This is a genomic window from Collinsella sp. SGI.184 (genome assembly GCF_050313415.1).
Classification (GTDB): domain Bacteria; phylum Actinomycetota; class Coriobacteriia; order Coriobacteriales; family Coriobacteriaceae; genus Collinsella.
Genome location: NZ_JBNPLJ010000016.1, coordinates 1 through 49,970 on the forward strand (window position 1 = coordinate 1; position 49,970 = coordinate 49,970).

Here is a 49,970-nt window from a genome sequence, read left to right on the forward strand (position 1 = left end):
CATGCCTCCCCGGCCCTCGTCTGTAGGCTCTTCCGCTGGGCGAGCAGGACCTCGGACGTTTTTCCGGATGGGCTGTCGATGCCCTTCGCTGTAGAGGTGGGCCGCGGGTAATCCGCTCCAATGTTTCCAAATGAATACGCTGTGAGCCGAAGGGGACGGTTCTCCCCGCAAGCACTCTAGTATGCTAAAGTACCCAGAAGACCGGCGGAGCTATGCCGGTCTTTCGTTCTATATGAAACGCAGTATGAGGAGGCTCACCAGATGACGGCCACACCGTGGGGATTCCGGGACATATTGCCCGAGGAGGCTCAGGCACGCGAGGAGATCGCGTATACGGTGAAGGGCTGCTTTAGGGAGCATCATTACCTTCCGGTCGAGACGCCGCTGCTCGAGGACAAGGGTTCGCTCGAGGAGGGCGGCCGCATTGCGGACACGCCGTTTAAGCTCTTTGATGACGACGGTCGCCTGCTGGTGGTCCGTCCCGACAACACGCTGCCGATCGTGCGCCTGGTTTCGACCCGCATGCGTGCGGCCGATCTACCCCTGCGCCTTCGCTACGAGGCGCCGGTGGTTCGCGAGTGCCAGCGCAATGCCGGTGGCTCGCGTCAGTTTACGCAGCTGGGCTTTGAGCTTATCGGTGCGGGCGATACCGCGGGCGATGTAGAGATTGTTTCGCTGGTGGCCGAGGCCGTGCGTAAGCTGGCGCTTCCCGATGCTCGTATTATCGCAGGTAGCGTGCGTCCTTTTAAGGAGCTACTCGCGGCGTGCGAGGATCGCGAGCTGGCAGCCGAGGCCCTGCGCTGCGTGCATGCCAACGACTTTGTGGGTCTCGATGCCCGCGTGGCTGCCAGCACCGAGTCTGATGCCGTCAAGGCCGCCATTAGCGAGCTGCCGCGCCTGCACGGTGGTGCCGAGGTGCTCGACCGCGTGGACGCGCTGCTGGAGGCCGCCGGTATCGCCGCGCCGCCGACGCGCGAGCTGCGTGCCCTGGTCGAGGGTTTGGCTCCCGAGGACGCCCAGGTGCTGTCGTTCGATTTCTCCATCATGAACTCTTTCGATTACTACACGGGCCTGGTCTTTAAGGCCTATGCCGGTGGCTTGCCCGATCCGGTCGGTTCGGGCGGACGCTACGACTCCATCTTTACCGGTGCATTTGGCGGCGGCATCGAGGTGCCGGCGGCGGGCTTCGCCTTTTCGCTCGAGCGTCTGGAGGCCGCGCGTACCTCGGCAGAGGACGCTGCTTCCGACGGCGATCACGCCGCGGGCCGTGGCGCCGAGGGTCCGCTGCGCATTGCCGTGCCCAAGGGCTCGCTTAAGGCAGACACGCTCGACGTGCTCGAGGCCGCGGGCCTGGACGTCTCTGAGTTGCGTGACCCCGGCCGTCACCTGATTGTGCGCGGTCGCGACACGCGTGCCGGTGAGGGCACGGTCGGGGATATCGAGTTTGTTATCGTGCGACCCAGCGATGCACCCGCCTTTGTGGGCTGCGGTGGCGCCGATTGCGGCATCTGCGGCTGGGATTCGCTCATCGAGGCCGACCTCAACCTGCTGCAGCTGGTCGATCTGGGCTATGGCCTGTGCACCTTTATCGAGGCGGAGCCCGCGTGGCGCGCCGGTCAGGCCGAGCGCAACTATGCCCGCCGCGGGTCGCTTCGCGTGGCTACCAAATATCCGCGCATCGCGAGTGCCTGGTATGCCGAGCGCGGTGTGAACGCCGATATCGTCTCGCTGCACGGCAACATCGAGCTGGGCCCCATTGTCGGCATGACCGATCGCATCGTGGATATTACCGCCACGGGTGCCACGCTGCGCGACAACGATTTGGTCATCACCGGCCGCATTATGGACTGCACGGCGCGCTTTTTTGTCAACCCGGGTGCCGCTCGCTTAGATCCGCGCGTACGCAATCTGGCAGATCGCTTGGCGGCGGCCGTTAAGGACAAGCATTTTGAGCCCGTTGCGGGCTCGGCACAATAGCGCGAGCACGCACGGGCGCCCTAACGTCTGGGCTGCGGGCCGATGGGCGCCGCCGCCCGGCCTCTCGTTTTTCGAACACAACCTCGACCGATAGGGGATACCGATATGAAGACTATCAAGCTTGCTCCCGGTGAGCGTCTCGTTACCAACCAGCTCAACCGTAAGGGTGTGCTGCCGCAAAACATCGTCGACGCCGCCCGCGATATCGTGGCCAACGTGCGCGCCAACGGCGATGCCGCGGTGCGCGACTACTGTCAGCGTTTTGACGGTGTTGAGCTGCAGAGCTTCCGTCTGCCGCAAGAGCAGATCGATGCCGCGCTCGAGGGCCTCGATCCGGCCTTTGTCGCGGCGCTCGAGAAGGCTGCGCGCCAGATTCGCGAGTTCCACCAGCGCGAGATCGAGCAGAGCTGGTTTACCACGCGTGCAGATGGCACCATGCTCGGCGTTAAGGTGACCCCGCTTGCGGCGGCCGGCATCTACGTGCCGGGCGGGCGCGCGCAGTATCCCTCCACGGTGCTCATGAATGCCATTCCCGCCAAGGTGGCCGGCGTTGAGCGCGTGGTCATGGTGACCCCGCCGCAAAAAGATGGCCTGATCAGCCCCTACACGCTCGCCGCGGCAAAGCTCGGCGGCGTGGACGAGATCTATATGGTGGGCGGCGCCCAGGCCGTGGCCGCGCTGGCGTACGGTACCGAGACCATTCCTCGCGTCGACAAAATCACCGGTCCGGGCAACGCCTTTGTTGCCGCGGCCAAGCAGATTGTCTCGGGCGACGTGGGTATCGATATGGTCGCCGGTCCCTCCGAGGTCTGCGTGCTGGCAGATGCCACGGCCAAACCCATGGTGGTCGCGGCCGACCTGATGGCCCAGGCCGAGCACGATCCGCTAGCAGCCTGCTATCTGGTGACCTGCGACGAGCAGTTTGCGCGCGAGGTCGAGGCGGGTATCGACATTCTGGTGGCACAGTCCCCGCGCGCCGAGATCACGCGCGCCTCGCTCGACAACGAGGGCACCATCGTGGTGGCCGCCGATATGGCTGCTGCCGTCGAGGCGGTGAACACCGTGGCGCCCGAGCACCTGGAGCTGCACTGCAAGGATGCGATGGGCCTGCTCGGCGGCATTCGCAACGCCGGCGCCATCTTTGTGGGCGCTTGGAGCTCCGAGCCGCTTGGCGATTATGTTGCCGGCCCCAACCACACGCTGCCGACCGGCGGCACGGCCATGTTCTCCAACCCGCTTTCGGTCGAAGAATTCGTCAAGCGCTCGAGCGTCATTTGCTATACGCCCGAGGGCCTGCTCTCGGACGCTCCCGCGACGCAGCGCCTGGCCGAGGCCGAGGGCCTGTGGGCACACGCGCTTTCCGCCGCACTGCGTCGCCGTGTGCTGGAGCAGGGCGAGGGTGCCGTGAGTGCTGAGTCTCTGGCCGCGGCCGACCTGACCAAGGTCGCCTGGCCGGGCGACGCCGTGGCGACGGTCGCCGAGGGTGTGGACCTAGCGGCAGCAAGCGCGGATGGCGCTGGCGCGACCGGCGAGGAGGCCTAATATGGCCGAGCTGACGTCTCGCATGAAGGAGCTCGTCCAGCCCTACTTGGCTGGCATTGAGCCCTACAATCCCAACTTTACGCCCACGCGCATCAACCTTTCGGCCAACGAGAACACCTATCCTGTGCCGGCTGGCGTGCGCGAGGCGGTCGACGCCGCCCTGGCTGCCACGCCGCTCAACCGCTACCCCGATCCCATGTCGAACGACCTGCGCGACGAGCTTGCCGCTTGGCATGGCGTGGCGCGCGAGAATATCTGCGTGGGCAACGGCGGCGACGAGCTGCTCTATAACTACCTGCTGGCGTTTGGCGGCGCGGGGCGGACCCTGCTCAACTGCCCGCCGTGTTTTAGCGAGTATGCGTTCTTTGCGTCGCTCTGCCAGACCGAGGTGCGCGACGTGTGGCGAGACCCCGCGACCTTTGAGCTCGACCAGGCTGCCGTGCTCGCGGCGGCGCCCGAGTGCAACCTGGCAATCGTGACCTCGCCCAATAACCCCACGGGCGACGTGGCACCGCTCGACTTTGTCGCGGCCCTGTGCGATGCGTGCCCCGGCGTGGTGATGGTCGACGAGGCCTACGTGGAGTTTGCCGATGATTCGTTTGGCGCGGCCACCACAGCGCAGGGACTTATCGCCGAGCATCCCAACCTGGTGATCCTGCATACGCTGTCCAAGGCGTTTGGCGCCGCCGGCACGCGTCTGGGCTATGTGATTGCGGCGCCCGAGGTCATCGACGTGTTTGCGGCGATTCGCCAGATCTATTCGGTCAACGTGCTGAGCCAGGCGGCGGCGCTTGCCTGCGTGCGCGCCCGCGATGCGTACGCGCCCGTGGTGGCACAGGTCGCATCCGAGCGCGAGCGCGAACTGTGTGCCCTGCGCGCAATGGCTGCCGGGGGTCTGCCCGTGGAGGCATGGCCGAGTGCGGCGAACTTTGTGCTCGTGCGCACGCCGCATGCTACGCGCGTGCGTGAGCGCCTGCGCGACGAGTATTCGATTTTGGTGCGCGACTTTAGCTACGCGCCGGGGCTTGCGGACTGTCTGCGCATTACCGTGGGCACCCCGCAGGAAAACGATGAGGTGCTGGCTGCGTTTGCCGCGCTGGTGAAGGAGGAGATGTAGATGAGCCGTTATGCCGAGGTGGTCCGCAAGACGGGGGAGACCGATATTGTTGTCAAACTCGACCTGGACGGATGCGGCGTGTGCGATATCTCGACCGGCGTGCCGTTTTTCGACCACATGCTCAACGCCTTTGGCCGCCATGGCCTGTTTGATTTGACGGTGCATGCAGTAGGCGACGTGGAGGTCGACGCGCACCATACCGTCGAGGACACGGGCATTGTGCTGGGTGAGGCGTTTTGCCAAGCGCTGGGCGACAAGGCGGGTATTACGCGCTTTGCAGACGCGGCGATTGCCATGGACGAGACGCTCGTGATGGCCGCCGTGGACATTTCGGGTCGCGGCCAGGCCTACTGCGAGCTGCCCGTGCCGACCGAACGTGTGGGCAGCTTCGATACCGAGCTGGCCGTCGAGTTCTTCTATGCCTTTGCGCGCGATGCCAAGCTCACGCTGCACGTGCGCGAGCTCGCAGGCGGCAACTCGCATCACATTATCGAGGCCGCCTTTAAGGCCGTGGGCCGCACGATGCGCCACGCCTGCGAGCTCGATCCCCGCGTGCAGGGCATCCCCAGCACCAAGGGCTCGCTGTAACCTGCCAAAAAGGGACAGGTTTATTTTGGCAGGTTTTATCTGCGGAAATGCTGTCTCATACGGTGGGTGAACGTTTAACCGACCAAAATAAACCTGTCCCTTTTTGGCAGGTTTTGAATGGGAAAAAGGAGGGTCGCGTGGGCGAACCGAAGATCGTGGTGGTCGACTACCACAAGGGCAACTTGTCGAGCGTCGTGCGCGGGCTTGTGCGCGCCGGTGCCGCCGCCTGCACGTCGGACGATCCGGAGCAGATCCGCCGCGCCGACGGCCTGGTCATCCCGGGCGTGGGTGCGTTCTATGACGCGATCGCCTTTATGCGCCAGAGCGGCGAGGCGGACGCGGTGCTCGACGCCGTTGCCGCCGGAACTCCGCTGCTCGGCATCTGCCTGGGCCTTCAGCTATTTTTTGAGCGCGGCAACGAGGGCGTGCCTGCGGACGAGGGCGCGGTCGCCGACGGCAGCGCCCCCGAGCAGGCTGGCGGTCCCTGGGTCGATGGCCTGGGCATTATGCGCGGTTCGTGCACGCGCTTGGAGTCGAGCCGCCTGAAGGTGCCGCACGTGGGCTGGGACCAGGTGCACATGACGCCCGCCGGTGCGGCCGATCCGCTGCTTGCCGGTTTTGCCGAGGGTGCCAACATGTACTTCACCCACAGCTACGCGGTGGCTGACGACGCCGATGCCGCCGATGTGCTGGCGTGCACACACTATACGCGGAGCTTCCCGTGCATCGTGCGCCATGGCAACGTGTGGGGCTGCCAGTTCCATCCCGAGAAATCCTCCGCGCTGGGTCAGCGCATCCTTAAGAACTTTGTGAGCATCGTCGAGGAGGTTGGCCGATGATCCTGTTTCCCGCAATCGATCTGATCGGCGGCAAGGTCGTGCGCCTGGAGCGCGGTGACCGCAGCCGCTGCAAGGTATATTCCGACGATCCCGTGGCCGTTGCCCGCTCGTTTGCCGAACAGGGCGCGAGCTGGGTGCACGTCGTCGACCTGTCCGCTGCCTTTGGCGAGGACGAGGGCGCACGCGCTGCCAACTCGGCGGCGATTAAGGCCATCTGCGGCGTCGACGGTCTGTCCGTGGACGTGGGCGGCGGCGTCCGCTCGCTTGCGCGCATCGACGAGTTGGCAGGCTACGGCGCATGCCGTATCGCGCTGGGCACCGTGCTGGTGACCGAGCCGGGTTTTGCCGAAGTGGCAGCCCAAGGCTTTGGCGAGTTGCTGGTGGCAGACATCGCCGCGCGCGACGGTCAGGTCAAGGTGAACGGCTGGCGCGACGGCGCAGGTGTGGCGCTCGACGATGCCGTGGCGCAGCTTTCCGAGCTGGGCTTTAAGCATCTGGTGTATACCGACATCGCGCGCGATGGCATGCAGACGGGTATCGATGTGGCGGCGTATCGCCATGTGGCCGAGGTCGCGGGCTTTCCCGTCGTGGCTTCGGGCGGCATCTCGACGCTCGACGACATCCGCGCACTGGCCGCGGTGGGTGAGGGCGCGATTGAAGGCGCCATTACCGGCCGTGCGCTCTACGAGGGCAACTTTACGCTGGCCCAGGCGTTGGCCGCCGCCCGAGGGGAGGAGTAGCCCATGCTTACCAAGCGCGTAATTCCCTGTCTGGACGTCAAGGACGGCCGCGTGGTCAAGGGAGTTAACTTTGTGAGCTTGCGCGATGCGGGCGATCCGGTGGAACTGGCCCGTGCCTACGACCGCGAGGGTGCAGACGAGGTCGTCTTCCTGGACATTACCGCGACGAGCGACAACCGCGCGACGACCATCGAGATGGCAGCGCACGCGGCCGAGGAGCTCGCCATTCCCTATACCGTGGGCGGCGGCTTTCGCGACCTGGCGGGCATGCGCACCATGGTTGCCGCCGGTGCCGACAAGGTGTCGCTCAACTCGGCGGCCGTGCGCGATCCGTCGCTGATTAGCCAGGCTGCCGCGGCGTTTGGCAGCCAGGCCGTGGTCGTGGCGATTGATGCCAAGCGTGTGGGCCTGCCCGGCGCATCCGGTGCCGACAAGTGGGAAGTCTTCACGGCGGGCGGTCGCAACGCCACGGGCATCGACGCGGTGGCGTGGGCCGAGGAGGCGGCTCGTCGCGGCGCCGGCGAGATCTTGCTCACCAGCATGGACCGCGACGGCACCAAGGCCGGCTTTGATTTGGCGCTCACCCGCGCCGTGGCCCGCGCGGTGCCAATCCCCGTCATCGCGAGCGGCGGCGTGGGCACGCTCGAGCATTTTGCCGAGGGCGTGATCGAGGGCGAGGCCGACGCCGTGCTGGCGGCGAGCGTCTTTCACTTTGGAACCTTCAGCATTCGCCAGGTGAAGGAGTATATGGCCTCTCAAGGCATCCCTGTCAGGTTGGACTTCTAGCGCTGCGGCTTGCCCAGGCACCCGACCTTCCGGCTCCAACCCTCCTCGCGTACTTAAGTACGCGTCGTCGGGCTTGTCGCTCGGAATCTCGGGCACCTGGACAACCCTCGCCGACCTGCGAAGTTTGAATTTGGGGAGAGAAATGGAAGAGATAACCGATCCTTCAAAGCTTGCGTACGACGCCCGCGGGCTGATTCCTTGTGTGGTTCAGCAGTATGACACCGGCGAGGTGCTCATGGTTGCCTGGATGAACGAGGAGTCGGTGGGGCTGACGCTCGAGACCGGCACCACGTGGTTTTGGAGCCGCAGTCGCCAGGAGCTCTGGAACAAGGGCGCGACGAGCGGCAACATGCAGGAGGTTCGCGAACTCTGGGCCGACTGCGATAGCGATACGCTGCTGGTCAAGGTCGACTCGCCGGGTCCGGCCTGCCATACCGGCAACCGTACCTGCTTCTTTAAGAAACTCGCGTAGGGCGGGCGCTCGACCAGGCGCTTGGCCGACCAGAAAGGATTGAACCATGGGTGTGCGTACCGCAAACGTTCAGGATGGAAATATCGGCGAGACGCTAACGGGGCTGGCCGAGGTGATTCACGGTCGTCGCGATGCGTCGCCGCAGGAAAGCTATACCGCTCGACTGCTGACCGATGTGGAGGATGAGCTGCTCAAGAAGCTTGCCGAGGAGGCGAGCGAGGTGATCATGGCCTGCAAGGATAACGACCATGATCACATTCGCTACGAGGCTGGTGACCTGGTCTACCACCTGCTCGTGACGCTTGAGCGCTACGGCATTACCCTCGACGAGCTGGCCGGCGAACTCAACGCCCGCCGCCACTAGTCGTTAAAGAACGTCCCCGATGACCATAGAAGTTGCGGTGGAATAGTTCTTGTTTGACGGTCTTAGGGCTATAAATAGGAGCTATTTCACCGCAACTTATGAAGGGATGGCTAGGCGAGGGGTGTGGACTCCCATTCGCCGGTGGGGTGGGGCATGTCGAAGGTTCGGTAGCCGCAGTCGTAGGCATGGGCTTGGGCCTCGCGGATATTCCAGCAAATATCACAGGCGCGGTGCGCATCCGAGCCAAAGGTAATGGGCGCCTCAGCATGGGCAAAGCAGCGCAAAAGGCCGGTCGCGGGATAGTAGTCGTCGAGCCCCTTGCGCGGTGCGGCGGTCGAGACCTCAACGCGGCGGCCCGTATCGTGCGCACACTCGGCCATCTGCTGCCAAAACGGTGCGGGGTCAAAATCGGGCGCAAAGCCTTCCTTCGAAAAGCGCATGACCAGGTCGGGGTGAGCCATCACATCAAAGTTGAGCGAGCTTTCGCAGGCGCGGCACCATTCATCGACGTAGCGCTCCCACACGCCGCGCACACCTAAGTTTTCCCAAACGTGCAGGTTGGTGTCGTCGTCGATCCAGCCGCAGCGTGAGTCGGGCGTATCGGGGCGCGCGACGCCCTCTGTCCCCGTCGTGCCCGCAGCGCCTGCCATGATATTGCCCGGGTTACCAATCCAATGCACGCTGCCCAGGCGTACGACGGCGCCCCGGGACCAGCGCTCAACCAAAGGCTCGCAGCCTTCGTACCAATCGCACTCAAAGCCATAGACAAGCTCGAGCTCCGGCGCAATCTGCGCGGCAAGCTTGCGGGCATCCTCAAAAGCCAGACGATGCGCCGGCAGGTCGCCCTCGACAACCTGCACCTCGCAGGTGGCATCCATGCTGGCAGGCAGGGTAAGGTGATCGGCCGAGACCATGGTGCGGCAACCGGCCGCAGCAGCGGCGCGGACGTTGTCTTCAAACGAGGCGTGTCCGTCCGAAAACGAGGTGTGAGTATGGCAATCGACCAGCGGGCAAGCAGGCATGGCGGCTCCTTTACGTCAAGCGAATCTGCTCCATTGTAACGGCGCGGCCCCCAGTGCGATGTGCGCGCCGGGGGCCGAAATCGACTGGAAAGGACGGGCGGCGCATAAGGGCGGGCTCGCGACATCGGCCTTGCTTCGAATCATGTACCTCAGCCTCCAAAACTGACAAAAAATGACATGTTTGGAGGCTGATGTACATGTTTGGCCGAGGCGGTGGAGTGCCGGTTCTTGCAGACAAGGAAAATCGCGCTCATCGCGCGCCGCCACACTTGCGCCGCTCGCGATGTGCTAGCGTTTGGGTGAATAAAACGAGCCCGTGCGGAAAGGAGCCGGACCGTATGCAACGTGGAACTACATCTCCGCTGTCCCGCGAGACCGATGCGCCCGAAACCATCGTCAAGCTGGAGTGCGACATCGACGACGCGTCGCCCGAGGTGCTCGCCTACGCCGCCGACCGCCTGCGCGAGGCCGGCGCGCGCGAGGTGCACTGGCTGCCCCTCTATTGCAAGAAAGGCCGCCCTGGCTGGCAGTTGCAGGTAATCTGCACCCACGAGGATATCGAGCGCCTGCAGACGATCATCTTTTTGGAAACCACGACCAATGGCATCCGCCGCCAGGTTATGGAGCGCGTTTGCCTGCCGCGCTACTTTGAGCGCGTAGCGACGCCGTGGGGCGAGGTGTCCGTCAAGGTGGCCACCTTGCCCGACGGCAGTGAGCGTGCGGCGCCCGAGTACGAAGACTGCGCCCGCCTTGCCCGTGAGCACAATGTGCCGCTGCAGCGCGTGATGCAGGCGGCCCAGAGCGCGGCACTGCGATTTGAATAACGCGGCTGGTGGCGACATTCCGCGCCCGGCCACGTCAACCCCACCCCGAAAGGACCTCCATGAAATACCTCATCGCTTCTGACATCCACGGCTCGGCATATTGGACCGAGCGTCTCTGCGCCGCCATCGAAGCCGAGCAGCCCGACCGCATCGTCCTGCTGGGCGACCTGCTTTATCACGGTCCGCGCAACGACCTGCCGCGCGACTATGCTCCCAAACGCGTGATTCCGTTGCTCAACGCCCTGGCCGACCGCATTATCGCGGTGCGCGGCAACTGCGACGCCGAGGTCGACCAGATGGTTCTCGACTTTCCCGTCATGGCCGACTACGCCACACTGTTCGACGAGGTCGGCCGCGAGCTGTTCCTGACGCACGGCCACGTCTTTGGCGCCGGCATGCACAACAGCGTCGACCACGCGCCCGCGCTGCCCGAGGGCTCCGCGCTCGTCTACGGCCACACGCACGTCAAGGTCAACGAGGAAAGCACCGCGCACCCGGGTCTGTGGCTCTTCAATCCCGGCAGCGTGAGCATCCCCAAGGACGGCACGCACAGCTATGGTATCTACGAGGGCGGCGCGTTCCGCCATGTGATCATGGAGGAGGACTAACCATGGCCGAGCACATGGCTCAGCAAAATGCCGAAGGTTCGCGCGACCTGTCCACGCTGGTCGATGCATCGGCCGAGTTACAACATCTGGTACAGACTATCTGGCGCTTGCGTCAGCCCGACGGCTGCCCGTGGGACCGCGAGCAGACGCACCAGAGCATTGGCAAGAACATGATCGAGGAGGCCTACGAGGCGCTCGACTGCATCGAGGCGGATGACGCGGCCCATCTTCGCGAGGAGCTGGGCGATGTGCTCATGCAAGTCGTGCTGCATGCGCAGATTGCGGCGGACGCCGGCGAGTTTACGCTGGCCGACGTGGCGCGCGATATCGACGCCAAGCTCATTCGCCGCCATCCGCACGTGTTTGGCGATGTGGATGTCGACAACTCCGACGAGGTGCTCAAGATTTGGGACGAGGTCAAACTTGCCGAGAAGGCCGCCAAGGACCAGGCCGTGGCGGCGGGCGAGGCTGCGCCCGAGGGCCTGCTCGACGGCGTGCCCACGCATCTGCCGGCGCTGATGCAGGCTCAGAAGGTGTCGCGCAAGGCGGCTGCCGTGGGCTTTGAGTGGGATACGGTCCAGGACGTGTGGGACGAGGTCGCCGAGGAACGTGCCGAGTTTGAGGCCGAGGAACCCGGCTCGCCCGAGCGCGAGATGGAGTTTGGCGACCTGCTCTTTGCCCTGGTCAACGTTGCGCGCAAGGAGGGCATCGACGCCGAGAGCGCCCTTCGTGCCAGTACGGCAAAGTTCCGCCGCCGTTGGGCCGCGATGGAGCAGATGGCGGCCGATGCCCATGTTGATCTTGCCGAGCTTTCGACCCACGGGCTCAACGACCTGTGGGATGCCGCAAAGGCAGAGGAGTAGGACACGGTGTTGGTCGGCGGGGCGTAAGGGCGGCGCCCCGTCGACTTGCCCGTTGGCGACCACGCGCGCTCGAGTAATGGATTTGTCCTACGGCTCGTCCGGCTGGTCCGCCCGCGTGCTATAACTAAAGGACTTAGCGCAAACAAACCTCAACCGCACAAGGCGCACATGGATCAGATTTACGACAACAGGCACTATTCCGCCGGTTCGCGCGAACCGTCACCTCGCCGTGCGCATTCGGTGCAGCTTGGCGGGTCTGGTTATGCTGGCGCTGATCGCTCCAGGTATAGCTCGCCGGCGACTTCGCATCCCAATGCTCAGCCAAATAGTTCCTCGGACAGTCCGGTGCGCCCATCGCGTTCCAAGCATACGTCGTGCCCTTCGACCCAGGCGTCCGACAAGCCGCGCCGTCCCTCAAGCCGTCTTTCGGGTTCGGACTTTATGCACTACGCCAACGATAACGCGGTGGTCAAGGCAATCTATGATTTTACCCACGGTCCCCAGCGAGGGCTGTTTGTTGGCATTGTCGTCGCCCTGGCGCTCGTGAGCCTGTACTTCCCGGTGCGCGACCTGTATGTGGCAAAACGCTCGAGCGACATCTTGGCCAAGCAGGTCGAGATTCGCGAGCAATATAATGACGACCTGCAAAAAAGCGTCGACAAACTGCTCTCGGAGGAGGGCATTAAGGACGCGGCGACCGAGGACCTGGGTCTGGTGATGCCCGGCGAGAAGAGGATTGAAGTGCAGGGCCTGGACGACGATTCCGATACCTCGTCGAGCCAGAAGTCGTCGAACGCCAAGAAGGCCAGCGAAGTTGCCAAGGAAATCGAAGAGGTCGGCAAGGACGCGCCGTGGTACATCCAGACGCTCGACATGCTGTTTGGATTTAACGGCGTCGAGGGCCAGGCAGTCGTGTCCAATGGCGAGTAGCGCCCGGAGGGGGGCCGCAATGACGAATTGCAAACGATATAAGGTGGCGGCGATTGACCTGGGAACGGTGTCGTCGCGACTGGTGCTGGCCCAGGTCGAGGACGGGGCGATCGTGGAATCGTCCAAGCATACCGAGATTACCGACTTGGGCGAGGGCGTGGACGCAACGGGGCGCTTTTGCGAGGCGGCCGTTGGGCGCGTGCTCGCTGCGTGCCGAATGTTTGTGGACGAGGCCCGTGCCTTTGGGGCCGCGTGCATCTGCACCACGTGCACGAGCGCCGCGCGCGATGCGTCCAATGCCGCGCTGCTGCTGGACGGCCTGCGCGAGCTGGGGCTCGAGCCGCAGGTGATTCCGGGCGAGGTCGAGGCGCGCCTGACGTTTTTTGGCGTGGCGCACGACTTTGCCGGCGAGCGCATCATTGTTACCGATTCGGGTGGCGGATCCACGGAGCTCGCGACGGGCGTCTATGCGCCGGAGCGTGGGATCTTTGCGCTGGAGGGAACGCGCTCGCTGGACATCGGCTGTCGCCGCGTGACGGAGCGGTTTTTCTCGGCGCTGCCGCCAACGGGCAGCGAGCTTGCCGCCGCTGGCGCGTGGGCAAACGAGCAGTTTGCAGGCTACTTTAAGAGCTTGCCTGTCGACTTTGAGCGAGCCGAGCGCCTGGTCGCGGTGGGTGGCACCGTCACCACGCTCGTTGCGCTCGTTCACGAGCTGGAGCCGTATGATTCGAGTTTTGTGCACCTGCGCGAGCTTTCGCTGGACCAGGTTTCGGCCGCTATCGAGCGCATGTCCTCGCTGGATGTCGCGGGCATCGCCGCGTTGCCAGGCGTGCAACCCAAGCGCGCGGGCGTGATCCTGGCTGGTGCTGTGGTGATTCGCGAGCTCATGCGAGCCGGCGGCTACGACGCGCTCACTGTAAGCGAGAACAGTCTGCTCGCCGGAATGGCTGCCACCATCAACGAGGTTCTCGACGGCGCGACCCCCACCATCGCCTGGACCCCCAGCCTCAGCGTCCTTTAACCATCCCCTCATAAGTTGCGGTGAAATAGTTCCTAAATAGGCTGATAAACTGCCAAAACAGGAACTATTCCACCGCAACTTCTTAGAGGCTTGACGGTGTCCAAAAGAAGCGAGCCCGCATTCCAAAGGGACACGGGCTCGTAAACAATACGTGGTAGGGGCGGTGGGACTCGAACCCACAATCCTTGCGGCGAGAGATTTTAAGTCTCCTGCGTATGCCAATTCCGCCACGCCCCCGTAAGACTAGAAGTCTAGCACAAGCCGTCCGTTACGCGTTGACGGCCATCGAGTGTTGGCCCGACTTCTCGAGGAACTCTTGGAACTTTGCCTCGTCGCCCTTGTTTTGGTACTGCAGGGCCAGCAGGTACTCCAGTCGGCAGCGCTTGACCGGGTCGTTGCCGACATCCTCGAGCATGCGCTCCAGCTCGGGAATGTCGTTGTGGCGCTTGAGGATCATCGTGTCGTACATCAGCTGGCATTCGTGCGCGACTGCCTCGGCTTGGCCACCCTCAAAGCCCTTGATCTCGTGCAGCAGCTCCTTGGACTTTTTGCGGTCCTCCTGGCCAACGTAGTAGTTAAAGGCCTTGATCACCAGATCGACGCGCTGCATCTTGGGCAGGTTGAGCCCCAGCAGCAGGTCAAACATCTCGTCGGCGCGCTCGTGGTCCTCGCGCAGCAGATAGGAGTTCAGGCGCAGGTAGTCGCGGTTGTAGCGCGGGTACAGCATGCTGGTGAGTTTGCCGTCGAGCAAACGATCGAACTCGTCCCACTGTTTGGCGGCCATGAGCCGCTGCAGGCGTTTAAACGTGGTGCGTTTTTTGATGCTAAAGAGCAGCGACACGGCGATACAGATGACAACGACGACGGTCCAGAGTGTGCGGGAATCGGGCATATTGAGCTCCTCGGTCGCTCGTAAAACAAGCGGTATGACAAAACGTACTAGATGTATTATACGCAGCGTGCAAGCAAACTGGCACAAAAGTGCATCGAGGCCGAGCGCCATCGCTCGCTGCGGTACACTTACCTAAAGTAAACCATGAGGGGAGACATTACCTATGAAGAAGATCGTTTTGGCTTGCGGTGCTGGCGCTGCTACTTCCACGCTCGTTGCCCAGAAGGTCGCCACCATGCTCGACGCCAACGGTTACGCCGGCAAGTATGAGATCGTGCAGTGCGCCATTTCCGAGGCCAAGGACGCTTGCGACGAGGGCGCCGACCTGCTGATCGCCACCACCGTTGCCCCCGAGGGCCTCACCTGCCCGTACGTGAGCGGCGTGCCCTTTATGACCGGCATGAACCGCGTCGCTGCCGAGAAGGCCGTTCTCGACGTCATGGCTCAGTAGGCGCTGCCTGTATGAACGAGCAGAACGCCAACCCGGTCGAGCTCTTTGGCATGCGCGTTGCCCATGTGGGCATTAACGCCACCGACCCGGCAGACGCCCTGGAGATCGCGGAGCTGTTCTCGACGATGATGGGCCTGCCCGTCAGCGAGACCCCGATTTCGTACTTTAACGACTCGCTGGTCGAGATCATGAAGCAGAACGGTCGTGGCGCCAAGGGCCACATAGGCTTTGCCGTCAACGACATCGATGCTGCCGAGAAGTGGTTTGCCGAGCACGGGCTCGAGGTCAACGAGGAGTCGCGCGTGCTGCTGCCCGACGGAGGCACCAAGCTTGTGTACTTTAAGCGCGAGTTCGCCGGCTTCGCCGTGCACCTGTGTCGCGAGTAGCGTACAAGCTGCTATAACGAAAAAAAGGGATAGGGCCGCATGGCCCTATCCCTTTTTTTGCCGAGGGGGCGACCTTTTGAGGGGACATGAAATCGGGGTCTAATACTTTTCCCGAGAAGTGAACGAGCAGAATTGGACCCCCGAAGCATCGACACTTTGAGGGTACCGTTTCCTGCGGTTTTGATGCTGGAATCCTGCGATTATCCCGTCGAAAAATGTGGATGCTTCAGGGGTCCAAATACGCTCGTTCACTTTTCCGGAAAAGTATTAGACCTCGATTCACGAGGGGGCTTCCTACCGTGGCAGGCGAATCGTAAAGCGGCTACCGACGCCCTCGACCGAGGTCACGCCAATGGCGCCGCCATGGCTATCGACAATCCACTTAGCAATGGCAAGCCCCAGGCCCGAGCCCTGCGCGCCGGCATCGCGTGCGTTGTCGGCGCGGTAGAACCGTTCAAACGCGTGAGCTGCGGACTCCTGGTTCATGCCGATACCCTCGTCCTCAACACTTATGTCGATCGCGCCCGTGCCCGTATCGGGAGTTATGGCAAACGTGACGGTCGTTCCCGCGTTCGAATACTTGGCGGCGTTCTGCACGATCACGCGCAGAGTCTGCTTCACAAGCGCCACGTCGACAGGTGCGTCGCAGCGCGGATCGTTGGCAAATGCAGCGTCAAAAGCCAGCCGATACGTGTGCGCGGCGTCGATCATCTGCGATTCCTCGCACACCTCGCCGACCAGTGCGGCCAGGTTGGTATGCGCACGCCGCAGGACCGTGCGCCCGGCATCGCCGCGTGCCAAAAACAGCAGCTGCTCCACGAGCTCCTGCATATGCTCGCTTTCGGCCTTGAGGGATGCGATGGATTCCGCCAGCACGTCCGGGTCGTCTTTGCCCCAGCGGTCGAGCATGTTTACGTAGCCCTGAATCACCGCGATGGGCGTGCGCAGCTCGTGGCTTGCATCGTTGACAAAGCGCATCTGCTGCAGCTTGGCCTCTTGCATCTGGCGCAGCAGCCGGTTGAGCGCGACCTCGATGCTTGCCAGGTCGGCGTCGCCGGTGGTGACGCTCGGCGAGTCGACACTCGCGCGCTCGATGGCCTGCTCCAGTGTTTCCATCTTGCCGCCGGAGAGTTGCATGCGGCCGAGTTCGTCCACGCGCAGGGCCAAGTCGTTGAGCGGTGCCATGGTGCGACGCACGTGCCTTGCGCCGCCGAGCATGTTGAGCACGCTGATGACCTGCCAACCCACAACGACAAGGTAGAGAGGCCATAGCGCGACGAGGTCCTGCGCGAGAGGGAAGGTCTTGGTGGTACGCGCAAGTTCGACGGTATAGGTGAGCGTTGTCAGGTCCCAGTCGCGCGCGGGCTTCAGCGACATGCCGTGAACGGCGGCGCTGGGGATCCATCCTGCGGTAAACGCGCCTTCGGGCAGCGTCTGGTTGTATCCATAGACGAGGATCGCCGCCGCAATCACCATCAGCAGCAGATCGAGCCAGACGTAGCTCATCAGGCGGCGCCATATATAGCTCCAGTTGATGGCGCGGGCGATGGAGGTGACACGCTTGGCCTCGGCGTTACGCACGGCAGACATAGCCCACCCCGCGCACGGTCTGGATGATGCGGGCGCCGCCGGCGTCCTCGATCTTGGCACGCAGGTGCGCGATGTGCACGTCGACGTTGTTGGTGTCGCCCACGTATTCGTAGCCCAGCGCCTCGTGCGCGATGCGCTCGCGTGTGAGCACGGTTTCGGCATGTGCCATAAGCAGGGCGAGAACGTCGAACTCGCGGGCCGTGAGCGCGATGGGCGAGCCGCCGACCGTGACTTCGCGGCGGTCGGGGTCGAGCACGATCGAGCCCACGGTGAGCGCGGCGGGGGAGGGCGCGACGGAAGCCTTGGTCGACTCGCTGACCGGGGGCACCGCAGCGGCGCCGCCGCCCGCGCCGCCCGCCACGACCGCCCCAGCGCCGGCGCCGCCAACGCCCGAAGCCGCCCGCACGGCCTCCGCGCGCTTCAGCGCCACGCGAATCCGTGCGAACAGCTCCTCAATCGCAAACGGCTTGGTCAGGTAATCGTCGGCACCGGCATCGAGCCCGGCCACCTTGTCCATCACGGCATCGCGCGCGGTGACCATAATCACCGGCACATCCTTGTGCTTGCGGACACGCCGCAAGACCTCCATGCCGTTGAGCTGCGGCAACAGCACATCGAGCAGAATCAGATCGTAGTCGTGCTCCAGCGCCAGGTCCACGGCGGTGCGGCCGTCGGCGGCGTGCTCCACCTGGTAGCCCTCGTGCTCCAGCTCGAGCGTCACAAAGCGGGCGATTTTCTCCTCGTCCTCTACGATCAGGATCTGTGTCATGCGTGTCCCCGTCTGCGATTACTTGTCGTCGTTCAGGTTTTGCTTGATGTCGTCCGCGGCGTCGGCGGCGTGATTCATAAGGTTGTTGATGCTGCCGGGCACGTCGCCGTCGCTATCGATGCGGTAGCGCATGCCAAAGAACAGGCCAATCAGCATGAGCCATATCGTGGCGCCCCAGGCAAACAGGGCGACGATGGGGATCAGAATGGGAATGTTGAGGATGATGGCGTCGCGGCGCGTGGCGATAAACTTGGTGTCCAGGCTCAGGCGGAAGAGCTTTTTGAGGTACTCCCACACGCTGTCCATCTTCTTGGAAAAGTCAGTCTTTTCGCTCGACTTCTCGTAGGCTGCCTGCGCGGCGACCATCTCGGCCGAGGGTTCATTGACCGGCTCGGATTCGGTGGCGGCGTGCGCCGATGTGGTCTGGGTCTTGCCTTGCGATTCGAGCCAAATGATGGCATCCAGAACGTTGCCGTCGGCGGCGTCGAGCGCGGCCTTGGCATCGGTGTAGCTCACGTTGCACTTGGTGCGGATGGTTTCAACTTTTTCGAGGTCGTCCATGACCTGTCCTTTCGTTCGATGGGCGCGACGCCGGGCGATCTGCCCGGGCGCGAGCGTTGCGTTCAGCGGTCTGCGTTGCGCGGCGCCGCCCCGCCCTTGGTCGAACTTTATAGTGCAGGTTATAGATTAAGCGATTCTTGAGCCAAGATTAATGTTGGATGAGTTTTTGGGTGGTGTGAGGGAGGAGCGGAATGTGTCTATTGGGTTGCGCGAGGGAGAAACGACTCGCCTTTTGGACTGCTGCCGACGAGGTCTAATACTTTTCCGAGAAGTGAACGAGCTAAATCGGACCCCCCGAAGCATCGACACTTTAGAGGTGCCGTTTCCTGGGGTTTCGGTGCTGGAATCCTGCGATTTTGCCGACGAAAAATGTGGATGCTTCAGGGGTCCTAAAACAGACGTTCACTTCGCGGAAAAGTATTAGACCTCGATAGCGGGGGATGGAGTGCCGGTGCAAAACGGCGTCAAGGGTTGGTCGAGCAGGTGGTTTCTCCATTGATGTCCGCACGGCATGTGACACTTACCCTGCCGCCCTGCTCTGCCGCGGCGGCATGTACCCAAACAACGGCCCTCTAAGGAGTACGATATTGATGAGTGATAACACCAAGCATCTCGCAAAGAAGTGCGTCAAGGACGCGGGGCCGTGCCTCGCGCTGTGCGTGGTCGGCGCAGCGGTCGCGCTGTTGGCTGTTCTGGGACCATTCGACGTGCTCCGAAGTGCCGGTTCTCTGCGCGTTTGCATGGCCCTTGCCGGCGCTATGATGACCGGCGGCGTGCTCGATTTGATTTTTTGGGTGCTTGATCCGTTTGGATGGAAGAACGAGGGGTAAGCCCTAAGGGATGGAAGGGCTGGAACGATTGGCTTAGTGATCGTGCAGAATGTGGGCTAGCTACTTACGGGGAAGCGGTGATCTGATGACGGTCTATGTGACGGGCGATATTCACGGCGGCCTCGACATGCAAAAGCTGCGCGACTGGGATCTTGGGGATAGTCTGACGAGCGAAGACTATCTGCTTGTCGCCGGCGACTTTGGCTTTCCGTGGGATTTCTCTGCCGAGGAGTGCGCCGACATCGCTTGGCTGGAATCGCGTCCCTATACCGTGCTGTTCGTCGACGGCAATCACGAGCGTTTCGATCACTGGGCGGAGCGTCCCATGGAGCTGTGGCACGGTGGGCTAACGCAACGCCTGTCGGATACCTCTCCCATACGGCGCCTGACGCGCGGCGAGGTTTTTGAGCTCGACGGCTCAACGATCTTTACCATGGGCGGCGCCACGAGCGTGGATAAGGAATACCGCATTCCCTATTCCAGCTGGTGGCCACAGGAGCTGCCGGACGAGCGCAACTTTGAGGAGGCGCGGACAAAGCTCGACAGCGTGGGCTGGAAGGTTGACTACGTGGTCACCCACACCTGCTCTACGCGCATGCTTTCGCCCACGCTCTATCCGGGGCCTGGCTGGAATTACCCCGCCGTTGATCGGCTTACGGCATTTTTCGATGAGCTGGAAGACCGCTTGGATTACAAGCGTTGGTACTACGGGCATTTTCATCGGGATGCCAACCCTGCCGAGCGCCATACCGTGCTCTACGACTGCATCGTTCGCTTGGGCGACGAACTCCAGCCCTGGGACGTTGCGTAGGGGTGAGGTATTTGGCTACTCGGCCGTTACAGTGATGTTCTCGCGGTGCGCGCGGATGACATTCCAGCTAAAGTGCTCGACCAATTGCTCGGCAGAGCGCGACGTGGTGTCCGGCGCGATGCCCGTTTGCCCGGCGAGCCATCCCAGCAGCGCCTCGGGCGTGCCAAAGCGTGCGCGTAGCTCGCCCAGGTCCAGATCGCGGTCGCGCTTGGAAAGGCGGCGGCCGTCTGGCGACACGAGCAGCGGAATGTGCGCGTAGTGCGGCGTGGGAAGTCCCAGCAGATGCTGCAGATAGATTTGGCGGGGCGTAGAGCCCAGCAGATCGCATCCGCGCACGACCTCGGTGACGCCCATGGCAGCGTCGTCGACCACCACGGCTAGCTGGTAGGCAAAAACGCCGTCGCTGCGGCGCACCAAAAAGTCGCCGCACTCGGTGGCGAGTGCCTCGCATTGGGCGCCGTACGTACGGTCCACGAATTCGATCACGTCGCCGGCGAGGTCATCGACGGTAGGCACGCGCAGACGCGTGGCCGGGGCGCGCAGAACGCTGCGGCGGGCGATCTCTTCGACAGAAAGGTTTCGACAGGCGCCGCGGTAGATGGGCGTGCCGTCGCTGGCATGCGGCGCGCTCGCGGCGTGGAGCTCGGCACGCGTACAAAAGCAGGGATAGGTGAGGTCGGCGTCATTCAGCCGGCGCAAGGCGCTCTCGTACAGGTCCAGACGATCGTGCTGGTAGTAGGGGCCTTCGTCCCATTCAAGCCCTAGCCAGGCCAGGTCGTCAATCAATTGAGCGGCAAGTTCCGGGCGCTTGCAGCGATCGTCCAGGTCCTCGATGCGCAACACGATGCTGCCGCCCTGGCTGCGGGCCGAAAGCCACGCACACAGGCAACTGAACACGTTGCCCAGGTGCATGCGGCCCGAGGGCGATGGGGCAAAGCGGCCCACGACGGGCGTGAGGGCGGGGGCGAGCTTGCTGTTGGACGCCGTCGACGTGGCCACGGCGTGTGTTGCTATGTTGCATGCGTTGATATCCATGCGGACGAGTATAGCGCGGGGTGAGGTGGGGGGCGTCGTCGATGCTCGCGAGTTGCCGAGGCTGCGTGTTGTGCGCGGCGGGCACCGACTCAACACCTCGATTACCGCCCCAAGCTCAGCCCCTTTAACCCCTCAAACAACAGAAACCCCGGCAGCTCTTCGCAACTGCCGGGGTTTCCGCGGAAAAGGGGGACATGATCCTCGAGCGAACGGCAAAGGGGCAAACCGGTTTCGCTCAACTGCTTTATGCCCCTCGGCTGGCGGCTCAATCAGCGCGTGCCGCGCCCACACAAAGCTGCTACACCTGTGACGGAGCTGTGAAGTGGTATCTATTGCTGGCGCGGGCCATGCCAAGGGTGTCCCTCATGACTAGTCATTTAAGAACGTCCCCAATGAATACCCAATGATTAGCTGCTGGCGGCAGGCATGACTTTCATCCCGTTTGGCGCTCCGGTCGCCTAGATGTTCGTCATGTGTACCCGCAAACGTGGGACAATGGCGCTGTTGGTTTTACAGACAAAGGATGTGCCTATGAACGCCCCCGTTGCCAATGCTTGTCGGCAGCGCTGCCTGCTTGCGCGATTTGCTTCCATTTGCGCACTCGTCGCGTGCGTGCTGCTGCTGTTGCCCGCCGTTGCACGTGCCGACGGGTATTCCATGACCCAAACCTATATCGGTGCCACGGTTGAGGCCGATGGATCGCTGACCGTTGTCGAGGGACGCCAGTTTGATTTCGACGACGACATCAACGGCGTGTATTGGGATATCAATACGGGCACCAACCAGCAGGGTGGTACGGCGGGTGTCGATGTGCTGAGCGTCGAGGAAGATGATGCCGCGTTTAACAGGGTTGACTATGCAAACAAAGGCGACAACGGCGTCTATACGGTTGAGCAGTCCGACGGCGGCGTAAAGATCAAGGTGTTCAGCCCCCACGAGAGCGGCGATAGCGCGATCTATTACGTGAGCTACACCATGACCGGTGCGGTTATGAAATGGTCCGATACCGCCGAGCTCTACTGGAAGTTTGTGGGCGACGGCTGGTCTGCGGACTCCGATGACGTCGAGATGGAAGTTTACTTCGCAAATGCCGCTGCCGGAACGGCGGCCGTCAAGGGCGATAACTTCCGTGCATGGGGCCACGGTCCGCTCACGGGCGACGTGTCGCTCGACGCGGACGAGCCCATGGTCACCTATACCATACCCTGCGTGCATCAGGGCGAATTCGCCGAGGCGCGCATCGCCTTCCCCAGCGATTGGGTGCCGCAGCTCGCCGCCTCGGGCAAGGAACGCATGTCGACAATTCTGAGCGAGGAGAAGGCGTGGGCCGAGGAGGCCAACGCCCGCCGCGCTCACGCCCGCATGATCGCCAATGCACTTGCCGTGGTTAGCGTTGTCGCGGCGGTGGCCTTTACCGGCACAATCGCCGTGCTCAAGTTGCGCAAGCGCAAGCCCAAACCGCTGTTCCAGGACGAATACTTCCGCGACGTGCCCTCGGCCGACCATCCCGCCGTGCTTTCGGCCCTCATGAGCTGGAACGAGGTGCCCGATCAGGCATATATCGCCACGCTCATGAAGCTCACCGACGATCGCGTGATCAAGTTAGAGGAGGCAATCGCGACCAAGGGCAAGAAGGGCCTGCTCCGTCGCGAAAAAGAGGAGCAGACGTATCGTGTGACGGTGAGCGATGCGGGCTGGAAGTCGGTCAAGGGCATTGACCGCATGGTGCTCAAGGTCTTCTTTGCCGGTGCTAAGCCCGACGAGAACGGCGATCGCTCGCGCACGTTTGACGAGCTGCAACACTATGTTAAGCAGCACGCTACGCCCGTGGGCGACAAGCTCAAGGACTATCAGAGCACCGTTAAGGGCAAACTGGCCGATAGCGAGTACGTTGCCTCGGACGGCATTGTCGCAATGGTGTTTTGCCTGGTTCTTGGTACTCTGATCGCCTTTGTTCCCGTGGGATCCATCTTCTTTACCGACGGCGCACAGGCGAACATTGTCGCCGCGGTTATCTCGGTGCCGATTGTGCTGGTGGGTATTGGCGTGGGCCTTACGTTCCGCCGCCTTACGCCGGAGGGCGCCGAGGTGGCGGCTCGCTGCAAGGCGCTCAAGCATTGGCTCGAGGACTTCACGCGTCTAAAGGAAGCCGTCCCCGGCGATCTGGTGCTGTGGAATAAACTTCTGGTGATGGGTGCGGCGCTGGGCGTTTCCAAGGAAGTTCTGCGTCAGCTTGCCGAGGCCGTGCCGCCCGAGGTGCGCGAGGCCGACGGCTTCTACGACAATTACCCCTGCTACTGGTGGTACTACCATCACTACGGAAACCAGTCTCCGCTCGATTCGTTCGATGGCGTGTATCACGAGAGCATCCGTGAGCTGGCTTCGAGTTCCGATAGCTCGAGCGGCGGCGGTGGTGGCTTCTCGGGCGGCGGGGGCGGCGGCGTCGGCGGAGGCGGCGGCGGAACGTTCTAGCGAGCGCAAATCATGGGATGGGTCTTCCCCGGCGGCTGTTGCCGGAAGATCCATCCCATTTTTATGCTCAGAAGCGATGCAGGCTTTCCCAAGGCGAGCTTTCGCGGAAACCGCATCCCGCTATTTAGGCGCAGAGCGGGATGGACTTTCCCGATGGGATGATTTCGGAAAGCGCATCCCACTCTGGGCCTCGATTCTGGGTCACAGTTTCCGCCAGACGTGCCATTCGGAAAGTGCATCCCAGAATATGCGCTCAAACCGGGATGCAGTTTCTCAAGAGGCTCTCTTCCGGAAACCACATCCCGCAATTTAGGCGAATTCTGGGATGCGCTTTCCCTGTGAGTTTTCGAGTGGGGCTGCTTGCTCCACGGACGGCACTTAGGGGCGTTCTTTTTATGCCGGCAGTTTAGGAACTTCCCCGGATGTCGGCACTTGGGGACACTCCCTTGACTACCGGGTTTAGGCTGTCAGGTCGAGTTCGTAGAGGAAGCTTTCGCGCGGCATGTCGTGGCGGCGCTCTTCGCGGTTGGCGCGGTGCGTGGCCGTGCGCTTAAAGCCGTGCAGCTCGTAGAACTTCCACGAGCAGTTGGAGTCGGTATACAGGTGCACTCTCGACGCTCCGCGAGAGGACAGGTGCGAGACCGCGGCATCGAGCAGAACCGAGCCAACGCCCAGGCCGTGGACATCGCGATCCACGGCAAGCAGCGTGACCTCGTTGTCATGCGGCAGCGGGCTGCTCTCGAGCAGGCGGTTGTTGGTCCGGATGGTGGCGCGCACAAACGAGAGATACTCGGCACAGGCATCGGGCTCCAGCTCACGCATCTGCGACAGCAATGCGCGTTCTGTATCCATCCAATGCTCCTTAACGGTGGCGCCGCTGCTTTGCCCCGCACGTGCGAGTGCAATGCCGCGCGCCTGGCCGTCGATTACGGCGACCTGCGAAAACGTCGATGATGAAAGGCAATAGGCGAGGTCGCACGCGGCCTCAAGGCGGTTGTACTCTTCGTTATCCGAATTGTTATGCCAAAGCTGCTGCAAGATCAGCGCGATGGCGTCGAAGTCTTCGGTATCAAACGGTCGGTAGAGAACCCGCGAGACCATAGTGCCTCTTTCTATTGCGGATGCATATCGAGCACAGTTCTACCATGCCATTGGCATCTAATTATGGTGCCCCTGTGTTCCATCAACTCACCGTGCCTAGTGGCGCTCCTGCAACCCCCGCTCGCAAGCTTTTTCTGCACATGCGCCCGTTACGGGGTGCATCGATGCGCTCGATGCGCTACATTGAATCAGTATTTTCAATGCCGCTGCGCGAGCGCTGCAGATCGACGTATCACCGACTCACAGAGCACGGCGGCGTACCAGACAGGAGGACTGCATGGGATCTGATGTGAAGATCGCACGCGCGTTGATCTCGGTTACCGATAAGACGGGCGTCGTCGATTTCGCACGGACGCTGGTTGACGACTTTGGCGTCGAGATCATCTCTACGGGCGGCACGGCTCGTGCCATCGAGGACGCGGGCGTTCCCGTAACCCCCATCGAGGAGTTCACGGGCTATCCCGAGATGATGGACGGCCGCGTCAAGACGCTGCACCCCAAGGTTCATGGTGCGCTGCTGGCTCGCCGCGATTCCGAGCAGCACATGCAGGAGGCAGCTCAGCACGGCATTAAGCTGATCGACCTGGTCGTCGTCAACCTGTACGAGTTCGAGAAGACCGTCGCCAACCCCGAGGTCACCTTCGCGGATGCCATCGAGCACATCGATATCGGTGGCCCCTCCATGCTTCGCTCTGCCGCCAAGAACGCCGCGAGCGTTGCCGTCATCTCCGACCCGGCCGACTATGATGCCGTCCTGGCCGAGATGCGCGAGACCGGTGGCTGCACCACGCTTTCCACCCGTCGTCGCCTGCAGGTGAAGGTCTACCAGACCACCGCCGCCTACGACACGGCTATCTCCCGTTGGCTTGCTGCCCAGGCAAGCGACGTGGCGGACACCTCTGCCAAACTCGAGGTCTCGCTGGAGAAGGTCGACGACCTGCGCTATGGCGAGAATCCTCAGCAGAAGGCTACGGTCTACCGCTTTGCCGATGGCTGCGAGAACTCCGCGAGCTCGCAGTTCCCGCTCGTGGGCTCCGAGCAGATTCAGGGCAAGCCGCTCAGCTACAACAACTATTTGGACGCCGATGCCGCTTGGAACCTGGTTCGCGAGTTCGACGAGCCTGCCTGCGTGATCCTCAAGCATCAGAACCCCTGCGGCTCCGCCGTTGCCGAGGACATCACGGCTGCCTACGACCGCGCCTTTGCCTGCGATCCCAAGAGCGCTTTCGGCGGCATCATCGCCTGCAACCGCGAGGTTCCCTTTGAGCTGGTTGAGCACTTTGCCGATCAGAACAAGCAGTTCGTCGAGGTCATCATCGCCCCGAGCTACACCGCCGAGGCGCTCGAGCGCATGGCCAAGCGCCCCAACCTGCGCGTGCTGGCTACCGGCGGCGTGGACCACGGCGCCAAGGTGGAGCTGCGCTCCATCGACGGCGGCATGCTGGTGCAGGAGGTCGACCACGTGATCGAGGATCCCGCGACCTTTACGTTCCCCACCGACCGCAAGCCCACCGATGCCGAGATGGCCGAGCTTGAGTTTGCCTGGAAGGTCTGCAAGGGCGTCAAGTCCAACGCCATCCTGGTCTCCAAGGGTAAGGCCGGCATTGGCATGGGCCCGGGCCAGCCCAACCGCGTTGACTCCGCACTGCTTGCCTGCGAGCGCGCCGAGGACTTCTGCGAGCGCGAGGGCGTGGAGAAGGGCGGCTTTGCCTGCGCAAGCGACGCGTTCTTCCCGTTCCGCGACAACGTCGACGTGCTTGCTGAGCACGGCGTGACCTGCATCATCCAGCCCGGCGGCTCCAAGCGCGACGACGAGAGCATCCAGGCCTGCAACGAGCATGGCATCGCAATGGTCTTCACGGGCGCCCGCCACTTCCGCCACTAATGATCGTTACGCGGTTTTACCAAACCGCGTAACTGCTCGACGCTGCGCCGGCCCCAAGCACCTCATCTCGCCGCTCAAACCGTCGCTCGCGTACAGAAGTACGCGTCGCTCCTCTTTTGCGGCGACCTGAGGCACTTGGGTCCGGCTCGCTGGCTTATGCTCCACCAGCGGTATTTGCTCGCCCCGAGCTAAAGCTATCTATTGCCGTCCGTGCCGGTTGGTGCGGGCGGCTTTTTTGGGTATAACGGTGCGGTGTATGTTTTTGAGAAAGGTTGGATATGGCCGTTGTGGATGATGCCGAGCTGTTTGGCAATGCCGAGGACCAGCGTGCGTACGAGGACTTTTGCGCCAATCAGGAGGCGGTCGAGAAGTTTACGCTCGACAAGCCCGCGCTTGTCTGCCGTTGGCGCATGTCCAACAAAAAGGTGCCCATGCTCAACCGTCACATTCGTGCGCTGTCCGAGCGCCTGGTGCAGGGCGAGCCGCTCACCCATAATATGCTCAGCTGGGCCAAGCAGCACGTTGAGTGGTCGCTTGCCGAGGGCGATTACACCGCGCGCGACGGCGTGCTCATGCTGGTGATCGACGTTAACGGCAATGCCGCCATGACGGTGGGGGAGTACGAGCCGCTGGCCGATACTTCGGCCAAGGCGCTGCGTGCCCGCTCCGCCGAGGCCCGCTCCGAGGCCGACGAAACCGGCGTGGCGCCCGAGCTGCTCGCCGCCGTCAACAACGGCGAGCTGGTCTTTGTGGCACCGGCGGACGAGTGCCTGTGTGGCACGGCGACGCTTATCGAGCAGCTGGCCCAGACCAAGGGCATCCCGGTCACGCGCGTGGACATTCCCGCGCAGCTCAAGGGCGCGCTGTTCCTGGTGAGTGACGAGCACGGCGTGGTTCCTGCCGCCGAGACGGACGCCGCCGAGTCCGACGCCGCTACGGTTGCCTTCTTTGCCGAAGGCTACGAAAAGCTCCGTGCCCACCGCTAAATGATTTTCCTGGGACGGGGATTTAATAATCATTTGATCCTCGCTCCCGTTGCGAGCGAGGGGCGAGCCAAACGCTTTCGTTCGCGAACAGTTCTGTCACCTTGGTGCCTCGCGAGGCACGCACCTGCGGCTCCGCGGTCATAATGGGGCAAGACAACCAAGAGGGGAGCGGAATCCATGGCGCTGATCTATGTCGTTGAGGACGACGAGCGCATTCGTCGTGAGCTTGTCGACATCCTTGCCCGCGCCGGGTTTGAAATCGAGGCCTGCGAATCGTTTGAGCATGTCTCGCGCGATATCCTTGCCGCCGCGCCCGACCTGGTGTTGCTCGACCTCACGCTTCCCGTCAAGGACGGCCAACATATCTGCCACGAGGTTCGCCGCGAATCCGAGGTTCCTATCATCGTCCTCACGTCGCGCACGACCGAGATCGACGAGGTCATGGCCATGACGCTTGGCGCGGACGACTTTGTTCCCAAGCCTTACAGCGCCCGTGTGCTCGTGGCGCACATCAATGCGTTGCTGCGCCGCACCGCGGCGGCGGGCGATCGCAGCACGCTCGTCCACAAGGGGCTGGAGCTCGACCTCGCCCGCTCCATGGTCACCAATACGGCAACCGGCGACAGTACCGAGCTCACCAAAAACGAGCTGCGTATCCTCTCGCTGCTCTTGGGCCGCGCGGGCAAGATTGTCTCGCGCTCGGCTATCATGCAGGACCTGTGGGACTCCGACGCCTTCGTGGACGACAATACGCTCACCGTCAATATCAACCGCCTGCGCACCACGCTCGAAAAAATCGGCATCAAGGGGTATTTGACGACGCATCGCGGCCAAGGCTATTCGGTCTAGGGGCCGGTTATGTCGTTTGCCAAGTTCTTTAAAGATGCACTGCTTCCCATTGCCGTGTGGACCTGCGGCGTGCTGCTGAGCTGTTTTGTACTGACGGTCGCCGGCGCCCCGGCATCCATCGTGGTCGTGGCGGTCGGTGTGTCCTTTATCTTTGGCATGCTGGGCATCGTGATCGAGTACGTGCGCCGTCGTCGTTTTCTGTGCCAGCTGGAGCGCGCGGCAGAGGAGCTGGGGAGCCCTGCTTGGGTGCAGGAGATGGTGCAATGCCCGACCTATGCCGAGGGCGAGCTCGAATATGAGGTCTTGCGCCGGGTGGGCAAAGCCGCTTGCGACGAGGTGGCGGAAGGCCGGCGCCAGACCGATGACTACCGCGACTATATCGAGAGCTGGGTCCACGAGGCCAAGCTGCCCCTGGCGGCGGCTCATCTGATTTTGGAAAACCTGGACGGCAGCGAAGACGACCTGTCGCGCGTGGATGACCTGGGTCGCGAGCTGGCTCGCGTGGAGCGCTATATCGATCAGGCGCTGTACTATGCGCGCTCGGAAGTCGTAGAGCGCGACTACCTAATTCGCCGCTGGGGTCTCAAGAGCTTGGTGACGGGCGCGATTAAAGCCAACGCGCGCGAGCTCATTGCGGCGCACGTGGCTCCGGTGTGCGAGAACCTCGACTTTGAGGTGTTCACCGACGAGAAATGGCTCGAGTTTATTCTGGGCCAGCTCATTCAGAACAGCATTAAATATGCGCGTGAGGACGGCGCGAAGATTGTGTTTTCGGGTGCGTTGCTGGACGAGGGCCTGGCAAGCGAGCGCATCGAGCTTACCGTCGCGGACAACGGCTGCGGCGTGAGCGCGGCTGACCTGCCGCGCGTGTTCGAGAAGGGCTTTACCGGCGATAACGGCCGCACCACCAAGCGCGCAACGGGCATCGGCCTCTACCTGGTGGCGCGCCTGTGTTCCAAGATGGGCATCGACGTCACCGCGGCATCCGACTCCGGCGAAGGCTTTGTCGTAACATTCGCTTTCTCGACCAACAAGTTTCAATACTTCGAGTAGTCGGGCCGTCTTGTGATACGGATAGCCATGTTCCCGAACGTGAACATGGCTATGAGGCTCTAAAAAAATCACCCAAACAAAACGTGCCGCCCGACCAGGGCGGCACGCCATCTCTCTATTCAGCTAACTCGCTGAAGTACGGTGACGAAGGCGCAAGGCCGGGAGGGGTTATCTAAGCCGACATCCCGCAGCCGCGAAGCGGCGAGGACGTCGGCGTGATAACCCCGCAGGCCTTGCGCCGGCGGGAAGGAACCTACTTCACGACCAGAATGTCGCAGTCGGTGTTGCGCAGCAGGAATGTCGAAATCGAACCCAGGAGCGCATACTTGATCGAGGAAAGGCCACGAGCGCCGCAGAGCACCAGATCGGGCTTGACCACGTCGAGCATCTCGTCCTTGAGCGTCTCGCGAATACGGCCGGCGCGAATCATGACTTCGACCTCGGGAATGTTGGGATTAGCCTTGGCCTCTTCGAGCTGCTTGGCGATGGAGTTCTTAAAGGCCTCCTCCAGGCCGTTGACCAGATCGACCGGATAGGAACCGGCGCTCTCGAGCGCCGTGGAATCGATGACGTGACCGATGATCAGCTTGGCGCCATTGTTTGCGGCGACCTTGATAGCGCGTGTGAGCACAAAATCCTGCTGCTCAGTACCGTCGAGTGAAACAAATACCTTGGTATAGCCCTCGTTCATGGTTTCCTCCTTGGTCTATCGCACGGGCGCGGGGCTCGTGCATCGGACGACGTGTTGGCCGCCGGACACTTTAGCTTGTTGCAGTTATACCCAAGGATTTCGGTTTGACCGCTCGCAATTCTGTGAACGGGCGAGATTTTTGGTAAGGGTGGGCGCGGCCGCGGCCGAACGGTTGATAATGGGACATCGCCCGCAACCGTCCGCAGAACAACTATCGGCGGGTGACAAACGAGGGGGTCCCTTTGGATATCATCGAGCTTCTAAAATCTGCCTTCATGGGCCTGGTCGAGGGCATCACCGAATGGCTGCCCGTTTCGTCGACGGGCCACATGATCTTGGTGGACGAGTTCGTCAAGATGAATGTGAGCGAGACATTCTGGAATATGTTCCTGGTCGTGATTCAGCTTGGCGCCATTTTGGCCGTCTGCGTTCTGTTCTTCTACGACTTAAATCCGTTCTCGCCCAGCAAGGGCAAGGAGGGTCGTCGCGACACCTGGGTGCTGTGGGGCAAGATCGTGCTTGGCTGTATTCCCGCCGCGGCGATCGGTCTGCCGCTCAACGACTGGATGGAGGAGCATTTCTATAACGCTCCTGTCGTGGCGCTGGCGCTCATCGTGTACGGCGTGTTGTTTATCGTGATTGAGAACTGGCGTGCGAGTAAGCGCGAGAATGCCGCTCTTGCCGATTCGTTTGGTTCGCGTGCTGTGGTGGCGGGCGGGCGTCCCGCCGGTGCACACTTCGCGGCGCCTGCGGCGGATATTGCCGAAGACAATGACGATGACGAGGATTTGGATTTTGGATCCATCGCCACGCTCGAGGACCTGAGCTGGAAGACCGCATTGGGTATCGGTTGCTTCCAGGTGCTTTCGCTGATTCCGGGCACATCACGCTCCGGCTCTACCATCATCGGCGGCCTGCTGCTGGGCTGCACGCGCTCGGTGGCGTCCAAGTTCACGTTTTTCCTGGCCATTCCCGTTATGTTTGGCGCGAGCGCGCTCAAGCTGGTCAAGTACTTCGTTAAGGGCGGTACGTTTGGCACCAACGAGATTGCCATTCTGGGCGTGGGCTGCGTCGTGGCCTTTGTGGTTTCGCTTATTGCCATCAAGTGGCTCATGGGCTTCGTTCGCCGTCACGACTTTAAGTGCTTTGGCGTCTACCGCATTATTCTGGGCATCGTGGTGCTCGCGTACTTCTTTGTTCTGGAGCCTATGCTCGGCCTGTAACTTGGTTGACGCTGCGCGGCGGCCAGAGCGCGGCGCACGGAGTCGTGGTGTGATTTGCATCGGTGTCCGCGCGGCTCGGTATACTGGTACGGCTCAAACTATGGCGCCGCCCGCAGGCGCGCCGTCCGTCAGATGAGGAGTCGCCCATGACCCAGCCCTTGCCCTGGGAAAAGAACGCCGCGGTACCCGTGCCGCCCGCGCCGGAACCCGTGCCGCTCGATGCATACACCGCCCCCGCTGCGCCGGAGCCCGAGCTCGTTCCGCTCGACATCTACGACGCTCCCGCGCCGGCACCCAAGCCCGTCAAGCCGCTCGTCGACATCGACAGCCTTAATCCCGCCCAGCGCGAGGCCGTCCTGACCACCGAGGGCCCGTTGCTGGTCCTCGCCGGCGCAGGCTCGGGCAAGACCCGCGTCCTGACCTTCCGCATCGCGCATATGCTCGGCGACCTGGGTGTTAAGCCTTGGCAGGTTCTTGCCATCACGTTTACCAACAAAGCCGCGGCCGAGATGCGCGAGCGTCTGACGGCGCTCATTCCCAGCGGTACCCGCGGCATGTGGGTGTGCACCTTCCACGCCATGTGCGTGCGCATGCTGCGCGAGGACGCCGACCTGCTGGGTTATACCGGTCAGTTCACCATCTACGATGACGATGACTCAAAGCGCATGGTGCGTGACATTATGCAGGCGCTCGGCATCGAGCAAAAGCAGTTCCCCATCAACATGATTCGCAGCAAGATCAGTTCGGCCAAAAACGCCATGATCGGCCCCGAGGACATGCTCAAATCCGCCGATAGCCCCAACGACAAAAAGGCCGCGCAGGTCTACCTGGAGCTGGAGCGCCGCCTGCGCGCCGCCAACGCGATGGACTTCGACGATTTGCTCGTGCGCACACTCGAACTGCTGCGTACCCGCCCCGAGGTGCTCGACAAGTACCAGGAGCGCTTCCGCTACATTAGCGTCGACGAGTATCAGGACACCAACCACGTCCAGTACGAAATCGCCAACCTTCTGGCCGCCAAGTACCAAAACCTCATGGTTGTGGGCGACGATGACCAGTCCATTTACAGCTGGCGTGGCGCCGACATCACCAACATCTTGGACTTTGAGCAGGACTTTAAAAACTGCAAGACCGTTAAGCTCGAGCAGAACTACCGCTCTACGGGCCATATCCTAAACGCCGCCAACGCCGTGGTGCGCCACAACTCGCAGCGCAAGGACAAGCGCCTGTTTACGGCCGAGGGCGATGGCGAGAAGATCCAGGCCTTCCAGGCGAGCGACGAGCGCGACGAGGGCCGCTGGATTGCCGGCGAGATCGAGAAACTGCATGCCAAAGGCACGAGCTACGACGACATCGCCGTGTTTTATCGCACCAACGCCCAGTCGCGTATTCTCGAAGATATGTTTCTGCGCGCGGGCGTGCCCTACAAGATCGTGGGCGGCACTCGATTCTTCGACCGTGCCGAGATTCGCGACGTCATGGCCTACCTCAAGATGATCGTGAACCCGGCCGACGAGATGAGCGTCAAACGCGTCATCAACACACCGCGCCGCGGCATTGGCTCCACCTCAATCCAAAAGATCGAGCAGCTGGCACGCGACAACCGTTGCTCGTTCTTCCAGGCTTGCGAGATCGCGTGCGCCGAAACCGGCATGTTTAGCGCCAAGGTGCGCAACGGCCTGTCGAGCTTTGTCTCACTGGTGCGCGAGGGCCGCCGCATGGACGGCGAGCTCAAGGACGTTGTCGAGATGATCGTCGATAAGACGGGCCTGCTGCAGGCGTTTCGCGCCGAGGGCACCATGGAATCTGAGAGCCGCGCCGAGAACATCCAGGAATTTCTGGGCGTTGCGGCGGAATTTGAGGAGACGCACGAGGATATCGAGGGTACGCTCGAGAGCCTAGAAGAGCTGCGCGCAGCCGGTGTTGCCGATGTGCCTGCCGGCGCCGAGCCCGAGCCCGTCGTGGTGAGCGTGTCTGCGCCCGAACCGGGGCCATCTGTCCCGGCATCCTCGTTTGAGGCGCTCGTCGGCGCCCGTGACGCCGCGGGCTCCAATCCGCTCGATGGCTTGGCCGCTCCGGCGCTGTCTCCGCAGGATGCCCTGGCCGCCGCCATCGCAGGCAACGCGTATGCCGCGCCGACGGAGCTGTCGGCGGGTGCCGTGCATGCCGGCGAGATCGAGCGTACCTACGGTCCGCTCACCTGTAAGGCGCTGCCGGCACTCATGGAGTGGCTGGCCTTGCGCTCCGATTTGGATTCCCTGGCCGGCGAGACGCATGCCATTACCATGATGACCATCCACTCCGCCAAGGGCCTGGAGTTTCCGGCGGTGTTCGTGGCCGGCATGGAGGAGGGTATCTTTCCGCACGTGCACGACTTTGGCGGCAGCGATGATCCGGGCAAGCTCGAGGAGGAGCGTCGCCTGGCCTACGTCGCCATCACGCGTGCCCGCAAACGCCTGTTCTTGACCTATGCGGCCACGCGTCGCACCTACGGTTCGACCTCCGCCAACCCGCGTTCGCGCTTTCTCAACGAGATTCCGTTTGAGGATATCGAGTTTAGCGGTATCGGTTCTGCCGGTTTTGAGGGCACGGGCTGGGAGAAGCGCGGCGACCGTCGCGGCACCTTTGGCTCGGGCACGGGTTCGGATATGTATGGCGGCAAGGTGTTTGGTTCGCATACGCGCTCGACCGGCGGTTCCGGTTCGCGCGGCGGATCGAGCTTCGACGATTTCTTTGGCGGCAGCAGCTACGGGACCGAGCGCCATCGTGGGGTCTCGCCCGACGCCGGTCGCGTTGCCTCGACCTTTGGCTCGGGCGCACCGCGAGCCAAAAAGCCGTCGTCCAAGGTGTCCCCAACAGTGGAGCGCAAGGTCGATCGCGCCAGCGCGTCGCAGGACTTTGCCGCGGGCGATACCGTGAGTCATAAGACCTTTGGCACGGGTACCGTGATCTCGGTCGCTGGAGACATGATCGAGGTCCAATTCGAAAAGACCGGCCAGACCAAAAAGCTGATGAAGGGCTTTGCGCCGATCGTCAAGCTGTCGTAATCCCGGCGGACCTGTGCGGGCGTATGGGGAAACATCGCCTGCTCGGACAGTCCTGCTCGCACGGAGAGCACATTAAGTGCTCTCCGGCTCGTGCGGAACTCGCGATCGACCAAAGCCCCCGGCGCGCCCTCTTCCTTGTGGCGTTTTGGCCTGCAGCTTGCGAACGTCGCTTTGCTCGTTCGCTTTTTGATCTGGAGAGCCGGGTGGGCTGATAGATAGATACGAGTAGGGGCTCTCCCGTACATGGTCGGGAGAGCCCCTTGTTGCGTTTCGGATTGTTTCTTATGACTTTGGGGATTGAGCGTTTTATACGATTCAGTATAATTTTAGATAGATACTAAAATGTAACTGAAATGAAAATGGTGAGTGGACATGCTGCTAAATTGTCTCCCTGAAAGACTCTTCTCTTTAGAGCTCGCCATCGACCCGGAGCCAGTTGAGATACAGATTCCTCGCATGTATCTCGAGCGCTATTCGCTTCGCTTAGCACGGCTCGGCATGTCTGAGCAAGGCCGTTTTATTGTTGCGGAACCAAAAGAACCGCCCAGTGTCATTTCGGCGCGAAATCTCGTCAATGCAGTGCGCAAGATAGATGCTCGCCCGGTGGCAATTTGCTGGAACGCTATGGATTTAGGCTTTATGCGCGCGCTTTCTTCGGAGGGGATCGCATATATCCGAGATGAGCGAAATGCGTTTCTGCCGTTTATCGGAGCCGTTATTTCCGGTGAGGTGCTGGGTGCTTCTCCCGCTGCTCCGCTTTCGCCCCAATCTCAACGAATCGTCCTAAATCTCATCGCGGGACGATGGGTTGACTGCTCCGCCGGCGACCTAGCGCGTCTGTGTGGCAAAAGCGCGGCAAGCGTCAGCGGCTATCTTTCGGAAATCGCCGCTATAGCTCCTGGGTTGATTATGCGGGACGGCAAAAAGCGTATATTGTGCGATGCCGGGTTGTCGACCGAGACGCTGCTGGATGGGTTTGAGGACTATCTTCGCACACCAGTTTTAGAGCGAATCCGGCTCAAGAAGGTTATCGAGAGAACAGAGCTACGTGCCGTTGACGCGCTGCTTTCCGGTATGTCTGCCCTTAGCTATATGTCTGACCTTGCTCATGAAGAATCTGCTCCAACCATTGCTCTCGAAAAGAATCAGCTAGAGGACCTAAAAGAGCACATGGGTGACAGATGGCTGGAGGCCCAGTGGTACGAACCGGCTGCTATCGAGATTGAGGTCTGGTCGTATCCCGTGGACGAGCCGTCCGATGTTAGTTTTGACACGACAGGTTTGCAATGTGTCGACCCGTTCTCCTTATACGTTGCCTGCGCAAAAGAGGATTACAAAGATGACCGTCTGCTCGATGCGGTCGAACAGCTCAGGAGGACGATATGCCAAAAGTGAGGGGGATAGAGCGATTTGCCGACGCCATGAGCAGCTGCAAAGGTGGTTACGTCCTTATTGGTGGAGGGGCCTGCAGCGTTCTATTTGACAGCGAAGGTGATTCATTCAGGGCTACCGAAGACTTGGATGTCGTCGTAATTGCTGATGGGGAAGGCGTTGAATTTGCCACTGCATTGTGGGCATTTATCAAAGCAGCTGGATACGAGATTGGAAAGGTCGGCGATGGAAAGTGCACTTACTATCGGTTCTGCTTGCCCAAAGGATCGAAGCGGGCCCTAGACTATCCCGGTCAAATTGAGCTATTTGCCCGACATCCTGATTTTGTGCTCGAAGATGAAACGAGCGAAGTGGCACCTCTTTCCTTTGACGGGGCCGTATCAAGTCTCTCGGCAATTATCCTCGACGATGGCTACTACGAATTTATTCGCGACAACGCAACGAACGTAGAAGGCATTACGTTGCTCGATGCACTCCATATCATTCCCCTCAAGATGCGTGCGCACATTGATATCAACAGAAGTTATGAAGAGGGACGTCGTTGCAACAACATTGATCGGCGGAAGCACCGTTCGGATGTTGCTCGACTTGCTGACTTATTGTCGCCTTCGGCGCGTTTGGAGCTAACGGGGCAAATGAGGGTTGATGCGGAGGATTTTCTTACGGACTTTGCTTCGTATGTAAATCGGCAGACCAACCGTAAGGAAAGGGCGCGGCTTCAGGACACGTTATCGTTTCTCGAAAAGGTCTACCTATAGGCACCTTGAGTCGTTATGTATAGCGGGGGCTCCTCCGTTGATGAACGGAAGAGCCCCTTGTTGCTTTTTGATTGTCGTTACTAGCCAGAGGCTCGCCGGGATGGGGCGCGGGGTTTGGTCGATCGCGAGTTCCGCACGAGCCGGAGAGCACTTAATGTGCTCTCCGTGCGAGCAGGACTGTCCGAGCAGGCGACCAAAGCCCGCGCCCCATCCCGGCGAGCGCTCGGGGACCGGTAACTTACAGGTGCGAGACGATCAGTTCCATCTGGCCTTCGAGGTCAATGGAGCTGACGGTGCTGGGTGCCAGCAGATGGCTTCCCTTGTGGACGGGGTCGCCGCAGACGGTGCCTTCGCCGTCGATGACCGACAGGCACATGAAGGGCCAGCGCTGCTCCAAGGTCTTGCTGCCGTCGACGCGCACGCGATCGACAGTGTAGCAGGAGTTAGACTCGAGCTCGGTCACGCCGTTCACCTCGGGTGCGGCCACCGTGCCGTCGGTTGGAGCCTGAGCGTCAAAATCGATGCAGTCGAGGCTCTGCTCAATGTGCAGCGGACGCAGTTTGCCGTCGGTGCCGGGACGGTCGTAGTCGTACAGGCGATATGTCACGTCGCTTGACTGCTGCGTCTCCAAAATGAGCGTGCCGGTCTTGATGGCATGCACGGTACCGGAATCAATCTGGAAAAAGTCGCCCTTGTGGATCGGCAGCACGTTGAGCATGTCGTCCCAACGGCCCCCCTCTATCATCTGTGCGGCCTCGGCGCTGTCATGCGCGCGCTGGCCGACGATGATCGTGGCGCCGGGCTCGCAGTCCAGCACATACCAGCACTCGGTTTTGCCCAGGCTGCCGTTCTCGTGCTTGGCGGCGTACTCGTCGTTGGGATGAATCTGGATCGAAAGGTCGTCCTTGGCGTCCAGAATCTTAACGAGCAGCGGGAACTCCTTGCCCTCGCACCTGCCAAAGAGCTCGCGGTGCTCGGCCCACAGCCACGACAGCGTGTGGCCGGCATACGGGCCCTCCGCAATCTGGCAGTCGCCGTTGGGGTGGGCCGAGATGGCCCAACACTCACCGATGGGTCCATCGGGAATGTCGTAGCCAAATACGGTTTCGAGCTGGCGGCCGCCCCAGATCTTCTCGTGGAAGATCGGCGTCAGTTTAATCAAATCGGACATATTCATACCCCATTGTGTTGCGCGGGCGTTGCACAAACAGCTCAAAACGAGCGCCCGCATGACTACAAAAACCTATGCCAACGTTACGTTGTGCAACTCAAAGCGGTCGCCAACGTTGCGCGAGACCGAATACTCAAAGGCCGCGCCGCTGTCCAAAAAGCCAATCTGGTTGAGCTCGAGCAGGGGAGAGCCAGGTTTGGTGTCCAGGCGCTCGGCTTCTTCCTCGGTTGCTGCCACGGCGCGAATGGTACGGTGGAAGCTCGAGATCTTCAGCCCGCATTGCTCGCGGATAAAGCCGTAGACCGATCCGTACAGGTCCTTCTTTTTCAGCCCCGGAATCAGCTCGAGGGGCATGTAGGTGTACTCGATAACAATGGGCTTCTCATCGGCCTGACGCACGCGCACGATGTGATAGGCAAAGTCATCTTCGGCAATTCCCAGCTGGGCTGCGATGTCCGCTGGTGGATTAACAATCGAGAAATCGTAGACCACCGAGGTCACCTTCTCCCCGCGGTGCTCATACGAAAAGCCCTGGGCACGGTCGTTTTTGCCCTGGAAAAACGCTTGGCCGGGAAGTCCCGCCGTGTCCTTAACGTAGGTACCCGATCCACGACGGCTGGTAACAAGACCTTCCTCGGTGATTTGCTCGATAGCTCGTTTGACGGTGATTTTGGAAACGCTATAGAGCTCGCAGAACTCAACGACGGTGGGAAGCTTGTCGCCTGGTTTAAGAGCGCCATCCTCAATACTTCGACGAATATCTGCAGCTATCGCCTCGTATTTGGGAATCATGGGACCTCCTTTCCAACTTTATTGAGTATAAAAGAAAGTATACTCAACACCTAAGTATCCCTATTGAGTCATTGAAAAGTTCGATAGATATATTACTAAAAGTCGCTTTGCGCTAAAAATAAAAGCGCTCTAAATAAATATACATTCGAATAATGTCGTGTTGAGAAATCTAATCGGTCCGAGGACGGGGCCGAACCGATTTAGCACCCAGCGAACCGAATCCTGTATCCTGCATTTCCCCAGATAAAACCTACCAAAACAAACCTGTCCCTTTTTGGTATGTTTTTGCCTTGGGAGCGGTACCATACAGACAATGTTTAAACGAGAAAGGCGGGCCCCTATGGAACCTAAGCAGTACTACATCGGCATCGACGTCGGCGGCACTTCGGTTAAGGAGGGCCTGTTCGATGGGGATGGCAACCTGCTTGCGAAGGTCAGCGTGCCCACGCCTCCCATCGTTGACGCTGCGGGCTTTGCCGCGGTGACCGAGGCTATCGACCAGGTGGTCGCCAAGGCACAGATTCCGCGCGCCTTTGTGGCGGGCATTGGCCTTGCTGTTCCGTGCCCCATTCCGGCAGCGGGCGATGCCAAGGTCAAGGCCAACATTGCCATTAACCTGCCCGAGTTGAAGATCGCCATTCAGGAGCACTGCCCCGATGCGGTCGTTAAGTACGAGAACGATGCCAACGCCGCTGCCATGGGCGAGGCTTGGCTCGGTTCTGCCAAGGACGTGCAGAATGTGGTGATGGTCACCATCGGTACCGGCGTGGGCGGCGGCGTTATCGTCAACGGCGATGTGGTGTCGGGTGTTGTGGGCGCCGGCGGCGAGATTGGCCATATGTGCCTGAATCCGGCTGAGGAGCGCACTTGCGGCTGCGGCGGCCATGGCCACCTGGAGCAGTATTCCAGCGCCACCGGCGTGGTGAGCAACTACCTTGCCGAGTGCAAGAAGGCGGGCGTCGAGCCCATCGAGCTCACCGGCCCCTCCGATTCCAAGGACGTGTTCCAAGCCTGCCGCGAGGGTGATAAGCTCGCGCTGGCCGCGGCCGATACCATGGCCGACTATCTCGGCCGCGCCCTGGCGCTTATTGCCAACGTGGTCGATCCCGAGATGTTCCTGATCGGCGGCGGCGCCTCCGCCTCGGCCGATGTCTACCTCGATAAGGTTCGCGAGTACTTCCAGCGCTACGCGCTTTCCGCCTCGCGCGAGACGCCCATTAAGGTTGCCTCGCTCGGAAACGACGCCGGCATCATCGGTTCTGCCTACGTAGCCCTGCGCGCTGCCGGCAAATAGCTGGTGCAAGGGGGCCAGGTTACTTTGCACCAACATGGTGCAAAAGGGACAGCCTTGGCCCCCATACCTGCCACAAAATATGCCGTGGCCCTTCCGTCCCCAAAGGCCAGCTGCCAGCGTGCTACCATAGCTACGTCTAAGTACACATACCAAGTGGAGGATACCCATGGCAAACGTTCTTGTCTTTGGTCACCAGAACCCCGATAACGACGCCATCATGAGCGCCGTCGTTCTGTCTCAGCTGCTCAACCAGGTTGAGTATGCCGGCAACACCTATGAGGTCTGCGCTCTTGGTCAGCTTCCGGCAGAGTCCGCCAAGCTGCTCGCAGACGCCGGCATTGCCGAGCCCCGCGTGATTGAGTCCGTCGAGGCCGGCCAGCTTGTCGTTCTCACCGACCATAACGAGTCCGCCCAGTCCGTCGCCGGCCTTAAGGACGCCACGGTCTTTGGCGTCGTTGACCATCACCGCATCGGCGACTTTGAGAGCGCCGGCCCGCTGCACTACATCTGCCTGCCCTGGGGTTCCAGCTGCACCATCGTCACTAAGCTCGCCGGCGTGCTCGGCGTTGAGCTTTCCGACGTTCAGGCCAAGCTGCTGCTCTCGGCCATGATGACCGACACGCTCATGCTCAAGAGCCCCACCACCACCGATGTCGACCGCGCCGTCGCCGCCAAGCTCGGCGAGCAGGTGGGCGTCGACCCGGTCAAGTTTGGCATGGAGGTCTTCCTCACCCGTCCGTCCGGCTCCTTCACCGCAGCCGAGATGGTCGGCAACGACATCAAGATGTTCGAGCCCGCCGGCAAGAAGCTGCTCATCGGCCAGTACGAGACCGTCGACAAGAGCCGTGCGCTCGGCATGATCGACGAGATCCGCGAGGCCATGCGCGCCTACGCCGCCGAGAAGGGTGCCGACGGCATCGTCCTGTGCATCACCGACATCATGGAGGAGGGCTCGCAGGTCCTGCTCGAGGGCGAGACCGAGGCCGCTCAGAAGGGCCTGGGCATTGCCGACGAGCACGACGGCGTCTGGATGCCGGGCGTCCTCTCCCGTAAGAAGCAGGTCGCTGCCCCCATCATGGCCGCCTGCTAGGTTTTGTAGCCTGCTACGACCGGACCGCGGACGCCCCGCGCTCCGGTCGTTTTTTGTGCGCGGGACCGCGTCCCCTATTGGACAGGGGCGCCCGTACCGTTGGGCAAATAATGTTCAACCTGTGGTTCCGCTTTTCGGCCACGCCTGCGTGCTTGTCGTGCAGGGTAGGCTAGATGCAAGCGTAATACGTTGGAGCGCGGTGCCGCCACTTGGGCGGGCCGTGCTTTTTTAAGACGGGAGCTTTCCCGTGAAAGGAGCCGCCCATGGCAGCAACTGAGCAGCTGTTCAACGTTCGTGAGCGCAAGCGCTTTGAACGTCATGACATCTGGGAGCGCATCGCCGAGAACGGCACGATTTCCGCCGCCGTCATGGTCATCGCCGCCATCGCCGCCGTTATCTGCGCCAACACCGATGTCTACGAGGCTATCCATCACTTTTTGGAGACCCCGCTGTATGTGGGTCTGGGCAACCTTACGGCTGGCCTCACCGTCGAGCTTTTCGTCAACGACTTTCTCATGGCGATCTTCTTTTTGTTGGTGGGCATTGAGCTTAAGTACGAGATGACGGTCGGCGAGCTCAAGAATCCGCGTCAGGCCATGCTTCCCATGCTGGCAGCCGTGGGCGGCGTCGTCGTTCCCGCCTGCATCTACCTGATCTTTAACCATGCCGGCGCCCGCAACGGTTGGGCCATCCCCATGGCAACCGATATTGCCTTTGCGCTGGGCGTGCTGTCGCTTTTGGGCAATCGCGTGCCCAACGGCGTGCGCGTGTTCTTCTCGACGCTCGCCATCGCCGACGACCTCATCTCCATTGCCGCCATCGCCATTTTCTACGGCCAGAGCCCCAGTCCGTTTTGGCTGGGTGCTGCTGCACTTGTGACCTGCGCACTTGTGTGGCTCAACAAGACTCAGCATTATCGCCTTGCCCCGTACTCGGTGCTTGGTCTGCTGCTGTGGTTTTGCATGTTTAAGAGCGGCGTGCACGCCACGCTTGCCGGTGTCATCCTGGCCTTCACCATCCCGGCCAAGTGCGGTGTTAAGCTCGATAGCCTTACCGATTGGCTAGGCGAGTACCTGCCGTTGCTCGACGACCGTTACGACGACGAGGCGCACATCCTGGGCCAGCACGACTTTACCCTTTCTACCACCAAGGTCGAGCGTGTCATGCACCGTGTGACCCCGCCGCTCATCCGCATGGAGCGCCTGATCTCCACGCCGGTCAACTTTGTGATCCTGCCGATCTTTGCGTTTGTCAACGCGCAGGTTCGCCTTGTGGGCGTGGACATGAGCGTGCTGCTTACCGACCCGGTGACCCTCGGCGTGTACTTTGGCATGCTGCTGGGTAAGCCGATCGGTATCTTTGGCGTGACGTTTGCCCTGGTCAAGCTTAAGGCTTGCGAGCTGCCTCATAACGTTAACTGGCATATGATCGCCGGCGTGGGCATTTTGGGTGGCATCGGCTTTACCATGTCGATCCTCATCAGCGGCCTCGCCTTCCCGACGGCCCAGTTCGAGGTTCTGGCCGCCAAGGCCGCCATTCTTGCCGGCTCTGTTACCGCGGCCGTGCTGGGCATGATCTACATGAGCGTGGTCTGCAAGCACCCTTCGCCCAAGGACGAGTAGGAGCGCGAAAACCGGGACCGGACATGCCCCGGATGCCCTCGTGTGAAAAAATGCCGTTTGTGAGCACTGTCACAAACGGCATTTCATTTATTTGCCATTTTTATTCCACGGTGCCGTAGACGGCGCCCCAGCCGTGGGCGGCAAGGGCCGAGTTAAGCTGGTCGCAAAGCGATTGGCGGTCGTAGTGGCCGGGCGGCAAAAGATTCACGATTTCCATGAGATCGGGCGCCAGGTCCAAGATCTCCGCCTGAACGATTAGATCCAGGCGGTCAATGGCCTTACGGTCATAAAACAAGCCGTCGACCAGACGCTGCAGGTCTCCGAACTCCTCGGCTTGAAAAGAGCCGTATTCCATACTGCCTCCTTGGATGTGCCATGCGGCTATACGGGTCATACGGTGGATATCGTAATTCATTGCGATGGACTTAATCTATCACGGCTTCATACCGTTGCGGCGGTAGCGGTCTATACTTAGACAAACTGCAACGTCCCGCTTTGCGAAAGGTCGCACCCATGCAGACGATCTACCAGAAGATGGAAACCACCGAACTCGATGCCGCCATCGAGGCTCTCAAAGCCGAGGTTGCCGAGGTCAAGGCCAAGGGCCTGGCGCTCGACATGGCGCGCGGCAAGCCGTCGCCCTCCCAGGTGGACATCTCGCGCCCCATGCTCGATATCCTCAATGCCGACGCCGATCTGCACGACGGTAACGTCGACTGCTCCAACTACGGCTGCTTTGAGGGCATCCCCTCGGCACGCAAGCTGGCGGGGGAGTTCCTGGGGTGCCCCGCCGATCAGACGCTCGTACTGGGTTCGTCGAGTCTTTTGATCGAGCACGATATCGCCGGTATGTTCTGGCGCTGCGGCTCGTGCGGCAGCGAGCCTTGGGAGGCTTATGAGGCCGCGCACGACGGTAAGAAGGTCAAGTTCCTGTGCCCGGTTCCCGGCTACGACCGTCATTTTGGCATCACCGCCGACCTGGGTATCGAGAACGTCCCCGTCGCGATGACCGGCAACGGCCCCGACATGGACGAGGTAGAGCGCCTGGTTGCCACCGACGACTCCATCAAGGGCATCTGGTGCGTGCCCAAGTATTCCAACCCCACGGGCATCACCTTTAGCGAGGACACCGTGCGCCGCTTGGTCGAGATGCCCACGGCCGCGCCCGATTTTCGCATCTTTTGGGACAACGCCTACTGCGTGCACGACCTGTACGACGAGACCGACGAGCTCGCCAACATCTTCGATCTTGCCCGCGCGGCGGGTACCGAGGACCGCGTGGTGGCATTCGCCTCGACGTCCAAGATCACCTTCCCGGGCGCGGGCATCGGCTTTATCGGTGCGAGTCCCGCGGTCATCGCGGAGTTCTCCAAGCGCCTGAAGGCCGGTCTTATCAGCGCCGACAAGCTCAACCAGCTACGCCACGTGCGCTTCCTTCCCACCATCGAGGCGGTCAAGGAGCACATGAAAAAGCATGCCGAGTTCTTGCGTCCGCGCTTTGAGGCCGTCGAGCGCAAGCTCACTGAGGGCCTGGGCGATACGGGTTGCGCTACTTGGACGCATCCCCGTGGCGGCTACTTTGTGAGCTTTGATGGCCCCGAGGGCTCGGCCCAAAAGGTCGCCGCGCTTTGCGCCGACCTGGGTGTCAAGCTCACGCCGGCAGGTGCCACCTGGCCTTATGGCAAGGATCCGCGCGACACCAACATCCGCATCGCGCCGAGTTATCCCACGGTCGAGGACCTGGAGGCCGCACTCGACGTGCTGGTGCTGGCCGTCAAGCTCGTCGCTGCCGAGCTTGCTCGTGCCGAGCGCGCCTAACGCGTAGGGCCCCGCAAATCCGCGTCCAGTACCATCCGCACTCTCGATACGCAAAGGAGCGTATACATGGATTTGGGTATTTCCACCAACCCCACGCCGGAGCTCTACACCATCAGGGTGACCGGTGAGATTGATATCTCTAACGCCGACAGCTTGCGTAACGCCATCGACTTGGCGCTCGAGCAGCCCACCGAGGCCGTTGAGCTCGACTTTGCCCAGGTGAGCTATATCGACTCGACAGGTATTGGCGTACTTGTGGGCGCCGCGCACCACGCAGCCGATCACGACAAGCGGTTTGGCTGCGTCAACGTGCAGCCCCCGGTGATGCGCGTGGTTCAGTTGCTGGGTGTCGACCAGGAGATTTCAATTACGGCGGCATAAGCCCTGCCCCAAAAAGGGCGTGCCGTTTGGTATATGTTTGTGATGCGCTCGGATGTTTTGACGTCCGGGCGCTATACTTGACCGAATGAATAGACGAGTTCCGGCCGAATGGCGCGGTGCGGGCTCGACTCACATCGAGCCTTGGAGGTATGTGTGTTTGGTATTGGAGAGGGTGAGCTCGCGATCATCGTGGTCTTCGGCTTTTTGCTGTTTGGCCCGGATAAGCTCCCGCAGATGGGCCGCACGATCGGCCGTGCCATCCGTCAGTTCCGCGAGACGCAGGAAAAGATGACGGCTGTTGTTCAGTCCGAGATTATCGATCCGGTAAGCGAGGCCGCTTCGGCTCCGGTCAAGCCCAAGAAGGCTGCCGTCGATGACGATTCCGATGCGGACGAGGATGCCGTCGAGACGGCCGCGCCCGCAAAGAAGGAGACCTTTGCCGAGCGCCGTGCCCGCCTTGCCGCCGAGAAGGCCGCGAGTGAGGGTGCTGCCGAGGACGAAGGTGCTGCTGGTGAGGCTGAGGGCCCCGAGTCTGCCGCTGCCGCCGTCGAGCCCGAGCCTGCTGCAGAGCCGGAGCCCGAGCCCGAGCCGGCAGAGCCCACGACGGCTGACCTCTACGCCCGTCGTCCCCGCAAGCGCAAGGCCGTCGTCGACCAGCTCGCTCGCGAGCTCGAGGCCGAGGACGACGCCGCTGCCGCCCATGCCCCGAAGGGAGGCGATGAGTAATGCCTATCGGACCTGCGCGCATGCCGCTCTTCGATCATCTGGGTGAGCTCCGTCGCCGCCTGACCATCGTGGTCGTGTCAGTCTTTGCCGCCGCCATCGTGCTGTATTTCGCCACGCCCGTGGTGCTCGACATCCTGGAAGACCCCATCCGCTCCTTTGTGCCGGACGGTAAGTTCTACATCACCACCACGCTCGGCGGCTTTGGTCTGCGCTTTTCGCTGGCTCTCAAGATGGCCGTTGTCATGTGCACGCCTATGATCATTTGGCAGATTCTGGCGTTTTTCCTGCCGGCGCTTCGCCCCAACGAGCGCAAGTGGGTTGTGCCCACGGTGCTCGCCTCGACGGTGCTGTTCTTCCTGGGCGCAATCTTTTGCTACTTCATCATCATCCCTGCGGGCTTTGAGTGGCTCATCGGCGAAACCTCGGCCGTCGCTACGGCGCTGCCCGATCTGGAGAACTACGTCAACATGGAGCTGCTCTTTATGATCGGCTTTGGTGTGGCGTTTGAGCTGCCGCTCATCATCTTCTACCTGTCTGTCTTCCATATCGTGTCCTATGCGGCCTTCCGCGGTGCCTGGCGTTACGTATACGTTGGCCTGCTTGCGGGCTCGGCTGTGATTACGCCCGACGGCTCGCCCGTTACACTGGGTCTCATGTATGGCGCCCTGCTCTCGCTCTACGAGATTTCGCTCGCCATCGCCCGCGTGGTCATTACCGCGCGCGATGGCAAGGAAGGCTTGTTTGTGAGCCGTCTGGATCTGTTCTCGAACGACGACGAGGACGACGACGAGGAGTAAATCCGTATGCACGAGGTTGGCATTGTCAACGGCATACTCGATACAGTGATTCGCGCGGCGCGTGGGGCGGGGGCCTCGCGCGCTGTTTTGGTAACGCTGCGCATTGGGGATATGACCGAAGTTGTGCGTGAGGCGCTCGACTTTGCGTGGGAGACGTTTCGCGACGAGGACATGCTCACGCGCGGCTGCGAGCTTGCCGTGGAGGAAGTCCATCCACAAAGCGAGTGCCTGGACTGCCGCGAGGTCTTTGAGCACGACCGCTTCCATTGCCGCTGTCCTCAGTGTGGCGGCACCAACGTGCGCCTGCTGCACGGCCGCGAGCTCGACATCGCCAGCATCGAGATTGAAACCCCCGACAATTAACCAGCCTGCCATTTGGGGACGGGGTATAAATGGTAGAAGTAAGGAGTGCCGAGTATGGCCGAGAAAACTATTGATATCGCATCGCCGATTCTGTCGCGCAATGAGCGCCTGGCAGATCAGCTGCGTCAGCGATTCAAAGAGACAGGCACCTATGTGATCAATGTGCTGTCGAGTCCCGGCTCTGGTAAGACCACCACGATTCTGGGCACCAACGAGCGCCTGCGCGACAAAGCCGGCCTGCGCTGTGCCGTCATCGAGGGCGATATCGCCTCGGATGTCGACGCCATCACCATGAAGGAAGCCGGCATGCCCGCCATTCAGATCAACACGGGCGGTCTGTGCCACCTCGAGGGCAACATGATCATGGAGGCCGTTGATGCGTTCGACCAGGCAGTGGGCCTTCAAAATATCGATGTTATCTTTATCGAAAACGTGGGCAATCTGGTCTGTCCGGTCGACTTTGACCTGGGCGAGAACCTGTCCATCATGATTCTCTCGGTGCCCGAGGGCGACGACAAGCCCATTAAGTACCCGGGCATCTTCCAGCACGCTGGCGCACAGCTGCTCAACAAGGTCGATGTGGCCCCGGCTTTCGATTTTGACATGGATAGGTATACTAAGACACTCGATGACCTCAATCCGCAGGCGCCGCGGTTTGCCGTGAGCGCACGCAAGGGCGAGGGCATGGATGCCTGGTGCGATTGGCTCATCGGGCAGATCGAACAAACAAGGGCGTAAGTCGGCCGTCGTACGTGCGGGCGCAGCCGCAGACACACGAGATAGGAGCCTCTTTTGAAGCTCATCATCGCCGAGAAAAACGACGCCGCGCGTCAGATTGCCGAGCGTCTTTCCACGGGCAAGCCCAAAAAGGACAAGGTGTACAACACCGCCATCTACCGTTTTGAGTGGAAGGGCGAGGAGTGCGTGACAATCGGCCTTGCCGGTCACATCCTTGCGCCCGATTTTTGCGACAGCGTGCTGTTCGATAAAAAGCTGGGTTGGTATTCGGTCACCGAGGACGGCGAGATGCTGCCGGCCGACATACCCGATGGCCTGGCGCGTCCGCCCTATGACACCAAGCGCAAACCGTTCCTTGCCGACGGTATCTCCATCAAAGGCTGGAAGCTCGAGAGCCTGCCCTACCTTACCTGGGCGCCCGTTATCAAACTGCCGGCCGAGAAAGAACTCATTCGCTCGCTCAAGAACCTTGCCAAGAAGTCCGACAGTGTCATCATCGCCACGGACTTCGATCGCGAGGGCGAGCTGATTGGCTCGGACGCCCTCAACAAGGTGCGCGAGGTTGCGCCCGACTTGCCGGTTGCTCGCGCCCAGTACTCTTCGTTTACCAAGGCCGAGATCACGCAGGCCTTTGATAACCTCGTCTCGCTCGACCAGAACCTGGCCGATGCCGGCGAGAGCCGTCAGCACATCGACCTCATTTGGGGTGCGGTGCTCACGCGTTACCTGACGCTCGCCAAGTTTGGCGGCTTTGGTAACGTGCGCTCTGCCGGCCGCGTGCAGACGCCGACGCTTGCCCTGGTGGTCGAGCGCGAGCGCGAGCGCATGGCGTTTGTGCCCGAGGACTATTGGCAGATTCGCGGTATGGGTGCCGCGCAGGGTGCCGCCGAGGACGACCGCTTTAAGATCGCGCACAAGACGGCGCGTTTTACCGACAAGGATGCTGCCGAGATGGCGTACGGCCATGTCGACGGCGTTGCGACGGCAACCGTTGCCGCGGTGACCAAGCGCTCGCGCAAGCAGCAGCCGCCCACGCCGTTTGCGACCACCTCGCTGCAGGCTGCCGCTGCGGCCGAGGGCATCTCGCCCGCACGCACCATGCGCATCGCCGAGTCCCTTTACATGGCGGGTCTTATCAGCTATCCGCGTGTCGACAACACCGTGTACCCTGCGACGCTCGATCTGGGCGCCGTGGTGAGCGACCTGGCAAAGATCAACCCGGCGCTGGCGCCCGTGTGCAAAAAGGTGCTTGCCGGTCCTATGAAGCCCACGCGCGGCAAGGTCGAGACCACCGACCACCCGCCTATCTATCCCACGGGCGAGGGCGACCCATCCACGCTCGACGGCGGCCAGCGCAAGCTCTACGACCTCATCACCCGTCGCTTCCTGGCGACGCTTATGGGTCCCGCGACCATCGAGAACACCAAGCTCGAGCTCGACGTCAACGGCGAGCCGTTCGTGGCCTCGGGCGACGTGCTCGTGACCCCTGGCTTCCGCGAGGCCTATCCGTACGGCCTTAAGCGCGACGAGCAGATGCCGCCGCTGGAGCAGGGCGATACGGTCGACGTGTTCGACATTAAGCTCGAGGCCAAGCAGACCGAGCCGCCCGCGCGCTACAGCCAGGGCAAGCTCGTGCAGGAGATGGAGAAGCGCGGCCTGGGTACCAAGTCCACGCGCGCGAGCATCATCGAGCGCCTGTACGCCGTGCGCTACCTCAAAAACGATCCCGTGGAGCCGAGTCAGCTGGGTATCGCCATCATCGATGCACTGTCGCAGTTTGCCCCGCGCATCACGAGCCCCGATATGACCAGCGAGCTCGACGGCGACATGACCCGCGTGGAGCGCGGCGAAGATACCGAAGAGCATGTCGTGACGCACTCGCGCGCGCTGCTGGCCGGCGTGCTCGATGAGCTGCTCAAGCATACGCAGGAGCTGGGCGACGCCATCAGCGATGCCGTCACGGCCGATGCGCGCGTGGGCGCCTGCCCCAAGTGCGGCAAGGATCTGGTCATGAAGACGAGCGCCAAGACCCGCGGCAGCTTTATCGGCTGCATGGGCTGGCCCGACTGCGACGTGACCTATCCGGTGCCGAGCGGCGTCAAGGTGAGCCCGCTCGAGGGCGAGGCTGCCGTGTGTCCCGAATGCGGCGCACCGCGCATTAAGTGCCAGCCGTTCCGCCAGAAGGCTTTCGAGATCTGCGTGAACCCCACGTGCCCCACCAATTACGAGCCCGACCTTAAGGTGGGCGAGTGCAAGGTGTGCGCCGAGGCCGGACGCCATGGCGATCTGATTGCGCACAAGAGCGAGAAGAGCGGCAAGCGCTTTATCCGCTGCACCAACTATGACGATTGCGGCGTGAGCTATCCGCTGCCGGCGCGTGGCAAACTCGAGGCGACGGGCGAGACCTGTCCCGAGTGCGGCGCTCCCATCGTGGTGGTCAACACGGCGCGCGGTCCGTGGCGTATCTGCGTCAACATGGACTGCCCGACCAAGGAGAAGAAGCCCGCCCGCGGCCGCAAGACGACGACCAAGGCGAGTACGGCGAAGAAGACCACGGCGAAAAAGACGACTGCCAAGAAGGCTGCCGCGAAAAAGACGACCACAAAGAAGGCGGCCGCCAGCAAGTAGCGGCGCAGCCGAAACATTGCCCAAAACAAAAACGGGCGAGGGTTCCATGATCCTCGCCCGTTTTTTGTTCGGCAG

At 61.7% G+C, this 49,970-nt stretch carries 48 protein-coding genes and 1 tRNA gene; 37 read left to right on the forward strand and 12 right to left on the reverse strand.

Annotated elements, in window-relative coordinates:
- Window positions 1-261: 261 nt before the first annotated feature.
- From hisG to hisE, 9 genes are all read left to right on the forward strand, one after another.
- Window positions 262-1,977 (forward strand): ATP phosphoribosyltransferase, encoded by a 1,716-nt coding sequence (gene hisG / locus ACQRAJ_RS06345; RefSeq protein ID WP_427748061.1) that lies wholly within the window; start codon window positions 262-264, stop codon window positions 1,975-1,977.
- 105 nt (window positions 1,978-2,082) lie between these two features.
- Window positions 2,083-3,519: a histidinol dehydrogenase gene (hisD, locus tag ACQRAJ_RS06350; protein ID WP_427748063.1), complete on the forward strand. Its 1,437-nt coding sequence runs from the start codon at window positions 2,083-2,085 to the stop codon at window positions 3,517-3,519.
- 1 nt (window position 3,520) lies between these two features.
- Window positions 3,521-4,636 carry a histidinol-phosphate transaminase gene (gene hisC, locus ACQRAJ_RS06355; RefSeq protein WP_427728474.1) on the forward strand — a complete coding sequence of 372 codons (1,116 nt, stop codon included), beginning with the start codon at window positions 3,521-3,523 and terminating at the stop codon, window positions 4,634-4,636.
- On the forward strand, window positions 4,637-5,224 hold the full coding sequence (gene hisB, locus ACQRAJ_RS06360; RefSeq protein ID WP_427748065.1) for an imidazoleglycerol-phosphate dehydratase HisB: 588 nt from the start codon (window positions 4,637-4,639) through the stop codon (window positions 5,222-5,224).
- Window positions 5,225-5,361: 137 nt separating this feature from the next.
- Window positions 5,362-6,063, forward strand: a complete 702-nt coding sequence (locus tag ACQRAJ_RS06365) for an imidazole glycerol phosphate synthase subunit HisH (protein ID WP_427728478.1) — start codon at window positions 5,362-5,364, stop codon at window positions 6,061-6,063.
- Window positions 6,060-6,803 (forward strand): HisA/HisF-related TIM barrel protein, encoded by a 744-nt coding sequence (locus ACQRAJ_RS06370; RefSeq protein ID WP_427728480.1) that lies wholly within the window; start codon window positions 6,060-6,062, stop codon window positions 6,801-6,803. Before ACQRAJ_RS06365 ends, ACQRAJ_RS06370 begins: the two co-directional genes overlap by 4 nt.
- A gap of 3 nt (window positions 6,804-6,806) precedes the next feature.
- A complete protein-coding gene (gene hisF, locus ACQRAJ_RS06375) occupies window positions 6,807-7,589 on the forward strand; it encodes an imidazole glycerol phosphate synthase subunit HisF (RefSeq protein ID WP_117769949.1) in 783 nt (260 codons plus the stop codon).
- A 142-nt stretch (window positions 7,590-7,731) separates the two neighbouring features.
- Complete coding sequence (gene hisI, locus ACQRAJ_RS06380) at window positions 7,732-8,061, forward strand: phosphoribosyl-AMP cyclohydrolase (protein ID WP_427728483.1); 330 nt, start codon at window positions 7,732-7,734, stop codon at window positions 8,059-8,061.
- A 46-nt stretch (window positions 8,062-8,107) separates the two neighbouring features.
- Entirely contained in the window at window positions 8,108-8,425 is a 318-nt protein-coding gene (gene hisE / locus ACQRAJ_RS06385) for a phosphoribosyl-ATP diphosphatase (RefSeq protein WP_006235893.1), read from the forward strand.
- Between the two features lie 110 nt (window positions 8,426-8,535).
- Here the strand turns inward: hisE and ACQRAJ_RS06390 are convergent, their stop codons facing one another.
- Complete coding sequence (locus tag ACQRAJ_RS06390) at window positions 8,536-9,447, reverse strand: PHP domain-containing protein (RefSeq protein ID WP_427748067.1); 912 nt, start codon at window positions 9,445-9,447, stop codon at window positions 8,536-8,538.
- A gap of 338 nt (window positions 9,448-9,785) precedes the next feature.
- Here ACQRAJ_RS06390 and larC point away from each other — a divergent pair, with 338 nt between their 5' ends.
- The 5 genes from larC to ACQRAJ_RS06415 all read left to right on the forward strand — a co-directional run bounded on the left by larC (window position 9,786) and on the right by ACQRAJ_RS06415 (window position 13,693).
- Window positions 9,786-10,271: a nickel insertion protein gene (larC, locus tag ACQRAJ_RS06395; protein WP_427748069.1), complete on the forward strand. Its 486-nt coding sequence runs from the start codon at window positions 9,786-9,788 to the stop codon at window positions 10,269-10,271.
- Window positions 10,272-10,330: 59 nt separating this feature from the next.
- On the forward strand, window positions 10,331-10,879 hold the full coding sequence (yfcE, locus tag ACQRAJ_RS06400; RefSeq protein WP_427748071.1) for a phosphodiesterase: 549 nt from the start codon (window positions 10,331-10,333) through the stop codon (window positions 10,877-10,879).
- A 2-nt stretch (window positions 10,880-10,881) separates the two neighbouring features.
- Window positions 10,882-11,742, forward strand: a complete 861-nt coding sequence (gene mazG / locus ACQRAJ_RS06405; protein WP_427748072.1) for a nucleoside triphosphate pyrophosphohydrolase — start codon at window positions 10,882-10,884, stop codon at window positions 11,740-11,742.
- 168 nt (window positions 11,743-11,910) lie between these two features.
- Complete coding sequence (locus ACQRAJ_RS06410; protein WP_427748073.1) at window positions 11,911-12,672, forward strand: hypothetical protein; 762 nt, start codon at window positions 11,911-11,913, stop codon at window positions 12,670-12,672.
- 19 nt (window positions 12,673-12,691) lie between these two features.
- Window positions 12,692-13,693, forward strand: coding sequence for a hypothetical protein (locus tag ACQRAJ_RS06415; protein WP_427748074.1), 1,002 nt, complete (start codon window positions 12,692-12,694; stop codon window positions 13,691-13,693).
- Between the two features lie 152 nt (window positions 13,694-13,845).
- Here ACQRAJ_RS06415 and ACQRAJ_RS06420 read toward each other — a convergent pair.
- Both ACQRAJ_RS06420 and ACQRAJ_RS06425 read right to left on the reverse strand, forming a co-directional pair.
- Window positions 13,846-13,930: transfer RNA gene (locus ACQRAJ_RS06420), tRNA-Leu, on the reverse strand.
- 31 nt (window positions 13,931-13,961) lie between these two features.
- Window positions 13,962-14,585 carry a hypothetical protein gene (locus tag ACQRAJ_RS06425; RefSeq protein WP_427718884.1) on the reverse strand — a complete coding sequence of 208 codons (624 nt, stop codon included), beginning with the start codon at window positions 14,583-14,585 and terminating at the stop codon, window positions 13,962-13,964.
- A 163-nt stretch (window positions 14,586-14,748) separates the two neighbouring features.
- Here ACQRAJ_RS06425 and ACQRAJ_RS06430 point away from each other — a divergent pair, with 163 nt between their 5' ends.
- Window positions 14,749-15,036: a PTS sugar transporter subunit IIB gene (locus ACQRAJ_RS06430; protein WP_055252380.1), complete on the forward strand. Its 288-nt coding sequence runs from the start codon at window positions 14,749-14,751 to the stop codon at window positions 15,034-15,036.
- An 11-nt stretch (window positions 15,037-15,047) separates the two neighbouring features.
- Entirely contained in the window at window positions 15,048-15,422 is a 375-nt protein-coding gene (locus tag ACQRAJ_RS06435) for a VOC family protein (RefSeq protein ID WP_427718886.1), read from the forward strand.
- Between the two features lie 294 nt (window positions 15,423-15,716).
- Here ACQRAJ_RS06435 and ACQRAJ_RS06440 read toward each other — a convergent pair whose 3' ends face one another.
- From ACQRAJ_RS06440 to ACQRAJ_RS06450, 3 genes are read right to left on the reverse strand one after another with little or no spacing between them, the layout of a single operon-like run.
- Entirely contained in the window at window positions 15,717-17,012 is a 1,296-nt protein-coding gene (locus ACQRAJ_RS06440) for a sensor histidine kinase (protein WP_427748075.1), read from the reverse strand.
- Complete coding sequence (locus tag ACQRAJ_RS06445; protein ID WP_427748076.1) at window positions 16,996-17,781, reverse strand: response regulator transcription factor; 786 nt, start codon at window positions 17,779-17,781, stop codon at window positions 16,996-16,998. Before ACQRAJ_RS06445 ends, ACQRAJ_RS06440 begins: the two co-directional genes overlap by 17 nt.
- 18 nt (window positions 17,782-17,799) lie before the next feature.
- Window positions 17,800-18,342 (reverse strand): DUF4342 domain-containing protein, encoded by a 543-nt coding sequence (locus ACQRAJ_RS06450; protein WP_427748077.1) that lies wholly within the window; start codon window positions 18,340-18,342, stop codon window positions 17,800-17,802.
- 590 nt (window positions 18,343-18,932) lie between these two features.
- Between ACQRAJ_RS06450 and ACQRAJ_RS06455 the strand changes: the two genes are divergently transcribed.
- Together ACQRAJ_RS06455 and ACQRAJ_RS06460 are read left to right on the forward strand one after the other, a co-directional pair.
- A complete protein-coding gene (locus tag ACQRAJ_RS06455) occupies window positions 18,933-19,172 on the forward strand; it encodes a hypothetical protein (protein WP_427748078.1) in 240 nt (79 codons plus the stop codon).
- Window positions 19,173-19,257: 85 nt separating this feature from the next.
- Window positions 19,258-19,983, forward strand: a complete 726-nt coding sequence (locus tag ACQRAJ_RS06460; protein WP_427748079.1) for a metallophosphoesterase — start codon at window positions 19,258-19,260, stop codon at window positions 19,981-19,983.
- Window positions 19,984-19,998: 15 nt separating this feature from the next.
- On the opposite strand, the gene gluQRS is transcribed toward ACQRAJ_RS06460, so the two are convergent.
- Window positions 19,999-20,895, reverse strand: coding sequence for a tRNA glutamyl-Q(34) synthetase GluQRS (gluQRS, locus tag ACQRAJ_RS06465; RefSeq protein WP_427728551.1), 897 nt, complete (start codon window positions 20,893-20,895; stop codon window positions 19,999-20,001).
- Between the two features lie 654 nt (window positions 20,896-21,549).
- Between gluQRS and ACQRAJ_RS06470 the strand changes: the two genes are divergently transcribed.
- A complete protein-coding gene (locus tag ACQRAJ_RS06470; protein WP_427728513.1) occupies window positions 21,550-23,490 on the forward strand; it encodes a DUF2207 family protein in 1,941 nt (646 codons plus the stop codon).
- A 459-nt stretch (window positions 23,491-23,949) separates the two neighbouring features.
- Here the strand turns inward: ACQRAJ_RS06470 and ACQRAJ_RS06475 are convergent, their stop codons facing one another.
- The gene (locus tag ACQRAJ_RS06475) at window positions 23,950-24,591 is read right to left on the reverse strand and encodes a GNAT family N-acetyltransferase (protein WP_427748081.1); all 642 of its coding nucleotides are present in this window, start codon (window positions 24,589-24,591) and stop codon (window positions 23,950-23,952) included.
- A gap of 277 nt (window positions 24,592-24,868) precedes the next feature.
- Between ACQRAJ_RS06475 and purH the strand changes: the two genes are divergently transcribed.
- From purH to ACQRAJ_RS06495, 4 genes are all read left to right on the forward strand, one after another.
- A complete protein-coding gene (gene purH / locus ACQRAJ_RS06480) occupies window positions 24,869-26,476 on the forward strand; it encodes a bifunctional phosphoribosylaminoimidazolecarboxamide formyltransferase/IMP cyclohydrolase (RefSeq protein WP_427728518.1) in 1,608 nt (535 codons plus the stop codon).
- 278 nt (window positions 26,477-26,754) lie between these two features.
- Window positions 26,755-27,462 carry a hypothetical protein gene (locus ACQRAJ_RS06485; protein WP_427748083.1) on the forward strand — a complete coding sequence of 236 codons (708 nt, stop codon included), beginning with the start codon at window positions 26,755-26,757 and terminating at the stop codon, window positions 27,460-27,462.
- A gap of 177 nt (window positions 27,463-27,639) precedes the next feature.
- Window positions 27,640-28,311, forward strand: a complete 672-nt coding sequence (locus tag ACQRAJ_RS06490; RefSeq protein ID WP_427728526.1) for a response regulator transcription factor — start codon at window positions 27,640-27,642, stop codon at window positions 28,309-28,311.
- Window positions 28,312-28,320: 9 nt separating this feature from the next.
- Window positions 28,321-29,364, forward strand: coding sequence for a sensor histidine kinase (locus ACQRAJ_RS06495; RefSeq protein ID WP_427748084.1), 1,044 nt, complete (start codon window positions 28,321-28,323; stop codon window positions 29,362-29,364).
- Between the two features lie 253 nt (window positions 29,365-29,617).
- Here ACQRAJ_RS06495 and ACQRAJ_RS06500 read toward each other — a convergent pair whose 3' ends face one another.
- Window positions 29,618-30,055, reverse strand: coding sequence for a universal stress protein (locus ACQRAJ_RS06500; RefSeq protein WP_154515052.1), 438 nt, complete (start codon window positions 30,053-30,055; stop codon window positions 29,618-29,620).
- A 242-nt stretch (window positions 30,056-30,297) separates the two neighbouring features.
- Between ACQRAJ_RS06500 and ACQRAJ_RS06505 the strand changes: the two genes are divergently transcribed.
- The 4 genes from ACQRAJ_RS06505 (at window position 30,298) to ACQRAJ_RS06520 (ending at window position 36,475) form a co-directional block, all read left to right on the forward strand.
- Window positions 30,298-31,278 carry an undecaprenyl-diphosphate phosphatase gene (locus tag ACQRAJ_RS06505; RefSeq protein ID WP_427728530.1) on the forward strand — a complete coding sequence of 327 codons (981 nt, stop codon included), beginning with the start codon at window positions 30,298-30,300 and terminating at the stop codon, window positions 31,276-31,278.
- 146 nt (window positions 31,279-31,424) lie between these two features.
- Complete coding sequence (locus ACQRAJ_RS06510; protein ID WP_427728532.1) at window positions 31,425-34,325, forward strand: ATP-dependent helicase; 2,901 nt, start codon at window positions 31,425-31,427, stop codon at window positions 34,323-34,325.
- A 366-nt stretch (window positions 34,326-34,691) separates the two neighbouring features.
- Entirely contained in the window at window positions 34,692-35,720 is a 1,029-nt protein-coding gene (locus tag ACQRAJ_RS06515; protein ID WP_427748085.1) for a hypothetical protein, read from the forward strand.
- On the forward strand, window positions 35,708-36,475 hold the full coding sequence (locus ACQRAJ_RS06520; protein WP_427728535.1) for a hypothetical protein: 768 nt from the start codon (window positions 35,708-35,710) through the stop codon (window positions 36,473-36,475). The genes ACQRAJ_RS06515 and ACQRAJ_RS06520 overlap by 13 nt, the downstream gene beginning before the upstream one ends.
- Window positions 36,476-36,713: 238 nt before the next feature.
- Here the strand turns inward: ACQRAJ_RS06520 and ACQRAJ_RS06525 are convergent, their stop codons facing one another.
- Together ACQRAJ_RS06525 and ACQRAJ_RS06530 are read right to left on the reverse strand one after the other, a co-directional pair.
- On the reverse strand, window positions 36,714-37,646 hold the full coding sequence (locus ACQRAJ_RS06525; protein WP_427748087.1) for a type I phosphomannose isomerase catalytic subunit: 933 nt from the start codon (window positions 37,644-37,646) through the stop codon (window positions 36,714-36,716).
- Window positions 37,647-37,718: 72 nt separating this feature from the next.
- The gene (locus ACQRAJ_RS06530; RefSeq protein ID WP_427748088.1) at window positions 37,719-38,438 is read right to left on the reverse strand and encodes a GntR family transcriptional regulator; all 720 of its coding nucleotides are present in this window, start codon (window positions 38,436-38,438) and stop codon (window positions 37,719-37,721) included.
- A 340-nt stretch (window positions 38,439-38,778) separates the two neighbouring features.
- Between ACQRAJ_RS06530 and ACQRAJ_RS06535 the strand changes: the two genes are divergently transcribed.
- The 3 genes from ACQRAJ_RS06535 to nhaA all read left to right on the forward strand — a co-directional run bounded on the left by ACQRAJ_RS06535 (window position 38,779) and on the right by nhaA (window position 42,444).
- Window positions 38,779-39,732 (forward strand): ROK family protein, encoded by a 954-nt coding sequence (locus tag ACQRAJ_RS06535; RefSeq protein WP_427728539.1) that lies wholly within the window; start codon window positions 38,779-38,781, stop codon window positions 39,730-39,732.
- Window positions 39,733-39,898: 166 nt separating this feature from the next.
- Window positions 39,899-40,822: a manganese-dependent inorganic pyrophosphatase gene (locus ACQRAJ_RS06540; protein ID WP_427748089.1), complete on the forward strand. Its 924-nt coding sequence runs from the start codon at window positions 39,899-39,901 to the stop codon at window positions 40,820-40,822.
- Between the two features lie 263 nt (window positions 40,823-41,085).
- Window positions 41,086-42,444 carry a Na+/H+ antiporter NhaA gene (gene nhaA, locus ACQRAJ_RS06545; protein ID WP_427748090.1) on the forward strand — a complete coding sequence of 453 codons (1,359 nt, stop codon included), beginning with the start codon at window positions 41,086-41,088 and terminating at the stop codon, window positions 42,442-42,444.
- 100 nt (window positions 42,445-42,544) lie between these two features.
- On the opposite strand, the gene ACQRAJ_RS06550 is transcribed toward nhaA, so the two are convergent.
- The gene (locus tag ACQRAJ_RS06550; protein ID WP_154515036.1) at window positions 42,545-42,799 is read right to left on the reverse strand and encodes a hypothetical protein; all 255 of its coding nucleotides are present in this window, start codon (window positions 42,797-42,799) and stop codon (window positions 42,545-42,547) included.
- Between the two features lie 158 nt (window positions 42,800-42,957).
- Here ACQRAJ_RS06550 and ACQRAJ_RS06555 point away from each other — a divergent pair, with 158 nt between their 5' ends.
- From ACQRAJ_RS06555 to ACQRAJ_RS06585, 7 genes are all read left to right on the forward strand, one after another.
- Window positions 42,958-44,262, forward strand: a complete 1,305-nt coding sequence (locus ACQRAJ_RS06555) for an aminotransferase class I/II-fold pyridoxal phosphate-dependent enzyme (protein WP_152068466.1) — start codon at window positions 42,958-42,960, stop codon at window positions 44,260-44,262.
- 66 nt (window positions 44,263-44,328) lie between these two features.
- Window positions 44,329-44,643: an STAS domain-containing protein gene (locus ACQRAJ_RS06560; protein ID WP_154515032.1), complete on the forward strand. Its 315-nt coding sequence runs from the start codon at window positions 44,329-44,331 to the stop codon at window positions 44,641-44,643.
- Window positions 44,644-44,796: 153 nt separating this feature from the next.
- A complete protein-coding gene (locus ACQRAJ_RS06565) occupies window positions 44,797-45,369 on the forward strand; it encodes a twin-arginine translocase TatA/TatE family subunit (RefSeq protein ID WP_427718929.1) in 573 nt (190 codons plus the stop codon).
- Window positions 45,369-46,166, forward strand: coding sequence for a twin-arginine translocase subunit TatC (tatC, locus tag ACQRAJ_RS06570; protein WP_427718932.1), 798 nt, complete (start codon window positions 45,369-45,371; stop codon window positions 46,164-46,166). Before ACQRAJ_RS06565 ends, tatC begins: the two co-directional genes overlap by 1 nt.
- A 6-nt stretch (window positions 46,167-46,172) precedes the next feature.
- Window positions 46,173-46,529, forward strand: coding sequence for a hydrogenase maturation nickel metallochaperone HypA (gene hypA / locus ACQRAJ_RS06575; RefSeq protein ID WP_152068469.1), 357 nt, complete (start codon window positions 46,173-46,175; stop codon window positions 46,527-46,529).
- A gap of 54 nt (window positions 46,530-46,583) precedes the next feature.
- A complete protein-coding gene (hypB, locus tag ACQRAJ_RS06580) occupies window positions 46,584-47,267 on the forward strand; it encodes a hydrogenase nickel incorporation protein HypB (protein ID WP_152068470.1) in 684 nt (227 codons plus the stop codon).
- 54 nt (window positions 47,268-47,321) lie between these two features.
- Complete coding sequence (locus ACQRAJ_RS06585; protein WP_427748091.1) at window positions 47,322-49,895, forward strand: DNA topoisomerase I; 2,574 nt, start codon at window positions 47,322-47,324, stop codon at window positions 49,893-49,895.
- The last annotated feature ends 75 nt before the right edge of the window (window positions 49,896-49,970 follow it).

Excerpts from the sequence above, each read along its gene's own strand:
- hisG (WP_427748061.1), top strand. The coding sequence starts at position 262 with ATGACGGCCACACCGTGGGGATTCCGGGACATATTGCCCGAGGAGGCT.
- hisD (WP_427748063.1), top strand. The coding sequence starts at position 2,083 with ATGAAGACTATCAAGCTTGCTCCCGGTGAGCGTCTCGTTACCAACCAG.
- hisC (WP_427728474.1), top strand. The coding sequence starts at position 3,521 with ATGGCCGAGCTGACGTCTCGCATGAAGGAGCTCGTCCAGCCCTACTTG.
- hisB (WP_427748065.1), top strand. The coding sequence starts at position 4,637 with ATGAGCCGTTATGCCGAGGTGGTCCGCAAGACGGGGGAGACCGATATT.
- ACQRAJ_RS06370 (WP_427728480.1), top strand. The coding sequence starts at position 6,060 with ATGATCCTGTTTCCCGCAATCGATCTGATCGGCGGCAAGGTCGTGCGC.
- hisF (WP_117769949.1), top strand. The coding sequence starts at position 6,807 with ATGCTTACCAAGCGCGTAATTCCCTGTCTGGACGTCAAGGACGGCCGC.
- hisI (WP_427728483.1), top strand. The coding sequence starts at position 7,732 with ATGGAAGAGATAACCGATCCTTCAAAGCTTGCGTACGACGCCCGCGGG.
- hisE (WP_006235893.1), top strand. The coding sequence starts at position 8,108 with ATGGGTGTGCGTACCGCAAACGTTCAGGATGGAAATATCGGCGAGACG.
- ACQRAJ_RS06390 (WP_427748067.1), bottom strand. The coding sequence starts at position 9,447 with ATGCCTGCTTGCCCGCTGGTCGATTGCCATACTCACACCTCGTTTTCG.
- larC (WP_427748069.1), top strand. The coding sequence starts at position 9,786 with ATGCAACGTGGAACTACATCTCCGCTGTCCCGCGAGACCGATGCGCCC.
- yfcE (WP_427748071.1), top strand. The coding sequence starts at position 10,331 with ATGAAATACCTCATCGCTTCTGACATCCACGGCTCGGCATATTGGACC.
- mazG (WP_427748072.1), top strand. The coding sequence starts at position 10,882 with ATGGCCGAGCACATGGCTCAGCAAAATGCCGAAGGTTCGCGCGACCTG.
- ACQRAJ_RS06410 (WP_427748073.1), top strand. The coding sequence starts at position 11,911 with ATGGATCAGATTTACGACAACAGGCACTATTCCGCCGGTTCGCGCGAA.
- ACQRAJ_RS06415 (WP_427748074.1), top strand. The coding sequence starts at position 12,692 with ATGACGAATTGCAAACGATATAAGGTGGCGGCGATTGACCTGGGAACG.
- ACQRAJ_RS06425 (WP_427718884.1), bottom strand. The coding sequence starts at position 14,585 with ATGCCCGATTCCCGCACACTCTGGACCGTCGTCGTTGTCATCTGTATC.
- ACQRAJ_RS06430 (WP_055252380.1), top strand. The coding sequence starts at position 14,749 with ATGAAGAAGATCGTTTTGGCTTGCGGTGCTGGCGCTGCTACTTCCACG.
- ACQRAJ_RS06435 (WP_427718886.1), top strand. The coding sequence starts at position 15,048 with ATGAACGAGCAGAACGCCAACCCGGTCGAGCTCTTTGGCATGCGCGTT.
- ACQRAJ_RS06440 (WP_427748075.1), bottom strand. The coding sequence starts at position 17,012 with ATGTCTGCCGTGCGTAACGCCGAGGCCAAGCGTGTCACCTCCATCGCC.
- ACQRAJ_RS06445 (WP_427748076.1), bottom strand. The coding sequence starts at position 17,781 with ATGACACAGATCCTGATCGTAGAGGACGAGGAGAAAATCGCCCGCTTT.
- ACQRAJ_RS06450 (WP_427748077.1), bottom strand. The coding sequence starts at position 18,342 with ATGGACGACCTCGAAAAAGTTGAAACCATCCGCACCAAGTGCAACGTG.
- ACQRAJ_RS06455 (WP_427748078.1), top strand. The coding sequence starts at position 18,933 with ATGAGTGATAACACCAAGCATCTCGCAAAGAAGTGCGTCAAGGACGCG.
- ACQRAJ_RS06460 (WP_427748079.1), top strand. The coding sequence starts at position 19,258 with ATGACGGTCTATGTGACGGGCGATATTCACGGCGGCCTCGACATGCAA.
- gluQRS (WP_427728551.1), bottom strand. The coding sequence starts at position 20,895 with ATGCACCTGGGCAACGTGTTCAGTTGCCTGTGTGCGTGGCTTTCGGCC.
- ACQRAJ_RS06470 (WP_427728513.1), top strand. The coding sequence starts at position 21,550 with ATGAACGCCCCCGTTGCCAATGCTTGTCGGCAGCGCTGCCTGCTTGCG.
- ACQRAJ_RS06475 (WP_427748081.1), bottom strand. The coding sequence starts at position 24,591 with ATGGTCTCGCGGGTTCTCTACCGACCGTTTGATACCGAAGACTTCGAC.
- purH (WP_427728518.1), top strand. The coding sequence starts at position 24,869 with ATGGGATCTGATGTGAAGATCGCACGCGCGTTGATCTCGGTTACCGAT.
- ACQRAJ_RS06485 (WP_427748083.1), top strand. The coding sequence starts at position 26,755 with ATGGCCGTTGTGGATGATGCCGAGCTGTTTGGCAATGCCGAGGACCAG.
- ACQRAJ_RS06490 (WP_427728526.1), top strand. The coding sequence starts at position 27,640 with ATGGCGCTGATCTATGTCGTTGAGGACGACGAGCGCATTCGTCGTGAG.
- ACQRAJ_RS06495 (WP_427748084.1), top strand. The coding sequence starts at position 28,321 with ATGTCGTTTGCCAAGTTCTTTAAAGATGCACTGCTTCCCATTGCCGTG.
- ACQRAJ_RS06500 (WP_154515052.1), bottom strand. The coding sequence starts at position 30,055 with ATGAACGAGGGCTATACCAAGGTATTTGTTTCACTCGACGGTACTGAG.
- ACQRAJ_RS06510 (WP_427728532.1), top strand. The coding sequence starts at position 31,425 with ATGACCCAGCCCTTGCCCTGGGAAAAGAACGCCGCGGTACCCGTGCCG.
- ACQRAJ_RS06520 (WP_427728535.1), top strand. The coding sequence starts at position 35,708 with ATGCCAAAAGTGAGGGGGATAGAGCGATTTGCCGACGCCATGAGCAGC.
- ACQRAJ_RS06525 (WP_427748087.1), bottom strand. The coding sequence starts at position 37,646 with ATGTCCGATTTGATTAAACTGACGCCGATCTTCCACGAGAAGATCTGG.
- ACQRAJ_RS06530 (WP_427748088.1), bottom strand. The coding sequence starts at position 38,438 with ATGATTCCCAAATACGAGGCGATAGCTGCAGATATTCGTCGAAGTATT.
- ACQRAJ_RS06535 (WP_427728539.1), top strand. The coding sequence starts at position 38,779 with ATGGAACCTAAGCAGTACTACATCGGCATCGACGTCGGCGGCACTTCG.
- ACQRAJ_RS06540 (WP_427748089.1), top strand. The coding sequence starts at position 39,899 with ATGGCAAACGTTCTTGTCTTTGGTCACCAGAACCCCGATAACGACGCC.
- nhaA (WP_427748090.1), top strand. The coding sequence starts at position 41,086 with ATGGCAGCAACTGAGCAGCTGTTCAACGTTCGTGAGCGCAAGCGCTTT.
- ACQRAJ_RS06550 (WP_154515036.1), bottom strand. The coding sequence starts at position 42,799 with ATGGAATACGGCTCTTTTCAAGCCGAGGAGTTCGGAGACCTGCAGCGT.
- ACQRAJ_RS06555 (WP_152068466.1), top strand. The coding sequence starts at position 42,958 with ATGCAGACGATCTACCAGAAGATGGAAACCACCGAACTCGATGCCGCC.
- ACQRAJ_RS06560 (WP_154515032.1), top strand. The coding sequence starts at position 44,329 with ATGGATTTGGGTATTTCCACCAACCCCACGCCGGAGCTCTACACCATC.
- tatC (WP_427718932.1), top strand. The coding sequence starts at position 45,369 with ATGCCTATCGGACCTGCGCGCATGCCGCTCTTCGATCATCTGGGTGAG.
- hypA (WP_152068469.1), top strand. The coding sequence starts at position 46,173 with ATGCACGAGGTTGGCATTGTCAACGGCATACTCGATACAGTGATTCGC.
- hypB (WP_152068470.1), top strand. The coding sequence starts at position 46,584 with ATGGCCGAGAAAACTATTGATATCGCATCGCCGATTCTGTCGCGCAAT.